The organism is Microcoleus sp. B4-D4 (assembly GCF_036705185.1).
Taxonomy (GTDB): Bacteria; Cyanobacteriota; Cyanobacteriia; order Cyanobacteriales; family Microcoleaceae; genus Microcoleus.
Window position 1 is genome coordinate 1 of record NZ_JAUBTX010000017.1, and the last position, 57,671, is coordinate 57,671.

The 57,671-nt window shown below is 45.6% G+C and carries 53 protein-coding genes; 32 read left to right on the top strand and 21 right to left on the bottom strand.

Going from position 1 to position 57,671, the window contains the following annotated elements:
* Nucleotides 1–253: 253 nt before the first annotated feature.
* Complete coding sequence (locus QUB13_RS14680; protein ID WP_333381965.1) at nucleotides 254–490, top strand: hypothetical protein; 237 nt, start codon at nucleotides 254–256, stop codon at nucleotides 488–490.
* Here QUB13_RS14680 and QUB13_RS14685 read toward each other — a convergent pair.
* Complete coding sequence (locus QUB13_RS14685) at nucleotides 456–2,171, bottom strand: sensor histidine kinase (protein WP_333381967.1); 1,716 nt, start codon at nucleotides 2,169–2,171, stop codon at nucleotides 456–458. The two genes, QUB13_RS14680 and QUB13_RS14685, sit on opposite strands and share 35 nt — an antisense overlap.
* Here QUB13_RS14685 and QUB13_RS14690 point away from each other — a divergent pair.
* Nucleotides 2,170–2,310 (top strand): hypothetical protein, encoded by a 141-nt coding sequence (locus QUB13_RS14690; RefSeq protein ID WP_333194533.1) that lies wholly within the window; start codon nucleotides 2,170–2,172, stop codon nucleotides 2,308–2,310. The genes QUB13_RS14685 and QUB13_RS14690 overlap by 2 nt on opposite strands.
* 233 nt (nucleotides 2,311–2,543) lie before the next feature.
* On the opposite strand, the gene QUB13_RS14695 is transcribed toward QUB13_RS14690, so the two are convergent.
* Nucleotides 2,544–3,065 carry a hypothetical protein gene (locus QUB13_RS14695; RefSeq protein WP_333381969.1) on the bottom strand — a complete coding sequence of 174 codons (522 nt, stop codon included), beginning with the start codon at nucleotides 3,063–3,065 and terminating at the stop codon, nucleotides 2,544–2,546.
* A 26-nt stretch (nucleotides 3,066–3,091) separates the two neighbouring features.
* Between QUB13_RS14695 and QUB13_RS14700 the strand changes: the two genes are divergently transcribed.
* The gene (locus tag QUB13_RS14700) at nucleotides 3,092–3,244 is read left to right on the top strand and encodes a hypothetical protein (protein ID WP_333381971.1); all 153 of its coding nucleotides are present in this window, start codon (nucleotides 3,092–3,094) and stop codon (nucleotides 3,242–3,244) included.
* Nucleotides 3,245–3,554: 310 nt separating this feature from the next.
* Here QUB13_RS14700 and QUB13_RS14705 read toward each other — a convergent pair whose 3' ends face one another.
* Both QUB13_RS14705 and polA read right to left on the bottom strand, forming a co-directional pair.
* Nucleotides 3,555–4,121, bottom strand: a complete 567-nt coding sequence (locus tag QUB13_RS14705; RefSeq protein ID WP_194012460.1) for a thermonuclease family protein — start codon at nucleotides 4,119–4,121, stop codon at nucleotides 3,555–3,557.
* A gap of 12 nt (nucleotides 4,122–4,133) precedes the next feature.
* Nucleotides 4,134–7,223, bottom strand: a complete 3,090-nt coding sequence (polA, locus tag QUB13_RS14710; protein ID WP_333381973.1) for a DNA polymerase I — start codon at nucleotides 7,221–7,223, stop codon at nucleotides 4,134–4,136.
* A 463-nt stretch (nucleotides 7,224–7,686) separates the two neighbouring features.
* Here polA and QUB13_RS14715 point away from each other — a divergent pair, with 463 nt between their 5' ends.
* Nucleotides 7,687–9,015, top strand: a complete 1,329-nt coding sequence (locus QUB13_RS14715) for a J domain-containing protein (RefSeq protein ID WP_333381974.1) — start codon at nucleotides 7,687–7,689, stop codon at nucleotides 9,013–9,015.
* 95 nt (nucleotides 9,016–9,110) lie between these two features.
* Here QUB13_RS14715 and QUB13_RS14720 read toward each other — a convergent pair whose 3' ends face one another.
* The 9 genes from QUB13_RS14720 to QUB13_RS14760 all read right to left on the bottom strand — a co-directional run bounded on the left by QUB13_RS14720 (nucleotide 9,111) and on the right by QUB13_RS14760 (nucleotide 19,991).
* On the bottom strand, nucleotides 9,111–9,668 hold the full coding sequence (locus QUB13_RS14720; protein WP_333381975.1) for a hypothetical protein: 558 nt from the start codon (nucleotides 9,666–9,668) through the stop codon (nucleotides 9,111–9,113).
* A 404-nt stretch (nucleotides 9,669–10,072) separates the two neighbouring features.
* The gene (locus QUB13_RS14725; RefSeq protein ID WP_194012664.1) at nucleotides 10,073–10,297 is read right to left on the bottom strand and encodes a hypothetical protein; all 225 of its coding nucleotides are present in this window, start codon (nucleotides 10,295–10,297) and stop codon (nucleotides 10,073–10,075) included.
* Between the two features lie 242 nt (nucleotides 10,298–10,539).
* Nucleotides 10,540–11,277 (bottom strand): low-complexity tail membrane protein, encoded by a 738-nt coding sequence (locus QUB13_RS14730; RefSeq protein ID WP_333381977.1) that lies wholly within the window; start codon nucleotides 11,275–11,277, stop codon nucleotides 10,540–10,542.
* A 429-nt stretch (nucleotides 11,278–11,706) separates the two neighbouring features.
* Complete coding sequence (gene infB / locus QUB13_RS14735; protein ID WP_333381978.1) at nucleotides 11,707–14,880, bottom strand: translation initiation factor IF-2; 3,174 nt, start codon at nucleotides 14,878–14,880, stop codon at nucleotides 11,707–11,709.
* Nucleotides 14,877–15,116 carry a hypothetical protein gene (locus QUB13_RS14740; RefSeq protein WP_194068891.1) on the bottom strand — a complete coding sequence of 80 codons (240 nt, stop codon included), beginning with the start codon at nucleotides 15,114–15,116 and terminating at the stop codon, nucleotides 14,877–14,879. Before QUB13_RS14740 ends, infB begins: the two co-directional genes overlap by 4 nt.
* A gap of 158 nt (nucleotides 15,117–15,274) precedes the next feature.
* Nucleotides 15,275–15,589, bottom strand: coding sequence for a YlxR family protein (locus QUB13_RS14745; RefSeq protein WP_194012660.1), 315 nt, complete (start codon nucleotides 15,587–15,589; stop codon nucleotides 15,275–15,277).
* A 102-nt stretch (nucleotides 15,590–15,691) separates the two neighbouring features.
* On the bottom strand, nucleotides 15,692–16,990 hold the full coding sequence (gene nusA, locus QUB13_RS14750; RefSeq protein ID WP_333381979.1) for a transcription termination factor NusA: 1,299 nt from the start codon (nucleotides 16,988–16,990) through the stop codon (nucleotides 15,692–15,694).
* Between the two features lie 303 nt (nucleotides 16,991–17,293).
* Nucleotides 17,294–17,761: a ribosome maturation factor RimP gene (gene rimP / locus QUB13_RS14755; protein WP_194068894.1), complete on the bottom strand. Its 468-nt coding sequence runs from the start codon at nucleotides 17,759–17,761 to the stop codon at nucleotides 17,294–17,296.
* Nucleotides 17,762–18,539: 778 nt separating this feature from the next.
* A complete protein-coding gene (locus tag QUB13_RS14760) occupies nucleotides 18,540–19,991 on the bottom strand; it encodes a hypothetical protein (protein ID WP_333381982.1) in 1,452 nt (483 codons plus the stop codon).
* 633 nt (nucleotides 19,992–20,624) lie between these two features.
* On the opposite strand from QUB13_RS14760, the gene QUB13_RS14765 reads away from it, so the two are divergent.
* From QUB13_RS14765 to rph, 3 genes are all read left to right on the top strand, one after another.
* A complete protein-coding gene (locus QUB13_RS14765) occupies nucleotides 20,625–22,124 on the top strand; it encodes a GUN4 domain-containing protein (protein WP_194068896.1) in 1,500 nt (499 codons plus the stop codon).
* A 508-nt stretch (nucleotides 22,125–22,632) separates the two neighbouring features.
* On the top strand, nucleotides 22,633–23,205 hold the full coding sequence (locus QUB13_RS14770) for an adenylate kinase family protein (RefSeq protein ID WP_333381985.1): 573 nt from the start codon (nucleotides 22,633–22,635) through the stop codon (nucleotides 23,203–23,205).
* A gap of 145 nt (nucleotides 23,206–23,350) precedes the next feature.
* Entirely contained in the window at nucleotides 23,351–24,064 is a 714-nt protein-coding gene (rph, locus tag QUB13_RS14775) for a ribonuclease PH (RefSeq protein ID WP_333381987.1), read from the top strand.
* A 40-nt stretch (nucleotides 24,065–24,104) separates the two neighbouring features.
* Here rph and QUB13_RS14780 read toward each other — a convergent pair whose 3' ends face one another.
* A complete protein-coding gene (locus tag QUB13_RS14780) occupies nucleotides 24,105–24,467 on the bottom strand; it encodes a type II toxin-antitoxin system RelE/ParE family toxin (protein ID WP_333381989.1) in 363 nt (120 codons plus the stop codon).
* Nucleotides 24,457–24,711, bottom strand: a complete 255-nt coding sequence (locus QUB13_RS14785) for a type II toxin-antitoxin system RelN family antitoxin (protein ID WP_194068903.1) — start codon at nucleotides 24,709–24,711, stop codon at nucleotides 24,457–24,459. The genes QUB13_RS14780 and QUB13_RS14785 overlap by 11 nt, the downstream gene beginning before the upstream one ends.
* Before the next feature lie 156 nt (nucleotides 24,712–24,867).
* Between QUB13_RS14785 and QUB13_RS14790 the strand changes: the two genes are divergently transcribed.
* A complete protein-coding gene (locus QUB13_RS14790) occupies nucleotides 24,868–25,431 on the top strand; it encodes a Uma2 family endonuclease (protein ID WP_333381990.1) in 564 nt (187 codons plus the stop codon).
* A gap of 72 nt (nucleotides 25,432–25,503) precedes the next feature.
* Here QUB13_RS14790 and QUB13_RS14795 read toward each other — a convergent pair whose 3' ends face one another.
* Together QUB13_RS14795 and QUB13_RS14800 are read right to left on the bottom strand one after the other, a co-directional pair.
* Nucleotides 25,504–31,017, bottom strand: a complete 5,514-nt coding sequence (locus tag QUB13_RS14795; protein WP_333381992.1) for a trifunctional serine/threonine-protein kinase/ATP-binding protein/sensor histidine kinase — start codon at nucleotides 31,015–31,017, stop codon at nucleotides 25,504–25,506.
* 542 nt (nucleotides 31,018–31,559) lie between these two features.
* Nucleotides 31,560–32,006: a KTSC domain-containing protein gene (locus QUB13_RS14800; RefSeq protein WP_333381994.1), complete on the bottom strand. Its 447-nt coding sequence runs from the start codon at nucleotides 32,004–32,006 to the stop codon at nucleotides 31,560–31,562.
* Nucleotides 32,007–32,439: 433 nt separating this feature from the next.
* Between QUB13_RS14800 and bchB the strand changes: the two genes are divergently transcribed.
* The 3 genes from bchB to QUB13_RS14815 are packed head-to-tail and all read left to right on the top strand — an operon-like array spanning nucleotide 32,440 to nucleotide 34,752.
* On the top strand, nucleotides 32,440–33,966 hold the full coding sequence (gene bchB, locus QUB13_RS14805; protein WP_333087369.1) for a ferredoxin:protochlorophyllide reductase (ATP-dependent) subunit B: 1,527 nt from the start codon (nucleotides 32,440–32,442) through the stop codon (nucleotides 33,964–33,966).
* A gap of 52 nt (nucleotides 33,967–34,018) precedes the next feature.
* Nucleotides 34,019–34,429: a type II toxin-antitoxin system RelE/ParE family toxin gene (locus QUB13_RS14810; protein WP_333381996.1), complete on the top strand. Its 411-nt coding sequence runs from the start codon at nucleotides 34,019–34,021 to the stop codon at nucleotides 34,427–34,429.
* Complete coding sequence (locus QUB13_RS14815) at nucleotides 34,426–34,752, top strand: helix-turn-helix domain-containing protein (protein ID WP_333115471.1); 327 nt, start codon at nucleotides 34,426–34,428, stop codon at nucleotides 34,750–34,752. Before QUB13_RS14810 ends, QUB13_RS14815 begins: the two co-directional genes overlap by 4 nt.
* 70 nt (nucleotides 34,753–34,822) lie before the next feature.
* Here the strand turns inward: QUB13_RS14815 and QUB13_RS14820 are convergent, their stop codons facing one another.
* The 3 genes from QUB13_RS14820 to QUB13_RS14830 all read right to left on the bottom strand — a co-directional run bounded on the left by QUB13_RS14820 (nucleotide 34,823) and on the right by QUB13_RS14830 (nucleotide 36,238).
* Entirely contained in the window at nucleotides 34,823–35,314 is a 492-nt protein-coding gene (locus QUB13_RS14820) for a PIN domain-containing protein (protein ID WP_333382126.1), read from the bottom strand.
* Nucleotides 35,259–35,552: a hypothetical protein gene (locus QUB13_RS14825; protein ID WP_333381999.1), complete on the bottom strand. Its 294-nt coding sequence runs from the start codon at nucleotides 35,550–35,552 to the stop codon at nucleotides 35,259–35,261. The genes QUB13_RS14820 and QUB13_RS14825 overlap by 56 nt, the downstream gene beginning before the upstream one ends.
* Nucleotides 35,553–35,620: 68 nt before the next feature.
* Complete coding sequence (locus QUB13_RS14830; protein ID WP_333115466.1) at nucleotides 35,621–36,238, bottom strand: Uma2 family endonuclease; 618 nt, start codon at nucleotides 36,236–36,238, stop codon at nucleotides 35,621–35,623.
* A gap of 650 nt (nucleotides 36,239–36,888) precedes the next feature.
* On the opposite strand from QUB13_RS14830, the gene QUB13_RS14835 reads away from it, so the two are divergent.
* The gene (locus QUB13_RS14835) at nucleotides 36,889–37,803 is read left to right on the top strand and encodes a polyphosphate kinase 2 family protein (protein ID WP_333382001.1); all 915 of its coding nucleotides are present in this window, start codon (nucleotides 36,889–36,891) and stop codon (nucleotides 37,801–37,803) included.
* A 225-nt stretch (nucleotides 37,804–38,028) separates the two neighbouring features.
* Here QUB13_RS14835 and QUB13_RS14840 read toward each other — a convergent pair whose 3' ends face one another.
* Nucleotides 38,029–38,751, bottom strand: coding sequence for an HNH endonuclease (locus QUB13_RS14840; protein ID WP_333382003.1), 723 nt, complete (start codon nucleotides 38,749–38,751; stop codon nucleotides 38,029–38,031).
* Between the two features lie 1,030 nt (nucleotides 38,752–39,781).
* On the opposite strand from QUB13_RS14840, the gene QUB13_RS14845 reads away from it, so the two are divergent.
* From QUB13_RS14845 to QUB13_RS14940, 20 genes are all read left to right on the top strand, one after another.
* Nucleotides 39,782–40,282, top strand: a complete 501-nt coding sequence (locus tag QUB13_RS14845; protein ID WP_333382005.1) for a universal stress protein — start codon at nucleotides 39,782–39,784, stop codon at nucleotides 40,280–40,282.
* A 13-nt stretch (nucleotides 40,283–40,295) separates the two neighbouring features.
* On the top strand, nucleotides 40,296–40,556 hold the full coding sequence (locus QUB13_RS14850; protein WP_333115459.1) for a hypothetical protein: 261 nt from the start codon (nucleotides 40,296–40,298) through the stop codon (nucleotides 40,554–40,556).
* A 2-nt stretch (nucleotides 40,557–40,558) separates the two neighbouring features.
* A complete protein-coding gene (locus tag QUB13_RS14855; protein ID WP_333382007.1) occupies nucleotides 40,559–40,750 on the top strand; it encodes a hypothetical protein in 192 nt (63 codons plus the stop codon).
* 53 nt (nucleotides 40,751–40,803) lie between these two features.
* Nucleotides 40,804–41,169, top strand: a complete 366-nt coding sequence (locus tag QUB13_RS14860; protein ID WP_333382009.1) for an HPF/RaiA family ribosome-associated protein — start codon at nucleotides 40,804–40,806, stop codon at nucleotides 41,167–41,169.
* A 91-nt stretch (nucleotides 41,170–41,260) separates the two neighbouring features.
* Complete coding sequence (locus QUB13_RS14865) at nucleotides 41,261–41,782, top strand: rhodanese-like domain-containing protein (protein WP_333382011.1); 522 nt, start codon at nucleotides 41,261–41,263, stop codon at nucleotides 41,780–41,782.
* A 62-nt stretch (nucleotides 41,783–41,844) separates the two neighbouring features.
* Complete coding sequence (locus QUB13_RS14870; RefSeq protein ID WP_333382013.1) at nucleotides 41,845–42,375, top strand: DUF3122 domain-containing protein; 531 nt, start codon at nucleotides 41,845–41,847, stop codon at nucleotides 42,373–42,375.
* A 48-nt stretch (nucleotides 42,376–42,423) separates the two neighbouring features.
* Complete coding sequence (locus tag QUB13_RS14875) at nucleotides 42,424–43,563, top strand: baeRF7 domain-containing protein (RefSeq protein ID WP_333382015.1); 1,140 nt, start codon at nucleotides 42,424–42,426, stop codon at nucleotides 43,561–43,563.
* A gap of 157 nt (nucleotides 43,564–43,720) precedes the next feature.
* Nucleotides 43,721–44,071: an HPF/RaiA family ribosome-associated protein gene (locus QUB13_RS14880; RefSeq protein WP_333382017.1), complete on the top strand. Its 351-nt coding sequence runs from the start codon at nucleotides 43,721–43,723 to the stop codon at nucleotides 44,069–44,071.
* A 227-nt stretch (nucleotides 44,072–44,298) separates the two neighbouring features.
* Nucleotides 44,299–45,270, top strand: coding sequence for a DnaJ C-terminal domain-containing protein (locus tag QUB13_RS14885; protein ID WP_333382019.1), 972 nt, complete (start codon nucleotides 44,299–44,301; stop codon nucleotides 45,268–45,270).
* On the top strand, nucleotides 45,267–45,578 hold the full coding sequence (locus tag QUB13_RS14890; protein ID WP_333115450.1) for a chaperone modulator CbpM: 312 nt from the start codon (nucleotides 45,267–45,269) through the stop codon (nucleotides 45,576–45,578). The genes QUB13_RS14885 and QUB13_RS14890 overlap by 4 nt, the downstream gene beginning before the upstream one ends.
* A gap of 78 nt (nucleotides 45,579–45,656) precedes the next feature.
* Complete coding sequence (locus tag QUB13_RS14895; RefSeq protein ID WP_333382021.1) at nucleotides 45,657–46,037, top strand: hypothetical protein; 381 nt, start codon at nucleotides 45,657–45,659, stop codon at nucleotides 46,035–46,037.
* Nucleotides 46,038–47,240: 1,203 nt separating this feature from the next.
* Nucleotides 47,241–47,594, top strand: a complete 354-nt coding sequence (locus tag QUB13_RS14900) for a DUF5335 family protein (protein WP_333382023.1) — start codon at nucleotides 47,241–47,243, stop codon at nucleotides 47,592–47,594.
* A gap of 81 nt (nucleotides 47,595–47,675) precedes the next feature.
* Nucleotides 47,676–48,413, top strand: coding sequence for an SDR family oxidoreductase (locus tag QUB13_RS14905; protein WP_333382025.1), 738 nt, complete (start codon nucleotides 47,676–47,678; stop codon nucleotides 48,411–48,413).
* 14 nt (nucleotides 48,414–48,427) lie between these two features.
* On the top strand, nucleotides 48,428–49,411 hold the full coding sequence (locus QUB13_RS14910) for an aldo/keto reductase (RefSeq protein ID WP_333382027.1): 984 nt from the start codon (nucleotides 48,428–48,430) through the stop codon (nucleotides 49,409–49,411).
* 277 nt (nucleotides 49,412–49,688) lie between these two features.
* The gene (locus tag QUB13_RS14915) at nucleotides 49,689–50,792 is read left to right on the top strand and encodes an NADP-dependent oxidoreductase (RefSeq protein ID WP_333382029.1); all 1,104 of its coding nucleotides are present in this window, start codon (nucleotides 49,689–49,691) and stop codon (nucleotides 50,790–50,792) included.
* A gap of 307 nt (nucleotides 50,793–51,099) precedes the next feature.
* Complete coding sequence (locus QUB13_RS14920; RefSeq protein WP_333382032.1) at nucleotides 51,100–51,894, top strand: SDR family NAD(P)-dependent oxidoreductase; 795 nt, start codon at nucleotides 51,100–51,102, stop codon at nucleotides 51,892–51,894.
* A gap of 124 nt (nucleotides 51,895–52,018) precedes the next feature.
* On the top strand, nucleotides 52,019–53,122 hold the full coding sequence (locus QUB13_RS14925; RefSeq protein WP_333382033.1) for a ferrochelatase: 1,104 nt from the start codon (nucleotides 52,019–52,021) through the stop codon (nucleotides 53,120–53,122).
* A 33-nt stretch (nucleotides 53,123–53,155) separates the two neighbouring features.
* The gene (locus QUB13_RS14930; RefSeq protein WP_333382034.1) at nucleotides 53,156–53,950 is read left to right on the top strand and encodes a DUF6920 family protein; all 795 of its coding nucleotides are present in this window, start codon (nucleotides 53,156–53,158) and stop codon (nucleotides 53,948–53,950) included.
* A gap of 209 nt (nucleotides 53,951–54,159) precedes the next feature.
* Nucleotides 54,160–54,894, top strand: coding sequence for a ZIP family metal transporter (locus QUB13_RS14935; RefSeq protein ID WP_333382035.1), 735 nt, complete (start codon nucleotides 54,160–54,162; stop codon nucleotides 54,892–54,894).
* Between the two features lie 30 nt (nucleotides 54,895–54,924).
* Complete coding sequence (locus QUB13_RS14940; RefSeq protein ID WP_333382036.1) at nucleotides 54,925–57,465, top strand: plasma-membrane proton-efflux P-type ATPase; 2,541 nt, start codon at nucleotides 54,925–54,927, stop codon at nucleotides 57,463–57,465.
* Nucleotides 57,466–57,671 lie beyond the last annotated feature (206 nt).

The following is a 57,671-nucleotide window of genomic DNA, read 5'->3' on the forward strand; positions in this document are numbered from 1 at the left end:
CGTGAGGCTATGAATGCCCATTCTTGTGACTTGGCTATGCCTGAGCTCATTCCCATTCTTCAGACCTGAATCCTTACATTATCAGTAATTGAGCGGACATGATATAGCCTTTCTCAGAAAGATGAGGCATAGGGCATAGGGCATAGGGCATAGGGCATAGGGCATAGGGCATAGGGCATAGCTCACTTTTGTGAGAACCGCTATATGACTTTCAACTACTGCCAACTGACTCCCAACTAATGACTAATGACTAATGACTAATGACTACTGCCAACTGCCAACTACCAACTACCAACTGCCAACTACCAAATGCCAACTGCCAACTACCAACTGCCAACTACCAACTGCCAACTACCAACTGCCAACTGCCAACTACCAACTACCAACTGCCAACTACCAACTACCAACTGCCAACTGCCAACTACCAACTACCAACTGCCAACTGCCAACTGTTTTCAAGCCTGCATCACCACCCGTTCCGGGAGACTGACAATAAAAGTTGAGCCTTTCCCGTCCTCGCTTTCAACGCTAATTTCGCCGCCCAAAATTTGACACAAGCGCTGGCTAATTGTCAATCCCAAACCCGTGCCTCCATACTTCTTGGTAGTCGAAGCATCAGCTTGAGTAAAAGGCTTGAATATCTGATCTAATTGCTCATTGGTCATGCCAATGCCTGTATCTCTGACTCGAAAAATCAAAACTTGAGAACTGTAGTTTGAACCAGAGTTAAAATCTTTATTTTTCTTTCTTTTCGTCTGTTTAACTTTTCCATTTTGAATTCTTTCGACCTCGATAGTAATAACCCCTTTTTCAGTAAATTTGGCAGCGTTGCTGAGCAAGTTTAGGAGAATTTGCCGCACTTTAGGTTGGTCGGCGTACATTGTGCCGAGTTCGCCTTGGGTTTTCAGCGCTAAAGCATTGCCTTTTTTCTCTACTAGCGGTTGAGCCGTAGTCATCACTTCTTCAATCATTGTCGCTACGTCGAAGTTTTCCAAATAAAGCGTGACGTGGCCGGCTTCTATTTTGGAAATGTCGAGGATGTCGCTGATCATGTCGAGCAAATGTTTGCCTGCGGTTTGAATTTTTTCTAAGTCTGGGAGAAAGTCTTCAGAACCGGAATCTTGAGCATCTTCTTGCAGCATTTCGCTGTAGTTGATGATGGCGTTGAGGGGGGTGCGGAGTTCGTGGCTCATGTTGGCTAGAAATGCACTTTTTGAGCGGTTGGCAGCTTCGGCTGCTACTTTTGCTTCGTGCAAGTCTTCTGTGTATTCCGCTACTCTTTGGATCAGTTCGTTGAGCGAAGTTGCTAGCATTCCCACTTCGTCGGAAGTGGTAACTGGTACTTGCAAGTCAAAGTTCGATTCTTCTGTCACTCGCTGAGCGATGAGGGTAGTGGCTTCTAAGGGACGGGCGATCGCCCTGCTGGTGTATGCTGCAAGTATCGCTGCGATCGCCGCCGATAGGAACAGAGAAACTACGAGAATAAGGGTTCCGAGTTTTTCTGCTTTCTCGTAAGTTCTAAACGCCTCGTCTGCTTTATTGCCAAAAGTGTCAGCGAGTTTGGCTGAATCCTCGGAAAACTGTGCGAGTTTCAAAGCGGTTTCGCCATCCACAAACTTGTTCAAGTTCCGCCCGAAAGCCTGCCGCTGCTGCGGATTCAAAGCTGATACTTTCGCAGTCGCCAACAATTTTTGTACTTGTTGAAAATATGATTCTACCGTCTTGCCGTTGACTCTAGCGAACTGTTGCAACAGTTGGTAGTCTTTGGCAATCTCAGGATTTTTTGTCGGCTGCATGGTTTGCAGTTGTTCTAGGATGCCGCTCATCTGAGCAACGCGGGCGAGGAATTCCGATCGCTGGCGATCGAAAATTTCCGGTTTGTTCACCAGACTCGCCAGCTCTTTCTGGTGAATTCTGACTTCCTGCACCGTATTATTAAGATTAGTTAGGATTTCGGCTTTATCTCGGTCGATCGCCAGTTTTTCTCTAACTTGCTGTTTGTGATAGGATTCTACTCCCCGTCCCGCCACAGCACCCAAAATCGCAATACCAATGACCAAGGCGTATCCGCAGCCGATTTTCTGCCTGATACCCAAGCGGCCCAACAGACTTTTAAACCCTATTTGAGGAGCGTTTTTCAGTTGATTTTTCAAGGCTAAGGTTAAAGACATGGGGAATTTACTCGTCACCCTCAGAGGCACTATCTATATTCTAATTGATGCCTGCGTGAGGGTAAATAAAGTTATGACTTTCAACCGGAATTCGGCAGCTATGGGGTCTTTGCAGGGTTCCACAGCTCGATCGGCTTGACAGTTTGCAGCAGTTATGGTTTAGCAACTATAGCGGTTCTCAAGTGACTGAGGAATTGATCGATTAATCTAAAATTCCTCAATTCCCCAATTTTTCAATCTCAAATCTGTACCAGTACCCGATCGATCCGATACTGGGCTATATAAAAAGCGAGTTATAAGTTGCAAGTTAGCAGTTAAATTCGCGATCGAACACTCCACTCTACTCGCAACCCACAACTTATCGCTGTTCCTCTACTGACAAAGTTTAAATTGTGCTATTTGAGCAGGAATTTTTGAAGCATTAGGTACGCTAGCAGAGGCAGGAACGAAGATTCCCATGCCGAAACTGCAACCCTCTGCAGTCGTGCATTCTCCAGGCTTAGCAGTGATTTGATATTCGCCTTGGGATGGCGGAGTAAAAGAAATTGACGCCAGTTCGCCTGTCTTTTGACTCGAACCGATTTCTTGACCGTTCGCATCCCTGAGAGTTAGGTTTAAATCCTGGCAATTTCCATCGCAAGTCGCAACAAAAGTATACTCAGTATCGGGATGCAGCGTGGCTCTAAACGGAGACGAAACTTGCTTGCGAACTTGGCCGAACAATGGCACAAATACTAATTTTTGACCGTTGCTAGAGCGCTGGTCAAATTCTGTTTTTAAGCGACAAACAACCGTTTTTTGGCTTTCGGTCAGTTCTTGAGCGATCGCACTTCCTATAATTGCAGTACCGAGAAGCAAGGAAATGCCCGAAATAACCAGATTTTTGATTTTCATTGATGTTCCCTAAAGTGAATTTTTGGGTGATTGCAATAGACCGCTTTTGGTTGCTGTTTATTGAGTTATCTGGAGCCTATCACATATATTGGGAATTGGGAATTGGGAATTGGGAATTGGGAATTGGGAATTGGAAATGGGGAATTGGGAATTGGGAATTGTTGGCTGTTGACTGTTGACTGTTGACTGTTGGCTGTTGGCTGTTAGCTGTTGACTGTTAGCTGTTGACTGTTAGCTGTTGACTGTTAGCTGTTGACTGTTAGCTGTTGACTGTTGACTGTTGACTAACAAATAACAATTAACAAATAACAAATAACAAATAACAACTAACAACTAACAAATAACAACTAACAACTAACAAATAACAAATAACAATTAACAACTAACAACTAACAACTGCCAACTAACAACTGCCAACTGCCAACTGCCAACTGCCAACTGCCAACTGCCAACTGCCAACTGCCAACTGCCAACTGCCAACTGCCTAAATCATTTCTTCCGAAAATTCCAAGCGGGAACAAACTTAGAATCTCCCCAAACGCCGCGGCGATTTTTCTTGGCTTCGGCTTCCGCTTGTTCCACAATACTTGCACTAGGACAGTTTTTTAAGTAAGGACGGTAAACCATTGCTAATCCTTCGCGCAGCAAAACTTCTTGGGCAAATGTGCCGTTTGGTAAGCGAACTTCGCTAATTTTGCGGCCGTAGCGATCGGTATCGGTGACGGTCAAAATAACGCGCCCTCCCCCTTTCTTGACTAGCTGCTGCATTCTTTGCTCGGCTAGATTTCCCCACTTAAACTGATTCTTATCTGCTGCTTTTTTGCTATTTTTTTCAGCGTTCGTATGGGCAATTTCCGGTGCGTCTATGCAGGCAAAACGCACTTTGATATCCTTCCCGGCGCTATCGCTGGCGACAAGGGTGTCGCCGTCGCTGACTCGTTTCACAGCATAATTGTTGGGCGGTAGCTTTTGCGGACAACCGGAGAGCAGGAACAGCAGAAAAAGTGCACTCAAGCTGGTGATTTTAGGAGAAAGGGTGATTTTGGTTGGGTTCATATTTCTGTCTGTTTATTTAGTTTCCATCCAATTTTGCCCCGCGTGGATGTCAACTACCAGCGGTACGCTGAGGGGCAGAGCATTTTCCATTGCTGTTCTAATTTTTGGCTGCAATTCTTCCCATTCATCGGGAGGTACTTCAAAGATTAATTCGTCGTGAACTTGCAATAACAGCCGCGCTTGATAGTTGGGCAAAATTTTGTGTACCTCAATCATGGCAAGTTTAATGATATCAGCACTGGAGCCTTGAATCGGTGCGTTGGCTGCTGCCCGCAAAGATTGGGCGTCATCTCTGCTGAGAGACTTAAGTTGATCTGAGCGAATGTCTTCGGGATTGCTGTCTTGTAAGCGGCGGAGGCTGCCATTTTTGTCGAAGTTGAGATAGCGGCGGCGGCCGAGAATTGTGGAAACGTAGCCTAGGGCGATCGCCTCTTTTTTTACTTTCTCCAAATATTCAAAAACCTTACTGTAACGCTCGTTAAATCGTTCAATAAACTTTTTCCCGTCTGCCGAAGACTTGCCCATCGATCGCCCAAACTTAATCGCCCCCATACCATAGATGACCCCAAAATTAATCGTTTTCCCAAACCGTCTTTCATCCGGCGTTACTTCCTCTTTTTCAAACAGCAGTTGAGCCGTCACCGTATGCACATCTCGGTTATTTTGGTAAGCTTCAATCAACACCGGTTCTTGACTCAAATGAGCCAAAATTCGCAGTTCAATTTGAGAATAGTCAGCCGACACCATCAGCCAACCAGACTCCGGTAAAAAAGCCTTGCGAATTTGCCGCGAAAACTCGGTGCGGATGGGAATATTTTGTAAATTGGGATTGGAAGAAGAAAGCCGGCCCGTACCAGTTGCAGCTTGGTTAAAATCTGTATGTACTCGCCCGGTATCCCCACGCACTAACTGCGGCAAAGCATCGACATAGGTTGATTTTAATTTGGATAATGTTCGGTACTCTAATAAATCGTCTACAATCGGGTGGTCTCCTTGCAATTTATCCAAAACAGCGGCATCTGTAGAGTATCCCGTCTTTGTTTTGCGAGACTTTTTCTGAAACTGTTCGGGGATTTTTTCTAACAAGATTTCGCTTAATTGTTTGGGCGAACCTAAATTAAACTTTCTCCCCGCTGCTTCATAGGTATTTTCTTCAAGTTTGGCTAATTTTATTTCTAGCTCTTGCGAGAGGGTATTGAGATAAGCTGAATTAATGCGAATTCCGCAGTATTCCATTTCAGCTAAAACTGGCTCTAAAGGCTGTTCTACTTTCAGCAGTAAATCCTGCAATGACTTTCCGGGAAAGCTACCTTCATCAGCTTTATCCAATTCTGCTCTAAGTTTACTTACTAACCCAAATGTGGTATGAACATCCATACCGCAGTAGTCAGCTACTTTGACAATGCTGATGTCAGCAATTGTTTTGTTTTTCGGTACTAATTCCTTGTAGCTTTCTGCGACAATGCCTAAGTAGTGCCTTGACAATTCGCTGAGACTGTGACTGGTTTCTGGGTTGAGTACGTAACTGGCTAGCATGGTGTCAAATACGACTCCAGCGAGTTTGATTCCTTGACAGCGCAGGATCAGGCGATCGAATTTAGCATTTTGCAGCGCCTTGGGATAATTTTCGCTTTCCAAAATCGGACGCAAAGCATTTAAAGCCGTGGCTTTGTCCAAATTTTTACCCGTTTTGTGTCCCGTGGGAATGTAAGCGACATCCTCTTCACCGGTTCCCCAACAGCAGCCAATTCCGACTAATTCGGCATCTCGCGGTTCGAGGGCGGTGGTTTCGGTATCCCACGCCACGGGCGAGTTTTTGTCGGTGTGGGTTTCTAGCAGTTGGACTAATTCGTTTAACTGTTCTATTGTTTGAATGATTCGGGGTTGGATTGGGAGTTGGTTTGCTTGCTGGGCAGCTAGGGTATCTTTGTGAGTCCAAAACCACAATTCATCTGCTTCTGAACTTTCTCCAGTTTGAGGTGACTTATCTATTGTGGGGTTGGCATCTTTCCCCCCCTGTTCCAATGGCTCTTTTACACCGTCCAATTGCTGTTCTAGGGTGTTTTCCGACGAGGCAGAGCCTCTGGATATGCGTTCCCGGGCAGAGCCGGGGAACGAGGTTTCTTCTTGTGGTTTTTCCTTCTCTTCAATGCCACCAAAACGCTTTTGAATTTGTTTAACTTTGGTTAAAAACGTTTTGAATTCCAACTTTTCCAGCATGGGAATCAAGGCTGATTCATCAAAACCTATAAGCTGGCAATCTTCTAAGTTGATTTCTAAGGGAACGTCTTGGACAATTGTCGCCATGCGCTGAGAATGATAGGCTGATTCTTTGCCTTCTTCTAGCTTTTTCTTGGTTGCGTTTTTAATCTGATCGATGGCTGCATAAATACCGTCGAGGGTGTTGTAAGCTTCTAGTAATTGCAGCGCGGTTTTGTCGCCGATGCCTCTGACTCCGGGAATGTTGTCGGATTTGTCGCCGCAGAGGGCTTTGTAATCTATTACTTGTTCGGGCCAAATACCGAGTTTTTCTTTAACTTGTTCGGGGCCGTATTCTTGAGATTTGCCTTTTCCCGATCGCCTGAGCTCGTCGGTACTCAAATACAAGACGCTGATATTTTTGTCGGTTTCTACTAATTGAAACAAATCTCGATCGCCCGTGAGGATTTTAACCGCATAACCGGCGGCGCTGGCTTTGTTGGCTAAAGTTCCTAAAACATCGTCAGCTTCGTAGCCCTCAGCGGTGACTGCTGGCAAATTGAGATAGGTGAGGAGTTCTTGCAGGTTTTTGAGATCGGGAATAAAATCTTCGGGGGTTTCGGGACGACCTGCTTTGTAAGTTTCGTCTGCTTCGTGGCGAAAAGTGGGCGTGGCGAGGTCAAAGGCGATCGCCATGTACTGGGGATCGTGGGCGGCCATAACTTCCAGCAGCGACTTGAGAAAGCCAAAACAGACGCTGGTGGGAATGCCTGTGGTCGTTCGCAAGCCTCCGTCTCGACTTTTGGCGAAGGCGAAGTAGGAACGAAAGGCCAGGGAGTGGCCGTCAACTAAGATGAAGGTGGGAGCTTGATTTGCCGACACTGACACAGATTGCGATCGCACGAAAGTATTTTCTCATTGTAGCCAGTTGTGATGCCTGTTTCAAAACCGAACGCAACCGCAAAAAAGCTCTAAACCCTTATAAAATCAGTCAGTCGATTTGAAATTTTCGATTTTCGATTTTCGATTTACTTGCAGCGCAGTGATTCACCGGAGCCCGAAGTGGAGTCTAAAATTTTAATTTTATCCGAAAAACCGGGTTTTCTGCGTAATATCATGTCCCCTCGATTGACCGATATCGCGATTGGTTCGTAGTGCGGACACCAAGACGCACGCGCGATCCATTTTTGTCATGGTGGTAATCGATCGGACATGGTATAAGTCCTAAATCTACAATCGACTGACTCTCGATCGCGATCGGCTGATTGTGCAGCTTGCCTGAGAATGCTAAAAGATAAGAAGTATGATTCCTTACGGGATAGCTTCGCACGCGCGTAAATTTACCAATACCTGCCGATCGAAGCCTATGGCTGACATTAATCGATGCTACGAAATCCTCGAAATTGAGCCTGGAGCTTCCTTAGAAGAAATTAAACGCTCTTACAGGGATTTAGCGTTTGTGTGGCATCCCGATCGGTTGCCCCCTGGCGATCGCCTGCAACAAAAAGCTGAACAAAGATTAATAGAAATTAATCAAGCTTACGAAGAGTTGGTGTTGTTTCTCAGTCAGCCGGAATCGAAGTCGATCGACAAACCGTTTCAGCAGCCACAGCCTGCGCCACCCCCAGCGCCGCCGGAAAAGCCGCTGAGAAGGCGTTCGGGAAAATCAGCCGGCAGGCACGGTTCCCAGCGCCGTCAAACCCGCCCCAAAGCCTCATCCCAAAAAGTTTCAACTCCAAACAACTCTTTAAGCAAGAAACAATTTACCACTAAAAATAGACAAACCGAGCGGGGAAGAAGGCCTTCGGGGCGCAGCGCGGCGAGGAAAGCGCGGCGAGTTCAAAACAGTCTAAAGCTTACCCCGAAAAGGAAAAAAGAGTTTCCGACTCAATACTCCAAACCGCAGCCATCTCAAAACTATTTAACTTTCCCTTGGGGCCCACTGGCGATCGGCGTGGCGAGTTACGCTGTGACGGGCTGCATTTTGACAAAATCTCAGGCCCCGCTGTGGATGTCGGCTTTAATCTGGGGTGCGGATTGGCTGTGGGCTGCGATTTTGCTGGCGGAGGGCTCGGCTACGCCTAAAGTGTGGCTGGCGGCGCTGGTTTTGGCTGGGGCGGTGGGGGGGTCGATCGCCGGTTTTCAGGCTGGAGGAATGGTAACGGGGGCTGTCTGGGCGGTGGTTGGGGCGGGTTTGGGGGCGATCGCCAGTTCTGAGGCAGAGTCTCGGGCCGTGGCTTTAGTTGTGGGGGCTGCGGGAGTGGCGACAGTGTTGGGGTTGATGGCTGGAATCGGCACGGATGCTGGGGATTGGCACCAGGTGTTGGCGGCTGCGGTGGGTTGGGGGATTGCGGGCTTGACGTGCGGGCTGGTGGCGGAAGTCGCGATGAATTCCCGAAGTCCGATCGGACTTGGAGGTGCGATCGGGCTGGGGATTGGGGCGTGGGCGGGGGTTTTGGCTGGGGAGGGTTCCGGGGCTTTGACGCAAGCCTTAGAGATTGCTGGATCTAAGAGTGTTTATGGGGCTTGGGCTGCGATCGGGATTGTGGCTGGAGTTGTGGCGCGGATGGTAGTGGGCGAAAGGTCGATCGCCACTGGGCGCGGGATCTACACATTTATCCTGTTAGTTGCTACTTCCGGTTTCGGGCTGTGGCTGGGAAAGTGGCTGGTTGGTCGATCGCATTTTTTGAATTAATCATTTACTAGATTTTTGATGGTAGTATTCAGAAGCCAGTCGGTTTTCAAACAACCACTGTTTGCTTTCAGGGGAATCATCCAGCCAGCGATCGATCAATTCGGCCCATTTGACAGGCAAGCGCAACTCATGCCAGGTTGAGTGAGATCGGGTTTTATTCCAATTTCTTTGAACAATAAAGATGAAGTAATGCCGTAAGTCCCAACCCATTCTATTTGCTTGTTATTCAAAAAATTGGCCAGGAAATAGTTGCGCCACTTATCGCGCCAACTTTTTGTTGCAATAGATTCGGCAAATACAGCGATGGTTCTAATTTGATTTTCAATTGCAAAATTAAAAATGTCGGGAATAACCGTCCGTATGACTAAATGAGTCGGATTTTGCTCGGCAATTAATTCGATCAATTTTTTGGAATCAACTTTGTAATTAAATCCGCAACCGATCGCCCGCACGCCGTTTTCTAGAACCCGATCGTTAAATTCTGGTGTCATGCAGCAAATAACCGTTACTGACTCAGCCTCCGGTCGTTTTGCCATCTCAGTAACGGCATCAACAGAATATTTTTGAGCGTAGTATGTTTCGCTTCCCCCTTGGGCCAGATGCTGAAAGGTTTTTGCGTAATCGCCGGCATACTGAACTATGACTAAGCGCATTTTCCTAAACTCTGGTTGTGTCGTATTTAATAGAACCTACGGTGCAAAAGATTTGTAATTTGGTTATGTTGACGGTTTGATATACCCCCAGAACCGCACTGTGAATTTTCTTTTGCCTCCGTCCTATTATAAAGAGTTTCGGCAACAGGCACATCAATAGATAGCAGTCGCACTCGCTTTATATCGGGGGTTTCAGGCTAATTTTATCTGGATTTTTCTGAGAGGGTGTAGAAGTAGGATGCGGAAATTAATTCCGACTCAGTAAGCAAAAATAGTGTCCCCTGCAATTTGATGTCCGAAGTTGCTGCGATCGCTTGCGGCACTTACTTCGCAGATTGGAGGGGATGCCTGCTTTCTTTGCCTGTAAAATTCACAAACCTTGACCATCTTTGGTTTGAGGGCGCTCAGTAAGCCAAAGTTGCTAAAGTTTCTCGTAGATAGGATCGCACCTGTTGATCGATGCTGGCATTTTTCTGCTTGCTCTCAAAATTGAGTTCTAGCTGCCAGCGTTGAAATCCTGAACTTGCGCCGATCGCAGATTTGAGACTGCCCCAGATTTCAGAATCTTCGCACAGCTCGATCGGCTCTGCTGCTTGAGGTTGTTGTGCGATCGGTGAATAATTCGCCATATTGTTATACCTCTGTTTTAATCCCCTGTAGGGATTGAAAGCTTACTTTGACTTTCTCTATTATAGATTCTTCTCTGGAAATAGCCAACCTAAAATATCTATAATCTGTGATTTAAAATTAAATATTAAAATTATTAATAATCTCAATCAGAACAGAGCCATTACTTATTTTTTTTTACAGCATACATCTGTCGAAAGTAAAGTAGCTTAAATTACAATTATTTCGAGTTTAATTTTTCATTTCACTTTTCGATCGACTGTTGGGGTAGGGAGGTAACGCCGTTGGTGTCAGAAAGTTGTGGGTTGACAATACTGTCGGCTGGCGAATTCCCAATTGTCGGTGGCGGATTGCTTGACTCTCCGGGTGCAGCTTCCGCGACAGTTATCTCGCCCGCAAAAGTTGGCAAAAGTCGATTGACTTGCCAAAGTGCGATCGTAAAATCATGCTTAATTTTTTGTAAAAAATAAGGCTTTGTCGCTGCAAATTGAGATTCCGGCGTCAGCAAAACCGCCATCACACTAGCAGACACCTGCAAAAACAAATTGCTAGCTAAAAAAGCAGAACCAGCCAACAACAATCCAGCCCACCGCCAGGAAGGAGGAAACGGAGCCACGCCAGCAGCGAGGGGAGCCAATCGGTAGAGATGCCACAAAATTATTGCCAACAAAACAGCGACAAAAAGAGCCACTACTTTATTTAATTTAGTTTTAAATCGAGTCAGAATCTGCTGCTGCAAATCAGTTAACTTGTCCGGTTTCACAGCCACTACTAAAATACTAAAAATATAAAAAGGGCGGAACCACTGCATCCACAGCACCGGAACAATACCTGCTACAGCCACTAAAAACACTTCTAACCACACAGGAATCGCGGGAGAACCCACTGCGAGTCCCAGCAAACACAGTCCCAGGAAGATCGGCAGTGCAGCCGCCCCAGAAAGGTGAATCCATAAAAAAGGCTCTGACCAAAAAGAACGCACTTTAATTAATTATTGGTTATGAATTATGAGTTTTCAATTTTGAGTTTTTACAATCTTGGATGCACTCTTCCCCCTGAAAATCTGTTGCGAGGAGTACATATCTAGCGGTCAAACCGAGGATTTTTAAAATCAATCCGGTTACTTTTTGTAAGTCTTATTTGAGTGGGTGAATTTTAAATTTTGAGTTAAAAACCAAACTTGTGAGTGAATAGTAGACTTCTTGGACTGATTCACAAACGTATTTTGAAATGAATCTGCGTTGATCTGTGTTTATCCCAATAGCATCTGCGGTCGATCGGCTCGCATTAAAGATTTATGCCAGAAATCTAGTTTTCGAGTATTGAGTTGAAAAGAGTAGTTTCGAGCGATCGGCAATTTAGTTACCTGCACTCAAAACTTCTCTTCCAACTCAATACTCACCACTCAAAACTATTGAGATAGAGTCCGGCGCTTAGTAACCATGCGGTAGGCTTCAATAATATCGCCTTCGGCCCAGTCGCTAAAGCCGCTCAAGGAAATGCCGCATTCGTAGCCAGTATTGACTTCCTTAGCATCTTCCTTCATCCGCTTGAGCGAGTCGAGGATACCTTCGTAAACGATATTGTTGCCCCGGCGTACCCGCACCTTACAGTTGCGGATGACCTTGCCTTCGAGTACGTAACAGCCAGCGACAGCCCCACGACCGATCGCAAAGACAGCGCGCACTTCCACCTTACCCAGAGGTTCTTCCACCAGTTCTGGTTCCAGCAGACCTTCCATCGCCCCTTGAATATCATCCAAGAGGTTATAGATGATGCTGTATTCCCGCACGTCTACGCCCGCTTGGTCGGCCGCTTGGCGAGCGCCGGTGGCGAGAGTAGTATTGAACCCGATAATTACAGCATTACTGGCTGCAGCGAGGTCAATATCCGTTTCTGTGATTTCGCCAGGAGCAGACAGCAGCAGTCGGAGTTGAACTTCTTTTTGAGGAAGTTCAGTCAGAGAGCCGACAATTGCTTCGAGGGAGCCTTGGACATCTGCCTTCAAGATCAAGTTGAGTTCCTTGAGAACGCCTTCCTTAGCTTGTTGAGAGAAGCCGCTGAGGCTGATCCGGCCACCTTGGAGCAGGCGAGAATCTCGTTGGAAGGTAGCTCTTCCGCTGGCGATCGCCGCTGCTTCTTTTTCGTTTCCGAACACATCAAACTCGTCTCCGGCGCGAGGTACATCCCGCAGCCCCAGCACTTCCACCGCGAAGGATGGACTTGCTTGGTCTACGCGATCGCCGCGATCGTCGATCATTGCCCGCACCTTACCCAGAGCCGAGCCTGCGACCACAATATCGCCCACTCGCAGAGTGCCGTTCTGCACCAGCAGGGTTGCCACAGGCCCCCTTGCCTTATCGAGGTGAGCTTCAATCACAGTACCCTTAGCAGCGCGGTTCGGGTTAGCGTTGAGGTCTTCCATTTCCGCGACTGTCAGAATCATTTCCAACAGCGTATCCAGGTTTTCCCCCTTAATCGCGCTGACCGGAACCATCGTAATATCGCCGCCCCAGTCATCTGCGACCAAGCCGTACTCAGTCAGCTCTTGCTTCACCCGTTCCGGCTGAGCGCCCTCCTTGTCTACTTTATTAATAGCCACGACAATTGGCACTTTCGCCGCTTTCGCGTGGCTGATCGCTTCAATTGTCTGGGGACGCACGCCATCGTCCGCCGCCACCACCAAGATAGCGATGTCCGTAACCCGCGTTCCCCGAGCCCGCATTGCTGTAAAGGCTTCGTGACCGGGCGTATCCAAAAACACCACCTGCTGGCTCTTGCCTTCGTGTACCACATCTACGTGATAAGCACCGATGTGCTGGGTAATACCCCCAGCTTCTCCTTGAGCAACCTTAGTTTTGCGGATCGAGTCGAGCAAGGTAGTTTTACCGTGATCGACGTGGCCCATAATCGTTACTACTGGTGGACGGCGTTGGAGGTATTCCATATCCGTTGCGTCCAGCATATCGATCAATTTGGTACCTGGGGCTACTTTTTCTGGAGTTTCTACCTCTACGCCCATCTCTTCAGCCACCATTCTCACCGCTGCCATGTCCAGGGTTTCGGTAATGTTGACCGCAATACCTTTAGAGAACAGCCGCTTAATGATTTCGGTTTCGGGAACTGCCAAAGTAATTGCTAGTTCTTGAACCGTCATCGGTCTGCTCAGCATCAGTGTTTCAGGACGTTCAACCTTAGCTTCGGCTGTTTTGCCCCGGCTGCCGCGTCCGCCTGAAGAACCAGACGAGCTTTTATCGTGAGAAGGGCCCGGTCTTTTGTTTTTGCCACTGCTTCCGGGTGCGCCCGGAGTTGGTGTTGACTTGGGTGCTGCTTGTGACTTCGCCTTAGCTGGGCGGGCTAGGGACAGGCTGACGGTGACTGGCGCTGGCATATCCAAGCCATTTTCTAAGTCATCGTCATCCTCGTCAATTGGTTTGAGGCGAGAACGTGCCTGCTTGACCTTTTTGGCAGCTTTGGCAGCATCTGAGTTTTCGTCATCATCTTCTTCCCAAATGACCGATGTCTTTTTGGCTGGACGAGGGAGAGTTGGCTTGGGAAGGAGAAGAGTATCCAGCGGCGTATTATCTTCATCATTGTCATCAGTGTCATCCCCTGCGGCTCCGGTGTCACCACCTCGGCTTCGGAGCCCTCCTGCTGACGTTACGGGCGCTAGGCTCCGGCGCGGGCCACCTGGCTGCGGTCGATCGGCAAGTGCAGTTTTAACAGGGCCGCCAGCGCTAGGGCGAGGTCTTTGGGCGTCGCTACCTCCCGGTGCGGGTCTGCTGGGGCGGCTCGGTCTGGCCGGCGCTTCCAGATTTTCTGTCTGTTGTGATTGCTCTTGCTCGGTTCTGGCAAGTTTTAGTACCGGCTTGTTTCCCAGACTTTGTGGGGTGCGCGTTGCCGACTCCGCCGTCGCTCTGACTGGTGGCGACGTGAGTTTTGCCCCCGGTGCTGGTGGGGGGGTGGCTGGCTGGCGCGGGGTGCGATCGGGTGCCTTGGACGACGGCGGTTGAGCTGTCGCAGGTGCCGCAGGTGCTTGATCCAGGGCGGTTGTTTCCGGGGCGATCGCACCTACTGTTTCCGAAGCTGTTTCTGAATCTGTTTCCGAAGTTGCTCCCGAGCCAGAGACATTTGGCTTCGACAGCACCGGTCGATTGATATTTGGTTTAGCGGGGGGCTGGAGTTGCCCGGCGGCAGGCGATTTGGGAGGAGTTGCCACGGTAGCACCAGGCTCGTTTTTTTGCTCCTCGTTGCCCGCCTGCTGGGAGGAATCACCAGCCGGCCGTACTTTTGGACTGCGTATTTCTAAAATTTGCTGCTTTTTTTGTTGGTCGTTAGGGTGAGGGCCAGACTCTTTTGATGGCGCTGCTGCTCTTTCGGTAGGAGCTGGCTTGCCGGGGGAAGAGTGGCTGCTGGCTACGTATTTTTCCGCCGTTTTGCGAATTCGTTCTGCTTCTGATTCTGTAATTGTGCTGCTGTGGCTCTTGACTGAAATATTGAGCCGCTCGCAAACTGCCAAGATGTCTTTATTATCCAAATTTAGTTCCCGTGATAATTCGTAAATTCTTACTTTGCCGTTGTTCATCCACTCTGCCCTCTTTTGTGCCAACCAGTTTTTACATTTTGATTCTTTGTTCTAATGACGACATCATTCGCTGTGATTGATTCAGTGTCAGGAATCGGGGTTTTGGTACTCAGCAAGGTAATTTTATCTAAAAGATGCACCTCGCTGAAGTCTGCCTTGAGATAATTTTCAAGTTTTTTTGGGAAAGTGGCAACTGTCGAAGTCTGATTTTTTTTTGGCAACTGCCACTTTTTCAAGCTTCTAAGTTAGCTTTTCCACCTTGAGGATACCTCTGCTAGTACCCTACCCTTATCTAATCTGACACAAATCTTTCCAGACTGGTGGGCCGATCGGATTGAGGTTGTAGAGCTGGCGCTACCAGTAATTACTGGCGCGTGCTGCCCGCGAGGGTTTATTATACAGTCGATACCGAACTCTTGTCGGTTTTTCGCCCGGTTGAACCCGAGTCAAATGTACAGTCAGATGTGTCTAAAAGCTGCCAAAGTGTTTGGTACAGTTCGTCAGACACAGGCGCTTTGAGCGATCGCCCAAGTCGATTTTTTTTCTGAGCTGCTTTCAGGCATTCGCTCGCCCGACAAAGGTAAGCGGAACGACCGAAGCCGCGATCTAATTGTACCTGATGAGAAGGATAGACCCTGACTACTCGCCAAAAAGCTTCCTTTGGAGCTATTTTTCGACAACTTGCACAACACCGGTAGTTCGGTTTCATCAAAGTGAGAAGGGGAGAGGGGGAGAAGAGGAGGATAGTGTCCGAGGGGGACAAGTTCTCCTTGTCTCCCGTGCGGAAAAATCTTGGTCAAGAGCGCAGTTTTTAGACTGGGGCTGCGGTTTCGTCCGTTGCTGCCTTTTCTGCTGCCAATTCTGCGGCTTCCGCCTCGCCGTCGAAGCCTGATGCTTCGTCTTCGTCTTCGTAGTAGTCTCCTGCTAATTCTTCTTCTTCCAGCCTGGTAGCTTCTGCTGCCAATTTGATGTCTTCGGCATCGCGATCGTACTTAGCAATATCTTTGATATCGATTTTCCAACCTGTCAGGCGGGCTGCGAGGCGGACGTTCTGACCTTCTTTGCCTATGGCAAGACTCAGTTGGTCTTCAGCGACCAAAATGTGAGCTCGCCTGCCTTCTGGGGCAACCAAACGCACTTCATCTACTCTAGCAGGACTAAGAGCGTTAGCGATATAGGTGGCCGGATCTGGAGACCAGCGGATCACGTCTATTTTTTCGCCGCGCAATTCGTTGACTACTACCTGAATCCGCGATCCCCGCGCTCCGATGCAGGCTCCTACCGGGTCTACATCGCGATCGAGCGTATCAACTGCTATTTTAGTCCGAGGGCCGACGTGCCGGGATGGCGGATTTGCCTCCCTGGCTACGGCGACAATCCTCACCACCCCGTCTTCTATTTCTGGTACTTCGTTAGCAAACAGGTAAACCACCAAACCTGCATCTGCTCTAGAAACAAGTAACTGCGGCCCTCTCGTGGAGCCTTCGCCTACCTTTTTGAGATAAACCTTGAAAGTAGCGTTGGCCCGGTAATTGTCGTTGGGCAACTGTTCGCGCTTGGGGAGTTCGGCATCTACTTCCGGCTGACCGAAACTGCTGGTGACTGCTAAAATTACCGACTGCCTCTCAAACCTGATCACTCTTGCTTGAAGAACAGTTTCTTCTAAATCTTTAAACTCTTCTTGAATCATTTTGCGCTGTTGGTCGCGCAGTTTTTGAGCAAGAACTTGTTTGGTCTGAATGGCTGCCATGCGACCAAATTCTTTTTGATTTGGTGTGACGTCTACGAGTACGATGCTCCCCGGCTGAGCTTCTGTGGCTACTTCTTGCACTTCCAAAAGTGATATTTCGTGATCGGGATTTTCGACTTCTTCTACAATAGTTTTGTTTGCCAAAACGCGGAAACCTTCTTGTTCTGCGTCCAGTTCTACATCAAAATTATCGAAGTATTCTTCGCTGAAGTGGTCTAGTTTTTGGGTGCGGCGGTAGCGTTCGTATCCTTTGAGCAGGGCTTCTCGCAAGGCTGCTTGGACGGCGTGTTTGGGTAAATTTCGCTCTTTGCTAATACCTTCGACCATTTCTTTGAGTCCGGGCAGGGGAACCATTGACATATAAAACACTCCTTTTTTACTGTGACAATACGTAACTGGTAATCGCGAAAAGATAATTGGTGAGTTTTGATAGGAATTGATGGGTGATGATTTATGAGTTACCAAAATAGGGTTAGGTAAATTCGGTGTTGTCACAATTTATTTGTTGTGCCAACTCAACCCGAGGCTCTCGATTTGATTCTTAAAAATTAACTCGCAGCAAAGCATTTTCAGCTTACTGCGAGGCAATCTAAAATCTCAAATCTGGCGGACACTCACAGGCACCGCCCCGAGAGCCCAAAACTCAAAACTCAAAATTTACCTTTACTCCTCCTTTCCTTCGTCTAGTTCAACTCGCGCAATTTGAAGGCGGGGAACTTTAACCTGTCGCCCTTTTAGATTGAGATAAACCGCTGTTTCATCCCGGCCTACCAGTAGTCCTTTCCACTCTTTGATTCGCGAGTCTGGTTCGGTGGCTTTGACTGTCACTGGGAAGCCTTTAAAGGTAATGAATTCTCGATCGCTGCTGAGCAATCGGGATATTCCGGGACTGGAAATCTCTAGCACGTAGGCTTCGGGGATGATGTCGGTTGCGTCTAACTCGGCTTCGAGGGCTGTGCTCATCCGCTGGCAGTCGGCTAAACCGGTGTCTTGCTGCAGGTTGCGGATGTCTACCCGCAAGACGGGAGGATTTTGGTTGGTGTGAAACACTGCTCCCACTACTTCCAATCCCAGTGTTTCCGCAACGGGGGTAGCTAAGTCAATGATTTGTGGGATTAGGGGATGAGTCATATCGAATACTTAAGTTAAAACTCCTGAACTCGGAAACGGTAAGGAAAAATCAGTTATTGAGATTGCTTTGCTTCGATCCCGCCCAAAAAACCGAGATCGGCTCCCAACTGCTGTCGGGGAGAGCCAAAAATTTTAGACTCAAGTTTTGGCTCCCAGATTAATCTGTGGAGTAAATCTCAAATCGAAAATGGAAAATCTCAAATCGACCGACCTGATTTTTGACCGCAATATCTGAGGGTTTTTACCCTCAAGTTGATTTGTGGAATGAAGAAAAAGATGTCAGATTTTCAAGCCCGAGGATGAGCTTGTGGGGTTTAAATTCTGCCTTCTACTTTCTGTGTTCTAGCCGACGGATGACTTTGTTGCGTCGCCCGCGGCCGGCAAGTCTTCAGCTTGCAGGTGTGATGCCCTAAGTTGTTTGGCTGCGACTAACGCAACAAAAAAAGTGGGCTTGACCCACTCCTAGGTGAAACAGTTTCTTCCAAGAAGTTTGAGGGCTGTCTCCGATCGAAGTTGACCTCAGTTTTCAGTTTAGCTCGATCGCCCGTCCGGTGACAAATCGATCGCGCTGGCGAGACTGTCGGAGGGGAGAGTGGCAGAGTGGGAGAGTGGGAGAGGGGGAGAGCTGGAGAGAGGGGAAAAATCGAACCTCAACATCCATCCTTTACATCTAAATCCGTTAAATCCGTTAAATAATCCGTTGCCGAACTTCCCTCTTCCCTCTTCCTTCTTCCTTCTTCCCTCTTCCTTCTTCCTTCTTCCCCCAACATCCGTTAGCTTAACGGGGGGCTATCCGCTGCAGTTCCTTAGCTTGCTCTAAAATTTTCTCGAAGTCTTCTTCGCTCAACCGCTGGATGTAGTTGATTTTGAACTCTTCTAGGAAGTCGGACAGCAGCACTTGTATTTCTTGCCAGGTTTGCTGCTGTTGGAGTTCGGCTCCTAAAGCTTGCCCGAAATGTTGGACTAGCTGGCTTGAGAGTTTGGTGCCTACGGGGTCTTCGCTGGCGGTTTTAAAGGCTTCGTAGGCATCTTGGGGGCCGAGGGTGACTAATTTGGATAGCTCTGCAACTAATTGCTCTGCTAGCTGTGCGGGGAGGTTTCCCAATCCGGGCACTTGCTTCCATCCTTGATAGAGGGGAGATTGTTTGAGAAATAATTCTATGTTGTAGCGGAGGAGGGCTTCTAAGTCTGGCTGGAGTTGGGGCAGGACTTTGTAGACGGTGATTTGGACTAGATGGGTGGCGATCGCTTCTATTTCGTTGATATTGTTGATGTCTAAATATTGCTGTTTTGGGGATTGAAATAGTTGACGAGCTAGTTCGCCTGTGGTAATAGATTGTTGCATCTGGTTGATGAGCTGAATTACTACTACTTCGGTCAATTCTTGGGCGAAGTTGGCGACGAAACCTCGGCTGATTTGGGTGCGTATGGGTTGAAGATCCGGCATTTTGGCTTGGTGGATGCGAATTGTGACGGGCAATATTCGCAACAGGCGCCAGAACGGGAGGAACAGGAAGATGTCGTACCACCGCCAAAGCATGGCCGATCGCCAAGTGACGCTGCGGTGTCGGCGGCTGATGAAGTAGGTGCGGGCTAGAAATTCGATCGCGAATAAAGCCATAAATGGCAGGTCGATTTGCCAGAAGTTGTCAGTAAATTCGCCGTTTTCTCCCATCGTCCGGTAATAGTTGGTGGCGATTAACGGCTTAATTTTGGCATCAAACCAAGTGATTTCTTGTTGCCAGCCTTTTTTGTTTAAATAGTTTTGACTCCAGAATGTTGTGAATGATTGTTTGGCGGAGTCTTGCGGATTCGGGGCGCGATCGCGCATCCGGTCTTTGATTTTTTCTAGGGCACCGCTTTTTGATGCTACTCGAAAGGGATCTTCGTCGATCATTTTTGCGGTCAGATTGTTGATTTCCTGCAATTTGGCTGCTACTTGGGGAGATTCCAAGCCTGTTTGCACTACTAGAATTTTTAATTCTTCTAAAGTTTCTAGATATTTATTGGTGTCTCGGTGCGGTTTAATTCCTTTAAATGGGTCGTATATTTTGGTAATAACTGGTAGTTGCCGGAAGTAAAAATCACGCCACGGTATGTAAGTTATGTCAAATAATACAAGACTGAAATTTCCGATGGCGACGAGTGCCATGAACCGCTCGAACCAGGGAATTTTTGCTAATTTTTTGCTGTTGGCGGGAGTTTTAGATGGCGGTAGTTTGGGTGTCACTGTCAGTTCCTAATTAAGTAGACCGATCGCAATAAATTTAAGTGGTAATAGCTGAAAAAAAAACAGCAGCTTAAACTGGCTAATTGTCGATCGCGCAATCCGAGTGCGATCGAGCCAGCTAATATTTATTTTAATGTAGGGAGAGTTAGGGAGTTTGGGATGGTTGATTGGGCAGGGTTTTGGTAAAATTTTATACTTGATAAAGGTTGAGGTCGATCCTCTTCGAGGGCTTCGCTAACGAACTTGAGGACAGCGACACCTCCGGTTAGTCTGCTTCTCTCTGGCAATAAAATTATATCTCAGGCAGAATCCTAAGTTTTGTTTTCGGCATTGCAAAACTAACTGGCTGGGTAATAAATTACTATTTTTGTTAAATCTGCTGGCTATTTGACCGCTAAATCAAATGTATTGAGCCGATCGAAGTTTAGGATTAGATTTGGACTTCGAGTTTGAGGTCAAACCATCAAGAGAGTTATACTTGCTTAGGGGCAGTCTGGCGAGAGCGATCCCGAGGGCGACGGTGGCTGCAGCTATGCTAAGGTGCCCAGTCTCGCCTCCACAAACACCAACTCGCGATCGGAATCTTGAATAAAATGACACCCCAAGTATAATTTTTCGCATTTTTTTTAATATATGACATACTGCCTTAATCTCGATTGCCCAAGAGACAAGCGTCAGAACCCACCAGGCACAAAGTATTGTCTTAATTGTGGTTCAAAGCTGCTGCTAAAAGACCTTTATGCAGCTACTGAGCCGCTACGCGATGGGGGATTTGGTAGAACTTTTAGAGCGGTAAATCATGGAAAATTTGAGGAATTATGCGTTATAAAACAGTTGTCGCCCCCTCTAGAGTTTCAGCGAAAACCTACTCATTTTAAAAAGTATGTCCGACTGTTTGAACAAGAAGCAAGGCGGCTTTACGAACTGAAACACCCACAAATTCCTCAGTTAATTTCTTATTTTGAGGAAGATGGGCGCTTGTATTTGGTGCAAGAGTTTATTGATGGCAATAATTTAAAGGATGAGTTAGAAAAATATGGTGCTTATAGCGAAACTAAGACAAGGGAACTGCTGTTAGATTTGTTACCTGTGCTGAATTTTGTTCACGAGCGCAATGTCATTCACCGGGATATTAAGCCTGAGAACGTGATCCGGCGAAATCGCGATCGCAAATTCGTGCTGATAGATTTTGGGGTTTCCAAACAGGTAGTAGCTGAGGCTCCTACCAAGGCTGGAACCAAGTTAGGAACTCCAGGTTACGCGGCTCTAGAACAGCGTCACGGTAGGGCTGTTCCTGCTAGTGACCTTTACAGTTTAGGAGTGACTTGCATTCGCTTGCTGACTTCTGTTATGCCTTATTTGGATATCTACGGCGACATTCACGATGACCTTTACGATCCGCTCGAAGGTCGCTGGCTTTGGAGGGAGGCTTTGCCGAAAGGAACAAAAATTAGCCAGGATTTAAGTCAGATTTTGGATAAATTGATTCAGGAATATGTCAAAGACCGCTATAAGTCTGCTACGGAAGTTTTGGAAGTTATCAAACCTCCTATTGTTGTGGTGCCAGGACTGGTAAATTTGCAGCAAGCAACAGTTCTCAGTCCTTCATTACCGACTCAGCCCGTGACTGGTACTCCGCCAGTTGCTGTGAACTTAGAGTCGGAAAAAGGCATTGATTATTCTCACTTGGAAAGGCTGCTTGCTGCTAAAAATTGGCGGGGTGCTGATGAAGAAACTTCTGTGAAAATGCTGGAGGCGATGGAGCAAGTTTCTACTGGTTATTTGAGCGAGGAAGATATTAGGAAGTTTCCCGTTAAGGATTTAGAGACGATTGACCAGCTTTGGGTTAGGTACAGTCACCGCAGGTTCGGCTTTTCTGTGCAAAAAAATTTGTGGGTAAAGTTGGGGGGAAAGCCTGGTGTTTATGATGCTACTGTTTGGGAGAAATTTGGCGATCGGGTGGGGTGGCGGGTTAACGGTGAGTGGGTATATTATACTGAATTGAATTTTACTTCTAAGGCAATGCCTGGACATTTGCCGGGAGGGACTGTTTTTGGGTGGGAAGGTGGGGTTTTGTGCGGTGTTTTGGGTTTGGGCGGGATCTGGTTTCTGCTGTCGCGCCGAGATTTGTAGGAAGAAGGAATAAGAAAGTTGGAAGCAGGGGCTAAAGGCAGGAATTAAGCAATAATATACCTCTTGTACTCATTCACAAATTATCTGAAATTATCTGCGTTGATCTGTGTTGCATCTACCTGAAATCTGCGGTTTATGTATTAATGGAGGACTTATGCAATATTGTTTAATAGTAACTAAGTTTTGACGGCGGCTCCGATCTTGGGTTCGATCGAGCCTGCTGAACAATATATAGTTTACTTTGCCGATCGCACATCAGATAGAACGCTAGATGTACAAAGTCAAAAGCTAGTCGCAGTCGCAGTCACAGTCGTTTGGTTTTTTTTGAACTAGACGAGCGCGGCGGCGCAGAAACCGGGTTTTTTACCCAAATATGGCGGGGATCGCCAAAAATAGACAGTTACAGGATGAATGAGCAAGGCAAGAGGAGTCTTGGGAAGTCGGGGATTGTCAAGAAAAGGTAAACATCGCGTAGAATTTTAATGTCGCGGCACTAGGAGCAAGCAGTGTGAGATTGGTAATTCTGGGAGGGCCAGGAGCGGGAAAGGGAACTCAGGCTGAACTACTGTGCAGCAATTTGAGCATCCCTTTGCTGGCATTAGGGGACATTCTGCGGGCCGAAATCGCAGGTAAAACAAACTTGGGCAAGTTGGCGGTGCCTTATGTGGAATCGGGCGATTTAGTTCCCGATGAAATTTTGATTAAGTTTATCGGCCGCCGGCTTTTGCTGTGGGATGTCTTTAATGGCTGGCTGTTGGAGGGATATCCGCGAACGGCTTTTCAAGCTGAGGAATTGGATTTTTTATTAGAGGGTTTGGCGCAGGAGTTAGATTGGGCAATTTGGCTGAAGGTTCCCAATGAAGTTTTGTTGAGCCGATCGATCGAACGCGATCGATCGGACGACGAGCCAGAAATTTTACACCGCAGGCTAGATTTGTTCGAGGAACGCACTATTCCTATCTTAGAGTATTACGAGTATCGCCACAAACTGTTAACTATCAACGGCGACCAATCCCCCGAACAAGTGCAGCAAGATATTCTCAAAATGGTCAGTAGTCAGTCGTCAGTTGGCAGTTGGTAGTTGGTAGTAGTCAGTAGTCAGTAGTCAGTAGTCAGTTGGCAGTTGGTAGTTGGCAGTAGCTGTTATTTGTTGATTATTACCAATAACAAATAACAAGTAACAAATAACAAGTAACAAATAACAAACAACAAATAACAAATAACTTATGTCCAAAAAACGTGCAGATGGCAGACAGCCAAATCAACTTCGTCCGATTAGTTTCGATCGCGAATTTACGAAATTTGCCAGCGCCTCGGTGCTCGCAAAAAGCGGCGATACTCAGGTACTGTGCAGCGTTACAATCAAGCCGGGAGTGCCTAGGTTTCTGGAAAATACCGGAAAAGGCTGGCTGACGGCGGAGTACCGGATGTTGCCGGGTTCTACGCCGCAGCGGCAAGAACGAGAATTTATGAAGTTATCGGGACGCACTCAAGAGATTCAGCGGTTGATTGGACGCAGTTTGCGATCGTGCTTGGATATGCAGCTTTTGGGGGAACGCACGATTCTGGTGGATGCGGATGTTTTGCAAGCTGATGCGGGGACTCGCACGACTTCTATTAATGGCGGGTTTGTGGCTGTGGCTGATGCTTTGAATAAGTTGGTGCAAAAAGGTGATTTGGTGCGATCGCCCTTAATTCGCCAAGTGGCGGCGGTGTCTGTGGGACTTTTGGAAAATGAGCTATTTTTAGATTTGAATTATCTGGAAGATGTGGCGGCAGAAATTGATTGTAATGTGGTAATGAATGGAGATTTGAACATCATCGAAATTCAGGGAACTGCGGAAGAGGGAAGTTTTAGTCGCAGTCAGTTAAATCAAATTTTGGATATGGCAGAAACTGGGATTCAAGAATTGTTGGAGGCTCAGCGGCAAGCTTTTTAAGTTGGTTGATTTTAACCTCGTGATTACCGACATTAATCATTCATTCATCCCGATCTAACTCAGCTAAGATGTTACGAATCTCATTAGGACTAATATCTTCTCGGTCTGATTTAGCATACATGGTTAATAGCAGTACGCTAGTCGGTGATTCAACTTGATATATCAGTCGATAACCAGCGCTTTTCCCTTTTTGGATATTGCTATTTCTGACTCTCACCTTCAAGATGACATAATTTTCACCCATTCCGGGGATGCGATCGCCAGTAAAATTACCCCCTTGGAATTGTTCAATAATTGGCTGAACATCCGAGCGAATCAGTCGATATCTTTTTGACAAGGTATATAAGTTTTCCTCAAATTCGTCTGAGAATCTGATAGAAACTAGATGAGGCTCATTCAGCATCGATTCTCTCCCACAGATCAGAAATTGGTCGGGTTTGTCCGGCTTTTGCTTGCTGTAATGCTCTCCTGAGACTTGCTTTCACTTCGGCAATGGGAGTATCATCAGGATCGATTTCGGTTTCCTCTGTTACTTCGGGAAAAAGTACGATAACTCGCACGCGGCTGGGGGGGAAGTCTTCGATCGCGCGATCGAGAAATAATTGACCTTTTTCATCCAGGGTTCCCGTTACTTCAACAGCTTTCATCTGTTTCTCCTGAAGGTATTTTTTACCAATTATATCACTTCCTATGAGGGTTTAACAAAGTTGATAGTTTAGAGCGATCGCCCTTCATCAATCCTCGCGCAGGGAAGGCAATCTTCCTGTTATCCTAGAAACAGACTTCATTACTCGATCGCAATTATGGTTGCTTTACCCGATCGCCCATTGATGAGCGCAGAAGAATACCTGGCTTGGGAACCCACCCAAGAAGAACGCTACGAGTATTGGGATGGCGAAGTAGTCGCCATGACCGGCGGCACCCGCGATCACAATCGGATTTCAGGAAATTTCTTCAGGATACTAGATGATGCCCTTGTCGATCGCCCTTGCGAACCTTACATCGCCGATGTCAAAGTCCAAGTGGAACCAGGGCGAAAGTATTTTTATCCTGATGTTGTCGTAACTTGCGACGATCGCGATAACGATCCGCAATTGGTGCAATTTCCTTCCTTAATTATCGAAGTTTTATCACCTTCAACTGAAGCCCTAGATCGCGGCGCAAAATTTGCTAAATATCGCCAATTTTCAACCCTGCAAGAGTATGTTTTAGTGCAAGTTCAACAGCCCGGAGTAGAACTATTTCGATGCAATCAACAGAGTCAGTGGGTGCTGTCAGAATATAGTTTGGGTGATTCTTTGCTACTAGAATCGGTGGGTGTGGAAATTGCGATCGCCGATTTATACCGCCAAGTGCAGTTTTCTTAGTCCGCAGAGGCGGACATTGTTTGTGTAGACGCGGTTTCAACCGCCGGATATTCGCCCAATATTCGCTATTTCTTACAAAACTTGCCGCGGGGCGATCGGAATCTCAATCACAAACTCCGTACCCTCTCCCGGTGCAGAAACGCAAGTCAAGTTTCCGCCGTGGGAACTAACAACAATCGAGTGAGAAATCGACAACCCCAAACCAGTCCCAGAACCCACCGGTTTAGTTGTAAAAAACGGATCGAATATCTTGTGTAGCACCTCAGCACTCATCCCCGGCCCGCTATCAGCAATTCTAATTATCGCCGAATTCCTGTCTGTCAGCTCCGTAGAAATTGTAATAGCCGGCTGTTTTTGAGAGCTTTCCGGGCAATCTCTTGCCAAAAGCAGCGCATCAATCGCATTGGTCAAAATATTCATAAATACCTGATTCAACTGCGACGCATAACAAGTAATTAACGGCAGTTTGCTATAATTTTTAATCACCTCAATTCCCAAACGTCCGCCCTCTTTCCTCAAGCGCGGTTGCAGCAGCATCACCGTACTGTCAATACCTTCATGGATATCAACCGACTTCATTTGCGCTTCGTCGAGGCGCGAAAAATTCCGCAAGCTCAGCACAATATCTCGGATTCTTTCCGCTCCAACTTTCATCGAATCCAGCAGTTTTTGCAAATCTTCGCTCAAAAATTCCAGTTCAATTGTTTCTATTTCCTCTAGAATTTCATCAACAGGTTCGGGATAGTTTTGCTGATAAAGCTCGATCAATTTCAGCAAATCTTTTACATATTCGCTAGCCGGATTGAGATTGCCGTAAATGAAACTTACAGGATTATTAATTTCGTGGGCAACACCAGCTACCATTTGCCCCAAACTAGACATCTTTTCAGTTTGGATTAATTGAGCTTGAGTGAGTTTTAGCTCGCGCAAAGTTTGTTCTAAACGCTCGTTTTTTTCATTTAACTCCTGCGTCCTTTCTTGCACTTTCTGCTCCACCGAATTGTAAAGCAGAGCATTGTCTAAAGAAATTGCAACTTGGGAAGAAAGCAGCCTTAAAACTTCTAATCTGTGGGCATTAAATGCTCCGATTGTTAAGTTATTTTCTAAATAAAGAATGCCGATTAATTTGCGTTGATTGACTATCGGCGTACACAAAAGAGATTTGAGCTGGTGTTTTACCACATAAGGATCTGCCGTAAATCGCCCCTCAGCCGTCGCATTGCTCAACACCACGTCCGAGCGAGTTCTTTCCACAAAATTAATCACCGTCACAGGTAAATCCTGACATTCTTCAACAGGCGTAAATTGCAGCACCGCTACATCTTCAGCAATTACTGACGCTTGAGCTGAAATTAACAATTTTTCATCTCTCACCAAAATCAAAGAACCGGATTGTGCGCCCGCGTTTTCCAGCGATATTCTCATCAAAGAAGCCAGCAATTTGTCTAAAACAATTTCGCTGGAAATCGCCAGAGATGCTTTCATTACACTTGCTAAATCTAGCACTCTCGCATCGCTGCCAGTAGAAGTATGAATAGTTGTTGTAGTTGGATTGTTGTTAAAACTTCCGTGCAGCGGGGTCATTTCTCGCAACTGGGGATACTTTTGTTCTAAATCTTCAACTTTGCGGACAGCGCCCCAGCGCAAGTAGCACGAGTGAGCTTCGCGCAAGTGGATTTTGGCATATTGATATTTACCTTTACTCAACCAAAATTTGGCGGCTAGTTCGTTAGCGAGGGCTTCATTTTGGATAAATTCGTTGTCTTGAGCTAAGTTTATCGCGAAATCGTAAAGCTCTACAGCTTCTGAGTCTTTTTTGGTAATTCTAGCTATTTCTGCTTGTACTAAAAGGTATTTGTGCAGAAAGTTTTCGCGACAGTTGTCCGCCCAAATCTTCATCTCTTTTTGATTGGCTTCTAATTTTTTCAGGTATTGTTTTTGCTTGTCTTTTGAAACAGTGGGAAAAACTGCCGCTAAAACTAGAGAAAAGAAAAAGTTCCATTCGGTAGCGGGTATTGCTGCAGTAATAAAAGATAGCTGCTTTTCTACTTCCAAAGCTAGTTGCAGCGCTTCGTTGTAGTTGCCGTACCAGTACATTACCTGGCATTTGCGAATCTGATAAAGGCACAGCGAGTACAAATTTTGATGAGCTAGACAGTTTTGTACGTATTCAGCTTCGCTGATATCTTCGCTCTCAAATACAAACTTGTCAGAAGTGAGTTGGCTCAAGTTGCGGAGAATTAACTCTGCTCCTAATAATATATCGGTAACAAGTTGATTTTTGGTTTTTTGGCTAAATAGCAAATATCTACTGGTGTCTGCCAGCATGAGGGATATTTCTTTTCCTTGGAAAAAGTAGTTGGCTATGCGGTTGGAGAGAATATAACCCGCGTATTCTAAATCTCCTGATTCTAAGGCAGCTTGATATCCTTCATTGCTGATGGCGTGGCAATCTTTGATATGGTTGAACCAGTAATAAAAAATACTGACTAAGGAGGAACAAGCTCTGCATTTCAAGCCGATATTCCCAGATTTTTCGCTCAAATTTAGGGACAACATGGCAAATTGATAAGCTGCTTTGTAATCTCCATAAACAGCGTTTAAGAACATACCGTAGCCCGCGTAGCAGAGAGATGCTTCGGGAACTAAACCGTAGGTGAGAGAGAGATTGACTCCTTTTAAGACGCTGACTTTCCACAAGTCGGGATTTTTTAGGTAAGCTGATGTTAATAAGTTTGTGATTAATTTGACGGCAACTTTTTTGTCTGGTACCGTCATTTCTGGTGCGTCAATTAAGGAAGAGATGTCTTTACCTGCTAAAAGTTTTTTGGCTGTTGCTGATTCTTCGGAGATGACTTTTTGCAGCCCGTCTAGCGGTAAGTCAATTCCCAGCAAGTTCAAAGCTTGGATTCCGGCTTTAACGGCTTCTTCGTACTTGGCGCGGAGGGTGTACTGCACGATCAGCAGGTTGTAAATTTCTACTTTTTCTAAGGGCGATCGCGCTTTTTGCAAAGTTATGTTAATAAATTCTTCTGAATGCTCGAAATAGCCGTTTAGATACTCAACATTTGCCCGCTCCATGTGCAGAGCAAAGGCTAAGTCGTAGTAAAAATCCCAAATATCGGCCGTCAAACCGTCCATACCAGCAGTCAAATACTCCAAAGCCGCAACATAAGCCGTGGCATCTTTAGCTCGGCGGGCGGCGTCTAAATTCAGGGTTGCTAGTTCAATTAATTCTCGCTCGTCTCTAATTAGCGATCGCGCTACATTCAAGTGATCGACTAATTCAAAAATTCTGTCAGCGCGATACTCAGCCGGAGTGTTTTCGAGGATTTGCCTGCCTATTTTCAGGTGAACTGCCTTTTTTTCCGAGTCGTCGATCAGAGCGTAAGCTGCTTGTTGTACGCGATCGTGCAAAAACTTATAATTCAGAATCAACAGCGGAAACATCACATAATCTAAGGACTTGCTTTCCAATTCCGAAGTTGGCAAAATCAGTCCCGACTTAATCGCCGGCAGTAAGTGCGAAAAAGTTTCCGACGCTTCTTTTTCATTAATTAAAGAAAGAGTATTTAAATCAAATTCGTTGCCCAAACAAGCCACTAAACGCAAAACTTGCTGCGTTTCCAACGGCAGTTTTCTCAACTTCTGCACCATCAAATCTACAACATTGTCAGTGATAGCGCACTGCTCAATTTGAGTCATATTCCAATGCCAGCCGCCCTTGCTCCCAGACTGAGGCGGATGAAAAACTAGCAGGTTTTCTTGATACAATGTTTGCAGAAATTGATTAACAAAAAAAGGATTACCGTCTGTTTTGTTGACAACCAGTTCAGCTAAAGGTTTGACAGATTCGCGATCGCTGTGCAAAGTTTCGGCAATCAAATCAGTGATATTTTCGACCCCCAGCGGCGACAAAGCAATCTCATTAATGATGGCTTCCTGATTTCGCAGCGTCTCCACAGTCATCATTAAAGGATGAGTGGGACTGACTTCATTATCCCGATAAGCGCCGATTAAAAACAGATATTGTGTAGCTTCATCTGTCATCATTAATTCGATCAGCTTGAGAGTCGCAGAATCTGCCCACTGCAAATCGTCGAGAAAAATCACCAGCGGATGTTCGGGCTGACAAAATACGCGAATGAAATTTTGAAATACTAAATTAAAGCGGTTAAGAGATTCTGTAGACCCCAATTCAGCGACAGGAGATTGAGCTCCGACAATTAGTTCAATTTCGGGAAGTATATCAATAATAATTTGCCCGTTTTGACCGAAAGAAGTGCGGAGTTTTTCGCGCCAAACTGCCAATTGAGCTTCACTTTCAGTTAATAGTTGCCGCACTAACTCCGAAAAAGCGCTGACAACTGCAGAGTAAGGAATAGTCCGTTTGTACTGGTCAAACTTTCCCCAAATAAAATAACCGCGCCTGTGGGTAATGGATTTGTCTAAAATCTTCACCATTGCAGATTTGCCAATGCCGGAATAACCAGCAATCAGCATCATCTCGCTGCGGGATTTATGCTGTCCTCTCGCCAGCACTGACAGGGCGCTTTCTTTTTTCGATTTGAGTTCTTTCTTGATGACAGAAATTTGCGATTGTTCGAGGCGGTAGGCTCGGTTATTTGTAGCGGCTACCCGTTCAAATGCTGCTAAAAGAGTTTCAACTTCTCGCTGTCTGCCGTAAAGTTTTTGAGGAATTTTAAATTTGTCTGAAATATCTTGGTGTCCGAGAGCAAACTCGGTAATAATTCCAGATGTTTGCAACTGAAACAAACAAGCTTCCAAATCTGCTTTGAGCCCCCAAGCACTTTGATATCGATCCTCAGCGGTTTTCGCTAACAATTTCATGAGAATATCTGAAATAGCTTTAGGAATTTCTAGTGCAATTTCAGCGATGGGTACTGGCTGTTTGGCGATATGACAGTGAACTAACTCCATCGGATCGGTTGTGGGAAAAGGGAGCTGTCCCGATAGGATTTCATAGAAGGTAACGCCTAGGGAATAAAAGTCTGTACGGTAATCAATTACCCGGTTCATTCTGCCAGTTTGTTCCGGCGACATATAAGCTAAAGTGCCTTCTAAAAAATTAGGATCTTTATTGGGAAAGTCTTCTAGATCGGATGCAGTTGAGATACTAAAATCTATGAGTTTAACTTGTCCGGTAGCTGGATTAAAAACTATATTAGAGGGGTTAATATCTTTATGAATTACATTGCGAGCGTGAATTTCTCCCAAGGTTTCAGCAACTTTGATGGCTGCAGTCAAAAATCCTAAGATTGTAAATTTTTGGGAAGCCATGAAAATCCTCAAAGATTCGCCGCCAAAATCTTCTAAAATCATTGCCAGACTATTTCTAACCTGCTGCAATTTGTATACTTTAACAACTCCTTCCAGGAGGTTTAAATTGGCGGTAATCTCATATTCACGCTTGTATCTATTGAGTTCTTCGGGAGTCGGATAGTCTTCTTTGATCAGTTTGATAATAACGGGTTGGTTGTCTTGCTCGTTGCGGCCGCGGTAAACCAGGGAAGTGCTGCTTTCATAAATGAGAGCGAGAACTGCAACGCCGGGAATTGCCATCATAGTTGGGTTCTCTCAAATTAGGTGTGCTTGGTCAATATTACAGGACTTACGCGCGGCGGGCTAGAAACCCGATTGTTTCGTTGCTAGTCGTTGACAAACCCCAGATTTTTTCCTATAAACCAGGGTTTTTTCGTAAATCCTATGTTATTCTTCATTATCGCTTAAGAGCTATCTTTTGGGGTGTGTGGGAAGATCCGCCTTGACAGGAAAGAGCTGCTGCTTTCTAAAGCGCCCTGGGGCTTTCGTCACCTCAGCAGTTAGGTAAACAAAAGCACAAATAGAGAATTTGTGCAAGGATTTGGTATAAGGATCGATCGCACGGCTGACAAAAAAACAATCTCACCTTTGCTTTTATAGTGCGATCGCTTGCGAGACTCGCGATATCTGAAGCTCGCACTGCAAAAAAACGCTTTTTGCCAAAAGGAGACGATCCTAAAAAAACAATCTCAGCTTTTAGGAGATTGCTTGAATTTAGCTTGTTTGTAGTGAAAATAGGCAAGTTATTACACCTCGCTCAAACCGCTTTTAGGTGCAACTTCTAACTACGCTGGTTCATCTACACGCTGGCTCGAATAATAACCTTTAATCTCGGAGTTAAAAAATCTGCCTGTAGAATCGGCATCTTGCAGAGATTCCCAAATTTCCGGTTCTACGTCGCTGTATTGATAGACTGAGCCGCTGCTAAATTCTATTTGTAAAACTTGCTCTTCTTCGTTGTATCCGATCGCTCTCGCCATTTGGGAATCTACGGACATCATAGCAATTGGTTCGCCGCAGGGAGCAATTTCTGGTAATTCAATAGCGCCATTGAGTTCGGTGGAATCTGTATTGGCGATGAAATCAACCATTTGCAGGCCGTGCATTGCAGCTTCGGGTGCGGCAATTTCGATAAATTCGATTTCTGCGCCGCGATCGATCAACAGTCCTAACTGGCCGTTAGAGTGACCGACTGCTAAGACGCTGCTCAAGTCAATTTTGGATAGTTTCATGGGATTTGTCAAGAATTTGTTTTAGGTCAATATTTCCCCTAATTAAGCAAGTTTCGCGACAGAGGAAATAGTAGATTAATTAATAGTGTATTGTATGTTGTTTAAAAAGTCAATAATATAGTTGGGCGAAAACTATTGTAGCAATTTAGGGGTCAGGTGCGGCTGGGGTATCCTAGGTTAATAAGATGTGTCCGGTTCTTAACGAAACTTGACAATACATTAAGAATTATTGCCATAAAACAAAGGTAAAATTGTGGGAAGGGCGAGTGAAAACTTAGCCAGCAAAAGCGTTTGAGGATTTTTCTCATCTGTAAATCTTCAGAAAGTTATTATTTCTAAAGGATTCATCCGGTGAGAAAATCGGAAACAACCTTAAAATTTAGCAGTAATCGCCCGATCGGGCAAATCTCAACCAACATCAGGAAAAATACCTATGAAATTGGCTTATTGGATGTACGCAGGCCCAGCCCACATCGGCACTTTGCGCGTGGCCACTTCCTTCAAAAACGTCCATGCGATCATGCACGCACCGATTGGAGACGACTATTTTAACGTCATGCGTTCCATGCTGGAGAGGGAACGGGATTTCACCCCGGTAACTACCAGCGTCGTTGACAGACACGTACTGGCGCGGGGATCGCAGGAACGGGTGGTGGACAACATCACCCGCAAAGACAGAGAAGAACACCCAGATTTAATCGTGCTCACCCCGACTTGCACCTCCAGCATTCTGCAAGAAGACTTGGAAAACTTCGTGGAGCGAGCTCAATTGGATGCCAAAGGCGATGTATTGCTGGCGGATGTCAACCATTACCGCGTCAACGAATTGCAAGCTGCCGATCGCACTTTAGATCAAATCGTCCAGTTTTACATTAACAAAGCCCGCAAAAAAGGCGATTTAGTAGAAGCCAAAAGCGAAAAACCATCGGTCAACATTATCGGTATGTCTACGCTGGGTTTCCACAACCAGCACGACTGCACCGAGTTGAAGCGTTTGATGGCAGATTTGGGAATTGAAGTTAACGAAGTTATTCCCGAAGGTGCTTCGGTTCACAACTTAAAAAGACTGCCGCGCGCTTGGTTTAACTTGGTTCCTTATCGGGAATTGGGGATGATGAGTGGGGAGTATTTGCAAAAAGAATTCGGTACGCCGATGGTGGATATTACGCCGATGGGTGTGGTAGAAACTGCGCGCTGTATCCGCAAGATTCAGCAAGTTTTGAATGCTCAAGGTGCGGATGTTGATTACGAAAACTTTATTGACCAACAAACTCGATTTGTGTCGCAGGCTGCTTGGTTTTCGCGATCGATCGACTGCCAAAACTTAACCGGCAAAAAAGCCGTCGTATTTGGCGATAATACGCACGCTGCGGCGATGACGAAGATTTTGGCTCGCGAGATGGGAATCCACGTTGTGTGGGCTGGAACCTACTGCAAACACGATGCTGACTGGTTCCGGGAACAGGTTAGCGAGTATTGTGATGAAGTGCTGGTGACGGACGATCACGGGCAAATTGGAGATGCGATCGCCAAAGCGGAACCTTCGGCAATTTTCGGCACGCAAATGGAACGCCACGTCGGTAAGCGGTTGGATATTCCGTGCGGTGTAATTGCTGCACCGATTCACGTCCAAAATTTCCCGATCGGCTACAAGCCATTTTTGGGTTATGAAGGCACGAATCAGTGCGTAGATTTGGTCTACAATTCCTTCACTTTGGGAATGGAAGACCACTTGCTGGAAATCTTCGGCGGCCACGATACCAAGGAAGTAATTACCAAGGGTATTTCGGCAGATTCTGATATGAATTGGACGAAGGATGGACAGGCGGAGTTGAATAAAATTCCTGGTTTCGTGCGCGGTAAGGTGAAGCGAAATACTGAGAAATTCGCCCGCGAACGAGGGATTGAGAAGATCAATGCTGAGGTGTTGTACGCGGCCAAGGAAGCTGTCGGCGCGTAGTTAGTTGGGTAAGGGCATCTACAAAAGATGCCCTTGCTTATTTATCAAATTATTGTCTGACTTGTTTTTAGAGAAATTTCCATATAAAATGAGTGATAGTGAGGACATTATAGAGATTGCTTTACGACCTCTTGTTTGGATGGGAGACTCTCGCAGAAATATCCGCGAGTTTCCTCAAGAGGTACAAAAAGCAGTAGGTTATGCGCTGCAACTGGTGCAAGCAGGGGAAACACCTTTACAAGCCAAGCCTTTTAAAGTGGTGGGTAGCGGTGTATATGAAATCGTAAAACGCTACGATAATGATACTTACAGGGCAGTTTACGCTGTAAAGATTGGGGAAAAAGTCTATGTCCTGCACGCTTTTCAGAAAAAATCAAAGCAGGGGATTAAAACCCCACAAGCTGATGTTGACCTGATTAAACAACGCTATAAGGATGCAGTGGCAAGGGAAGAACAAAAATGACCCAAGAACCCTTTTTTGAAGAAAGCAGCGGCAATGTATTTTCTGACCTCGGACTGGAGGATGCAGATGAACTTTTTACGCGGGGCAAAATAGGAATTCAAGTAATCCGTCTCCTGAAACAACGCAACTTAAAACAGCACGAAATTAGTCAAATTCTTGGCATTCCACAGCCAGAAGTATCTAATTTAATGAACGGAGAGTTTCAACGGTTCAGTGAGGGTAAACTACTGATTTTTCTCAAGCGACTCGATATGGAAATTACTTTGCATCTTCGCCCTCTTCATTCAGGCGATCGATCTGCTGAAACTGCGATCGTGCTATAGCTGTTAAGGCTTCATTATGCAAGTTTCATCGCCTATTGCGATCGCCTTTTTCCAACAAAGTGCGATCGGCTTAACCGGGCACTTGCACTAACCGCCTGACATCATCTCCCAGTCGAGTAAAATCATTAGGGTTAAGAGTCAATAACACATCCACACCTGCTTTCAGTGCAGCTTGAGCAATTAACCCATCGTAAATCCCTCCCCCTGGTAGGTTTAAACTAACCATTTTGCTTACTGTTGCTTGGTAATCCTCAGCAGTCAGAATAACTTTATTAAAACTACTCAAATTCTCTACAATTAACCGTTGTGCTAACCCAGGATTAATTCGAGGTTGACGAGGAATGCGAGTGAGTACGGAGTAAAGTTCAGCTATAGTATGAGTTGAGACAAATCCGTCAATCTCCTGCGATCGAACTCGCTCCAACCCAGATAAGCTTTGAGAGTGACTGGGATGATCTTCTATCAACGCTGCTATCAGAACGGATATATCAAATAAAACGTTAATTTTAGATAAACTTCCCGATTCTTTCTTCGCGCATATCGGGAATAATTGTATCCCAATTAATCAGTTCTTGATTTTTTATTAATGATGCTTTGACGACTAAGACTCCACGAACATAATGAACCTCGGACTCTCGATCCATATTTGCTGGTTCGGTGTTGCCAGTTTCATCTGGCGGCGAAGCTACTTCCTGCTTTCTCCGCTGCCATAACAGGAAATCAGCAAAGTTGAGGATTTCTTGCAGTTCGATTTCAGAGAAATTTTTCAGTTTGTCAAGAATTTGTTCTTGGATAGGCATCACGGCTATTTTTCCTTGCTTAACACGACCGCTAGATTCAGTTTAACACGAGGCAACTGAGATCGCCCTCACACCTCATTCTGATTATTCTCTTTTTCAACTTCCTCAAAATTGACTTTCTTATAAATAGCCGATAGAGGAACTTCAACCTCGAAGGAATTAAACACTAATGCGGTATCTTCCTCATCATACTCGGAATACAACCATCTTTTATTCTCGGTTTTAGAATACTGCTCAACATTAATTTGTGTTTGGTCAATCAGAATGTATTCTCGAAAACTAGGAATAGTTTTGTACAATTTAAACTTGTCACCTCGATCGTAATTTTTAGTAGACTTTGATAAAACTTCCACAATCACTTGAGGATTAGTAATCATGTCTGTGCGATTGTTGTGGTACTCAGGTTCCCCAAAAATTACCATTACATCGGGATAAGTGTAAAGTCGCACTTTTGGAACCCACAGACGCACGTCACCGATGAAGACATCATACTCTTGTTCTGGAAGAGCCAAATTTAAAGCAATGTAAACGTTTCCTGCGAGCCGATTGTGATTTGTAGATCCGCCTGTCATAGGAATAATTTCCCCGTTGAGATATTCGTTTTTATCTTCGGCTGTTTCTTCCAGTGCTAAATATTGCTCTTCTGTGAAGTAACGTTGCTCGGTTGTTGGCAAAGTGGTTGTCATGAAGATATTCTCCCACAAGGATGTTGAACAAATACTTTTTTGAATGCGATCGCTCAATTAAATGATAACGCACATTCCCAACCAAGCGATCGCCCTTATTCCTCTTTGTTCTTCTCAATCTCATTTTTTAGCTCATTTTTTGTCGCAAAATATACTTTTCTATTGACATCTACAAGCAGCACTTCTACTTGAAAGGAATTAAAGACTAGCGCCGCTTCTTCCTCGTCATATTGACGTTACGACACCGCTTGTTTGCCAATTTACAATACTGTTTACATAAACCTGAGACTGGTCAATCAGAATATACTTTTGCAAAAATCCAAAGCACCCCACCCCAACCCTCCCCTTATTAAGGGGAGGGAGCAAGATTATTCTTGTTTCTCCCCGCGGGAGGGGGGACTAAGGGGGGTAAATTTGACTTTTGCAACAGGTCTAATATACTCTTGCAATGTCGGAATTGTTTGATAAAATTTAAATTTACCGCTGCGATCGTAAGTTTTTGTAGAGTTCGATAAAACTTCAATAATCACTTGCGAATTCATCTTACTTCAATATCTAAGATCCCAAATGGGTTCTATACAAAACCTTCATGACAAGCTGACGCGATCGCTTATCTCAAGACATTACCTTAATAGGGTAGAATTAAAAGTATGACAGATTCATCCTTAAACCCATTTCCCATCGAAAATCTTGACGATTTGATTCGTCCTTTTATTGTTCCACCAGAACAGAAGATTTCCCTTACTAAAGACTATGACCCAGGCTACAAAGCCGATCGCCTCAAAAAGTCGAAAGCTAAAGGTCAATTAAAGGAAGGTATTGAGGCGTTAGCTGAATATCAGGATATTCTCTATGCCCAAAATACCCACGCTGTGCTAATCATCTTTCAGGCGATGGATGCTGCGGGAAAAGATAGTACCATCAAGCACGTTATGTCTGGGATTAATCCTCAAGGATGTCAGGTGCATAGCTTTAAAGCTCCATCTACGGAAGAGTTAAATCATGACTATTTGTGGCGATGTTCTAAGGCTTTACCCGAAAGAGGAAAAATTGGAATTTTTAATCGCTCTTATTACGAAGAAATTTTAGTAACAAGAGTGCATCCAGAAATCCTAGAGCAGCGACCGCTCCCTGTTAGCATAATTGATAATGATATTTGGAAGCGCCGCTTTGAGGAAATCAACAACTTTGAGAAGCATCTGGTCAATAATGGGACGATCGTCCTCAAGTTTTTCCTCAATGTATCCAAAGAGGAGCAGAAAGAACGTTTTCTAGAACGGATTAATCGCCCTGAAAAGAATTGGAAATTTTCTGTGAATGATGCGAAAGAGCGTGCCTTTTGGGATGACTATATGGCTGTCTATGAGGATATGTTTAATCATACCAGTACAGAATATGCTCCTTGGTATATTATCCCCGCCGATCGCAAATGGTTTACTCGTCTAGTTGTGGCGGGTATCATTTACACTCAGTTAAAGGAACTGAATCTCAAGTATCCTACGCTCAGTAAAGAGCAACATCAAGAACTTTTAACTGCGAAGAAAATTCTGGAGAGCCAGAAATAAGGATGAGAATTGATTGATATTAGCGATCGCCATTCCTGTGAGTCGTGATTTTTGGGCGATCGCTTGTTAATTACTTGTCTTTGCGGTGGGATTCATCCTGAAAAGAATCGCCAATAACTTCTCGGAACTCAACAACGAAACTGACCATTTTTGCTTGAAACCAATGGAGGAGTCTAAGTCGCACTTTATGGAAAATTTATTCAAAAACAGCGCTTTGTTAGAACATTAGGGTATGATCGATGTAATCTGACCTGAGATATGACATCCTATTTCGTCTCTTAATCTTTTTAACTGTATCCCAACCCTCTTTCGTAGAATAATTAAATAATCATCCAATAAACTGTTATCTAGTGACAATTCATTCATGAACTCTCGGTTTGCATCCTGAATATATTTACATATTTGTTTTAGGCGTTTATCAGAGTCAATAGCTTGAACTTCAAAAATAATTTGTCTTCTTACTTCATCGATAGATTTCATAACATGATCAGGATTTTCAATTGAATGACATTGAAAATAGACACCTTTATTCGATATACAATCAACAATATTTTGTGCGATTTTTCGGTTTGTTGACTGTCTTAAAATGATCGGGACTGGACTTTTATGGGTTCTAAGCAGCATTGATATAAATTCTTCATGTTCTTTCTTCCATCCGAAGAGATCATCTGAAGAATAATCAGCGCCTTGATTTTTATCTATTAAAGTATGGCAGTTAGCACATAACCATAATCCATTTTCGACACTTGCTACATTGATAGAGGAGTTCGGATCATGCCTAGCTGCACCTGCCTTTTCACCAAGAATATGAGCAGCCTCGCCCTTTTTATTTATTAATTGAGGGTCGGTAATTGCCGGACCTATTGTCAGGGTATTGCATTCGGGATTACTGCATATGTAGGCTGCTCTATAAGCTATTATCTGAGCGTCTTTTTTATCAAATGCCATTTATATTTTTGGTAGTTTATGTTTTCTAACTACGTATTATCTTGTATATTACAGGATAAATACTTATACAATAAGTATTACATAAATTGTCAGATAAAGCAACCAATAAGTGTAATAACAAGATTTTTGCATGGTAACATCCCTGAATAGAGTTTTATTTGGCAAAATGCAACTTTGTAGAGTGTCCTAGCGGAGAGTAACGCACAAAAAATTAGCATTCATTAACGTTTGGTTGCGTTACATTGCATTAACAAACCCTACAATATCGGCGATTTTAGAGGAGTAATGATTGCGATCGCTATTACTATGAGACGTGATTTTTAGGCGATCGCTCAAACCCAGTAAATTATCTTAGTTTGGTTATTGATCGGCATTCTAATTACTATCTTGCTATATTCATGTATATCATACCACAGCAAAGTTTTAATGTCAAAGATGCGAGGGTATTCTTTAACTCCAATGGCGATCGCATCTATTGAACAGCTAGCAGCGATCGCGGCACGAATATTACTGCCACTGGTGTGTCCTCACCGAGAGGAATGATGGGTAATGGAGGGATGATGCTACTAATATTACTGCTTGCCTCGCACGGCTATCTTTAATGGACACCGTTTGAGACACCTGCTATTTTTCAAAGCAAAGATTTAGAAAGCAATGCCTTATGTCTAGCTACCTACAATCAAAATATCATCCTTTAGAGAGACACAAAACTGCTAGTTTACTGCCAACATTGGGCTAGAGTGAATTTTAGATACAGTTTACTTTAACCATTATTTCTGCACTGATTTTAGGACTCGCGATTCTTTAACAAAATCTCAACCTCAATCTCAAGTCAGGGATACATTTACTATCCGTGATTGATGAAATTGCGGATTTAGGCTTAAGCATTTACTGGCTCTTGCGCTACGTTCATCTGGGGGAAAAATTTCAGGCCCGGAACCAGCTTTACATCCTACCCGCAAGGAAATAATTCAACTTTTACAAATAGCAGATTTAGTCAACACTGAAATTAACCTGAAGGCTCAAAATAATGAACTTCAAACGCATTCTAGTTGCCATTAATCATTCTCCTTTGACATCCATCGTGTTTAATCGGGCACTCAATTTAGCGCAGCAAGAGCAAGCAAAATTGATGATCCTTCATTGCCTCGTAGACTTGACTGCGATCGCTCCAGGATTCCAGTCAGGTGGGACATTTGGGATCTATCCAATCAACACTGGGTTGCCTCAATTAATCCAGGACGAAACGCTTCAGCTACAGATTGAGCAGGCAAAAACTTGGTTACAAGAATACTGCGATCGCGCAACTGCCCGAAATATTCCTGCTGAATACCAACACAATTTTGGTGAGCCAGGGGCAACGATTTCCAGTGTTGCTCAAGAGTGGAAAGCCGATCTGATCGTACTGGGTCGGCATGACCACTCTGCGATCGCAGAATTTTTCGTAGGTAGTGTCAGCAATCATGTGGTCGATCGCGCGAATTGTTCTGTTTTAGTCATAAAAGATACAAATCCCGATCGAGATAAATAAAGAGAGAAAAACCGTGAACACAATTGATCGGACTGGTTTATCGGGCTTAGAAATTGGGCAATTAACCATAAAAACAAACACTCTTTCCCCAGAACTACTCCACAAAATAGATGCCTACTGGCGTGCCGCCAACTATCTGTCAGTTGGGCAAATTTATCTCTACGACAATCCATTGCTGAAGCAGCCTCTGCAACTCTCCCACGTCAAACCATTAGTGGTTGGAAATTGGGGTACAACACCGGGACAGAACTTCATCTATGTACACTTGACATGAGGGTGCAAAATGACCTGGATCGCTTTCATCTGGTGCAAGATGTAGTCGATCGTCTGCTGCATTTGGGTAGTAAGGGAGACTATCTCAAGCAGATGATGCAGGACAAGTTGATCGAGCATAAGCATTACATCGACAAGCACGGCGAAGACTTGCCGGAAATCCGCAACTGGAAGTGGGGGGTAGGACGAGAATAATTCGTAATTCCATCTGAATATTAAGCCAATCACAATTACCACAGGAGAACATTGTGCAAATCCAAATTCATACCGGCCACAACATCGAAGGTGACAAAGCACTAGCCACTCAGGTTAGTGGTGTAGTTGCAGAGAGTCTAAGCCGATTGGGCGATCGCATCACTCACGTTGATGTTCACCTGAGCGATGAGAACAGCGACAAGAAGGGCGGCGATGACGATATGCGCTGCACGATCGAAGCCCGCCTCAAAGGACTCCAACCCCTCGCGGTAACAAATCAGGCAGCGACCTTAGACCAAGCTGTGGACGGGGCTGCCGATAAATTGACCAGATTGATCGATAGCACTCTCGGACGGCTGCACGACCAAGAAAATCAGAGAACTGACCCACCTCTATCTAGCTCAGTTAATAGTCAATAAATTTTCCCAGGAGTCAGAGATGAATGCACAAAACCTGAAAGGAAATAGATCGAATCGGCTCAAATTTTCACTAGGAGTTTAGGAGAAATCCATGAGCTTTAAGAAATCAATTCAGATGATATTGCTGGGTTTTGCACTATGTTTTTGTTTTTTGGTTGGCATTGGGCAAAACCATATCCTCGCAGCAACTCTCGTAGAAACTGAACCAATCTTTCAAGAAAAGATGCAAACAATGTCTGAAAAAACCGTAAATCTGGAATCAACAATCGATCGCTTTCTCACATCGATTCCACCAGGCTATTACACGATCGCCAATGTCGAAGGGTTAAAAAAACAATTAAAGAACCCTCAAACCCTGTTGGTGGATGTGCGAGAACCCTCTGAGTATAAGTCTGGACATATACCTGATGCCATCAATATTCCCCTCCAAACCCTGGCGCAGAATCTGGAGCAAATTCCACACGATCGCCCTGTAGTGCTGTATTGTTCCGCCGGTTATCGAGCGGCAATGGGAGTAATGACACTGCACTTATTGGGTTATGAGAATGTCCAGGGGTTTCCACCTAGCTTTGCAGGTTGGAAAACCGCAGGAGAAGCGATCGCTTCTAGTTAAAATTCCGAATTTTTACTCTGCAATTGCCAAAGCTTTTAACTTACTTTAAGAGGATTTTTGTGATGAACTCTATCTGCTTTAACGGGTTGAAAATTCACCCGCTGCGCTGGCTGCTAGCTGCTTTAATCTGCGTTTCACTGGTTGTCTGGAGTCCCTTACCCGCTTTTGCATCTTTGACGCAAATCGAAGAATATCCAGGGCAAATGCTCTACCAATCCCGACAAACCCTGCAAGATCAAAACGGAAATTCCTGGCAGGCGATCGCCTTTAAGCGCATCCATCCCGAAGGTAGTTCTAGTGTCTCTCTGCGCGTCGTGGGCTTTCCTGGTGCGGTGGAATTCGATCGCACTCAACCGCTTACCTTGACAACATCTATGGGCGAAACTCTAACCGCCAAGGATATTTCTAGCGAAATTTCTCAGGACACACCAGCCCCAGCGAATGTCGCAGAATATGACATTCAGCTTGCCCTACCTCAGTTACAAGCGAAGATTCCCCTGCAACTGACATTACCAACCATCGACGGTAAATCCGTCAGCTTATCTGTTCCCTCTACTGCAATTCAGGAATGGCAAACCCTGATTAGCCATTGAGCAACACCTGATACAAACTTGAGCAAAAAATTTACTGAGAAGTACATCATGAACTTATTCACTGTTGATGAATTGACCGCTTTAACCACAGCGTCAAACTCGACCTGTATCTCGATCTATGCGCCAATGGAGCGTTTAGGAATCGAAACCCAGCAAAATCCGATTCGGTTAAAGAATTTGGTTCGACAAGCGGTCGAAAAATTGCTGGCGATGGGACTGCCCGAACAGGATGCCAAAGAGTTGCTGCAACCCATTCATGAGCTAGATACCTATGACTTCTGGCAACATCAAAGCGATGGACTGGCAATTTTTCTATCTCCCAATCAGTTCCGCTACTACTGTTTACCGATCGCTTTCCCTGAATTAACGGTAGTTGGCGATCGCTTCCACATCAAACCACTACTGCAACTAATCTCAGGGGATGGGACGTTTTCTGTTCTAGCCTTGAGCCAAAACCAAGTTCGGTTATTTCAAGGAACTCGTTATCACCTGAAAGAAGTTGAGTTAACAGATGTACCCACCAACATCGCAGCAGCTTTGCAGTACGACGATCCCCAAAAAAGCCTCCAAGCACATACAGGCTCATCAAAAGGCAATAGTGCGATTTTTCATGGACAAGGAGCCGGCAACGAAGATCAGAAAAATGATTTATTGCGTTACTTTCGCCAAGTCAACAACGGTTTAGAGTCTTTCTTCAAAAACCAGCAAGCACCGCTAATTTTGGCAGGAGTTGATTATCTATTCCCGATTTATCACGAGGCAAATACTTATGCCAATTTGCTACCTGATGGTATCCCTGGCAATCCAGAAACTTTGACGCTGGACGAACTGCATACCCAGGCTTGGCAGATTGCACAACCCTATTTCGATCTCGCCAAAGTATCAAAATTTTCCCATTACGAGGAACTACAAGGTAGCGAACAAACGGCTAATACTATCGAAAAAGTCGTAACTGCCGCTTATTTCCAGCGTGTTGAAACCTTGTTTGTACCTATTAATAAAAACGTTTGGGGAGTATTCAATCCAGAAGCAAATTCCATTCAGATTCACGATCGACAGGAAACAGGTGACGAAGATTTGCTCGATCTAGCGGCACTACATACCCTCACCAATGGGGGAACGGTTTACGCCGTAGAACAGGAAGATGTACCTGAACATAAAGCGATCGCTGCTATCCTGCGCTATTAAATTAAGCAGGACTTACGCACGATTAGGTAACGCCGCCATCCTGGCGGTAAAGATACCGCCAGGATGGCGGCGTTACGGATAGTTTTGCGTAAGTCCTGTTAAGAAAGATTCACGGCGGTTAAAACCGCCCGTATCACAATTAAAACAGGAGAACATCATGCAAATCCAAATTCATACCGGTCATAACATCGAAGGTCACGAAGCACTAGCTACTCAGGTTAGTGGTGTAGTGGCAGAGAGCCTGAGCCGATTTAGCGATCGCATCACTCACGTTGATGTTCACCTGAGCGATGTGAACAGCGACAAGAAGGGCGGCGGTGACGATATGCGCTGCATGATCGAAGCCCGTCTTGAAGGACTCCAACCCCTCGCGGTAACACATCAGGCAGAAACCTTAGACCAAGCTGTTGACGGGGCTGCGGAGAAAGTGACCCACTTGATCGATAGCACTCTCGGACGGCTGCACGACCAAGAAAATCAGAGAACTGACCCGCCTCTGTCTAGCTAACAGTCAATAAATTTTCCCAGGAGTCAGAGATGAAAACAAGTAAGGGACTATGGAAAAACTAGGATAAAACAATCAACACTTCACGCTCCAGAAATTCTGGAGCCGTGAAAACTCCCACTTAGTTTATCAGTCATTTTTTTGAATTCAAATTAAGTTTAGATAAATCATCATTTTTAGCATTTCAGATAGTATTTCAGATAACAGCATTACATATTGAGAGGTCAGTGATGCCAACGGCAACGGATTTTAAAGACTATTACACCATCCTGGGAGTGAGCAAAACTGCAACTCCTGAAGAAATCAAACGGGCTTACCGCAAACTGGCCCGCAAGTACCATCCTGACCTCAATCCTGGGGATAAAGATGCAGAGGCAAAGTTCAAAGACTTGAACGAAGCAAATGAGGTACTTTCCGATCCAGAGAACCGGCAAAAGTACGATCGCTTTGGTCAACATTGGAATCAGCCGGGATACACTGAAGCGCCAACTCCTAGAGGAACTAATGTTTCGGCGGAAGACTTCGATCGCTACGAGGACTTTGATTCATTTATCAACGATTTGCTGGGAGGAATGAAAGGTGGATCGAAACGTAGAACCCAGAACTATCAAACTGCGACCAATGGTTTTAATGATTTTGGTGACGGATTTCGTTCTCAAGCGCCCGCGCCGGATACCGAAGCTGCGATCGCACTCACATTTTCTGAAGCATTTCACGGTGTCCAGAAACGGCTGCAACTCGACGATGAAACAATCAACGTCCGCATTCCCGCAGGCGCAAAACCCGGTAGTCGAATTCGACTCAAAGGTAAAGGTCGTCCTAGTCCATTCTCTCAACAGCGCGGCGATTTGTATTTAACGATCGAGATTTTGCCCCATTCCTTCTTTCGATTCGAGGGTGATGACATAGTTTGTGACATTCCAATTCGCCCCGACGAAGCCGTTTTAGGGGCAGAAATCAGCGTACCAACTCCCGATGGTAGCGTTACAATGAAAGTGCCTAAAGGAGTGCGATCGGGACAATCGTTAAGACTGCGCGGCAAAGGCTGGACATTGCAAAAAGGGGGACGCGGTGACTTACTCGCCAAACTTCTAATTGTCACGCCGAAAGACTTAAGTGCGATCGAGCAAGAATGCTACGAAAAAATCCAGGCAAATACGAGTTTTAACCCGCGTACTCAGTTAGAGGAAATTAAGTTATGAGCTTTAGCCTTTCAAAAATTGTGGTTTCACCCGAAGGTGAACAACTCTACACCTTTGAATATGCTGCATTGGTAACTGAAACTTCAATTACGCTAGTGAAAATTTATGTTGAATTAGGTGTAATCGAACCAATCGGCGACCTGCTGCATTCCCGCGAGATTGCTAGAATTGCTCAGATTCAGCGGTTGCGTCAAGACTTGGGACTGAACTTAGTCGGAGCCGCAATGGTGTTAGATATGGCGACTGAAATTGCCCAATTACGAGCACAACTTAGGGCGTATAAGTCCCATCCATCAAGTACCTTATGAGGTATTTGTCGCGCTAATGAATGCTCAAAGTCAAGATGATGGTAGAAACGCAAACAATCAAAACTACAACAGCAAACTATGAAAACACTACTGAAGCGATTTGCATTACTGCTTGGTTTGATGACTGGTGTTTCAACTTATCTCGTCTTACCAGCTTCGGCGGACTCTACTGCTGACTTGGTACTCAGTTTGAAGTGCCAAGGTGGATACAACGTTAATATTTGGAAAAGGTATGATTCGGGCGAACTTCTCTACCGTTCTACAAGTCCTCAAGGTAATTTGAGTTTGGGTAAGGGAACTAGAGAGGATACAGGATCGGCTCAAGTTTATAAGTTTAAGAATGGCAACTATAAATATCAAGTGCTTGGTGGTAAAGGAGATCATCAAGGGAAGGGGACTTTAGAGGTGTTCAAGAACGATCGCTCCATTATGAGTCAAACTTGTACACCAAATGGATGAAAAGCGTTGATGCAAAAGCGATCGTGTCCGAATCTTCCCAAGCTATTGACTCAATCGGAGCAATCTCATGACACAATCTCTCTGGTTGTTTGGAAATCGCTTCAACATCATTGGCGCACCACGGCCGGCGGTTAGTACGATCTGCTCGAAAGTTACTTTTAAATAGTTGATGCTTTACACAAGCATCAAATGCGTTATGAGGTATAGCGAACCTATCATATCGTTTCCGGTTGCATCGGAATGATTTAACCGCAGAGAACACAGAGGACACAGAGAGAGAATAGAGATATGAATAATTCCGATGCTACCGGATTTGATATCAAGCTCTACAAGCAGAAATGTACGCACTGCGAACTGAGGTTCAAGCCTTAGCACGAAGAGGTTTAAACCAATAACTTGCTAAGAATCACAAATTAAAGATAACTCTGCTTTCATAAAAACTATTCCTGAAGAACGATACCCTCGCCAATCATAAAAGATAGCCTAATAATAAACTACATTGCAGTGGCATAACGATCGCCAAATGAGTCACTTCAAATTGTTTTTTTAACAAGCTTTCCCTAATAATTGAAGTTAAAGGGTGAAGTGTATTTACTTAAACCAATTAGCACAAGCAAAAATAAATATTGTCACAGCTCATTTGCTTCTGTGCCAAATTCAATCAAAGATACAGAATTTAAAAATGCGAAATTAATTTGGCATAGTATAGCGGTTCTCACAAAAGTGAGATATGCCCTATTCCCTATGCCCTATGCCCAATCCCTCCGCTTCGCTCCGCCCTATGCCCAATGCCCTATGCCCTATCCCGGATAGTACCTCATACCAGAGCACAGAAAGGCTATACCTTATTTTGGTTGAGTCTAACTTTTCGTTAAAACATTCAAATGTTAGAGATTAGATGGGGCAAATTGTGCAAACATTCAATCGAAAGGTAGAGATTAGATGGGGCAAATTGTGCAAACATTCAATTGACTGCAAAAAAAACAATGGGAGCATCCCAATTGGGTGACAAGCGTTTTTTAGGAGTGCGACAGAGACGCTCGCACGCTATGCCGCGACCGAGACGCTTGCACGCTATATTATCCAAATATATTATTCTGATGCAACCGTCCACGATCTGAAAGCAAAAATGGGATCATCCCAACTCAATTTGTTTTTACTACTTTTTTCTCACAAACAATCATCATGGTGAATAAAATGGAAATGACCAACAAGATTGAAACCAACAAATCTGTGCCCCGCGAGCGCTGGGGTGAATTTTTCGATCAGTTTACCGATGGCAATCGGGGACGGCATATTTCGATCGAAATCATCGGTTCAGAACTCGGTGATGCAGAACTGATTAAGAATGCACCTCTTCATGCGATGGTTTACGATCGCCCTGGCAAGGGAGATGATTTGGTGATTGAAGTGGGTAAAGATGTGGTGACTTACGCTCACACGATCGATTCACCAACAGAAGTCTTAACGGGACAGAACTCAAACGGTGTGATTGTGGCGATGTCGATCGCTGACGCTGCTGATACACAAACATTGATCCAGCTACAAGCTAGTTGAGCTGATTGAATAATGCTGAGTTTAGCTGATTTCAGCATCCAATGTTTGATGACCCACACTCAATAACCCGCACAAATCAATATGTCTGAAATTCAAAACAAAGTGGTAATTATCACCGGAGCCAGCAGTGGATTAGGTGAGGCGACAGCGAAGCGACTTGCTGCTAGTGGAGCCAAACTAATGTTAGCTGCCCGCCGCGAAGATCGGCTCAAAGAACTGGTTGACGCGATCGCCCGATCGGGAGGAACTGCAACCTACTTAGTAACGGATGTCACCGATCGCGCACAGGTTGAATCCTTGGCGCAAAAAACTTTGAGTACATACAGCCGGATCGACGTGCTAATCAATAATGCCGGGTTGATGCCGCTCTCTCCCCTCGACAAAATCAAGGTGGAAGAGTGGGATCAAATGATTGATGTCAACATCAAGGGCGTTCTCTATGGGATTGCGGCCGTGTTACCAACTATGCGCCAGCAAAAGTCCGGTCACATCATTAATCTATCATCTGTCGCCGGACATAAAGTGTTTCCCGGATCGGCGGTTTATTGTGCTACTAAGTTCGCAGTGCGAGCGATCTCGGAAGGGCTGCGATTAGAGTCAAACGGTGAAATTCGATCGACTAATATCTCACCAGGGGCAGTTGCGACTGAGTTGACTACCACGATTAGCGATGAAGATACAGCAGCGAACATGAATGCACTTTATGAAATAGCTATTGATGCAGATGCTATTGCTAGGGCGATCGCCTATGCGATCGAGCAGCCCGCTGATGTTGATGTGAATGAAATGATCATCCGTCCGACAAAGCAAGAACTTTAGAGTCACAGAACATCATGAAAGAGCGAAAACTGGGGAATCAAGGATTAGTGGTTTCGGAACTAGGACTCGGCTGCATGGGGATGTCCGAATTCTACGGGACAACTGATGAGTCAGAATCGATCGCCACTATTCATCGCGCCTTAGAGTTAGGCGTGACTTTGCTCGATACTGCTGATATGTATGGCATCGGTGACAATGAGGAGTTGGTCGGCAAAGCGATTAAAGGGCATCGCGATCGAGTCATCATCGCCACGAAATTTGGCAATGTGCGCGGTAGCGACGGCAGCTTTAAGGGCGTGAACGGCAAACCCGAATATGTGCGCTCTGCCTGTGATGCCAGTCTCAAGCGTCTGGGCGTAGATGCGATCGACCTTTACTACCAGCACCGAGTCGATCCCAACACTGCGATCGAAGAAACCGTAGGTGCAATGGCAGAGTTAGTTCAAGCCGGAAAAGTCCGCTACCTCGGCCTTTCCGAAGCCGCCAGCGCCACGATCCGCCGCGCCCAAGCAGTGCATCCTATTTCCGCACTTCAGACAGAATATTCGCTGTGGAGCCGGGAGCCAGAAACCGAGATTTTGCCTACCTGTCGAGAGCTAGGGATTGGATTTGTGCCTTATAGCCCTCTGGGGCGCGGGTTTCTCACAGGCAAAATCAAGAGCCTCGACACATTATCTGAAGGAGACTATCGGGCTGAACGATATCCTCGCTTTCAAGCCGAGAATCTCCAGCAAAATCTGGAACTCGTCGAGCAAATCGAGCAGATGGCAGCCGCTAAGGGCATCAAAGCCGGACAGTTGGCGCTGGCGTGGGTTTTGGCGCAGGGCGAAGACATTGTGCCAATTCCAGGCACTAAACGCCGCACCTATTTAGAAGAAAACATTGCAGCAGCCGATGTGACGCTGACTCAAGCAGAACTAGAGCAAATCGCCAAAGTGCTGCCATTAGGAATTGCGATGGGCGATCGCTACCCCGATATGAGTACGGTCAATCGTTAGGATTTGACCAACTCGCCAAGTAGATTGGGAGGGTCGGCACGGGGGGTCATTGGTGTCAACAATCGCCTGAAATTCCTGATAAATCTCGCTTTTAGCCCAGTCTCGATCCCCCTAAATCCCCCTTAAGAAAGGGGACTTTGAGCGCTTCCGGTTCCCCCCGACCTAAGGGGGGTTAGGGGGGATCTCCGGGTCAATAAAACACGCCCTACCCGCAGCAATCTCAATCTATTTCGTTTTCTTTTTTATTAAGAAAATGAGAGAAATTGAACTAAAATAAATGCAATTTTTGGCATCCATGCCTTTAGCAAATATTAAAAGCAACCGCTCAAACTTAAGTCGATCGAGTTCGGAAAATCTACCCACTAAGGAGAAAATTATGACAGATATCATGAGCCGCGAGATTCGGCTAGTCTCTCGCCCCAAGGGGATTCCTACCGCAGATAACTTTGCGATCGCCGAGACCAAACTAGAGCTAATTCAAGATGGGCAAGTGCTCGTTCGCAATCTCTATATGTCAGTCGATCCATATATGCGCGGTCGCATGAACGAGGGGAAATCCTATGTTCCATCCTTCGCGTTAGGAAAAGCACTGGAAGGCGGCGCAGTCGGCGAGGTAATCGAGTCTCGTGCCCAAGAATTAAAGCCGGGTGATGTTGTGACTTCCAACTATGGCTGGCGGGAATACTTCATCGCTGCACCAAAAGATTTGCATCAGGTTAGCCGCGACATTCAACCGCTCTCAGTTTATCTCGGTGCCCTCGGCATGACAGGTATGACTGCTTGGGTTGGGTTGAATTTGGTAGAAGTCAAAGCCGGCGATGTTATTTTTATTTCGGGAGCCGCAGGCGCGGTGGGAAATGTCGCCGGACAACTGGCAAAATTGCGCGGATGCCATGTCATCGGCTCAGCCGGTTCAATGGAAAAAATCAAGTTTCTGCAGGAAGAATGCGGATTTGATAGCGCCTTCGATTACAAGGCCGGCCCTATTCTCGAACAACTGAATCAGGCAGCACCGGACGGAATTGATGTCTATTTCGATAATGTAGGAGGCGAAACGCTGCAAGCGGCGCTCTCGGCATTACGGGTGCATGGCCGGATTATCGCTTGTGGCAGCATCTCCGGTTATAACGATGAAAAACCGCAGCCGGGCCCTTCCAATCTATTTAATATGATTGGCAAACGCTTGACGATGAAAGGGCTAATTGTTCGCGATTGGCTCGATCGCCAGAGTGAATTTGAACAGGAAGTGGGCGGCTATTTCCAAGCTGGCAAACTGAAGAACCAGGAAACAGTGGTGGCAGGAATCGAGCGATCGGTGGATGCGTTTATCGGTCTTTTTGAAGGCAAAAATGTCGGTAAAATGGTGGTGAAACTGGAGTAGGTAGCCGCCATTAGTGTCAACTTAACGTCAAACCCAGTCAAAGACTGTTGTTTGACTATTAAATCTAGATCCCCCCTTAGCTTGCCCCCTACTCCCCCTTAAGAAGGGGGGGATAGGAGTATTTTCAAAGTCCCCCTTCTTAAGGGGGATTTAGGGGGATCTAGACTTAGGTAAAAGCGAGAAATACCAAAGCTTTCAGGCTTAAGTTGACACTAATGGGTAGCAACTAATTGAGTGGGTACTTGCTTCATTAATTGTAGCAGGTTCAAACCCTAGATCGCTTATACATTATTTGGTTTAAGAAAGTATGGATCTCCAACTATCAGATCGGATTGCATTGGTCAGCGGTTCAACTGCCGGAATTGGACTAGCGATCGCCACGACACTTGCCCAGGAAGGAGCAACTGTCATTATCAATGGCAGAACGGAAGAGCGGGTAAACCATGCCCTCAAAAGCATTCAGCAAAGCGTCCCCAATGCCAAACTTCAGGGAATTGCTGCCGATTTGGGAACAACCGCAGGAGCTGAATTGTTGTTTCAGCAAGTGCCAGAAGTCAACATTTTAGTCAACAACTTGGGAATTTATGGCGCTCAAGCATTTGAAGATATTTCCGATGAAGAGTGGATGAACTTTATGGAAGTAAACGTGATGAGCGGTGTCAGGCTCTCGCGTCATTACTTACCTTTGATGCTAAAAAAAGATTGGGGACGCATTATTTTCATCTCTAGTGAATCTGGCTTGAATATTCCCGCCGAAATGATTCACTATGGCGTTACCAAGACTGCACAAATAGCCTTGGCTCGTGGTTTAGCTGAAACAACCGCAGGCAGTCGTGTCACCGTGAATACAGTATTGCCAGGGCCAACTCGTTCCGAAGGAGTGGAAACTTTTATCGAGGGACTTGCCAAAGAGCAAAATATTTCAGCCGAACAAGTTGAGAAAGAATTTTTCACCAAAACTCGTCCATCTTCCCTGATTCAGCGATTTGCTTCAACGTCTGAAGTTGCTGCATTAGTTGCATTTGTTGCTAGTCCTTTAGCCTCTGCAATTAATGGTGCTGCCTTGCGAGTCGAGGGTGGATTGGTGCGATCGATTGTTTAATCAATTCGCCTATTGAACCCAGATTGTAGGGTGCGTCAGTCTCAGTTATTGATTAATAAAATAGGTTATTACCTCTGACGCACCCTACAAATGTTCGCTCGTTTCCCACTTACCGAACTTTTTTATGATTACTCATCCATCTCAATCGACGCAGCCCGTCGCGCCACTTGATGACAATAGCGAAATGCTGCTACAAGAAAATCGAGTTGCAGTATTGCTTGCAGGGTATGGTGAAGTAGAATCTTATCGCGATCTGAGTCGTTATAACCAAGCTGCAACTAAGTACATTGCAGCTCAGTTTGTGTCGATTCCAGACTGGCTATATCCTCTTGCTGGTTGGTTTCTCACACTTCAAGATTTATACAATTTTGGAGTGAAACACGATCGTTTCATGTCACCTGAAAATAAGATTTTTGAAAAACAACGTCTTGGTATTGAGGAAGAGTTACAAGACAAATGGGGAAATCGCGTACAAGTGTTCAAAGGCTTTTATTTCTGTCAACCTTTTGTGCAAGAAGTTGTAGCAGATATAATTGAGCAAGGCTTTGAAAATTTGCTAATTTATCCTTTGCTTGTAGTCGATTCTGCATTCACGAGCAAAATAGCTGTAGAACAAGTCAATGAAGTGATTGCAGCAAAATCAGCTCAGAATGAGTCTCAACATTCGACCTTTAAGAAAATTCGATATATTCCAGCCTTTGCGACTGAACCTACCTACATTAATTTGATGGTAAGTCAGATTAAGGAAAGTCTAAATCAGCCCCTCGCAAGTGGCTTTTTTGAGTCTCAGATTGGCATTATATTAACGGTTCACGGTGGCCCAGAAAAAGCGCAAGGACTGTTAACTGGAGTGATTGATGGACAAGTTCTTTACGATCGCGTACAAGCGCATTTGCAGCATCAATATCCGCTCATCTCCATTGGTTGGATAAATCATGACACGCCTTTGATGAATTGGTCAGAGCCTAATCTGAAACAAGCTGCTAAAAGCCTGATCGAAGCAGGTGCTAAAACCATTCTGTTTAAACCCCTCGGCTGGGCAACTGAGAATTTTGAAACCATTCTAGATGTGGATGATGTAATTCAGTCTTTGCAGCGTAAGTATCCAACGGTGACTTACACGCGGCTCGATTGTGTTAATGACGATCCCGATTTTATGAAAATAGCAGCAGAATGGGCAAATCCTGACATTGAAGCAATGCTGTCAGTGCCGAAACACCATGATTAAAACTAGAAGACTTGATTTTGACTGAACTTTATAATGATTGATCTAAAAAAGGGGTTACAACGATCCAGCGAAATTGTCCATCACACTAAACAGATTTCTCTCAATACGCTGTGGGAGTCAGCGATATCTAACGATCGCATATTCCACTCAGATCAACTCTCTCACCTGCCAGAAACAGCAAGACGATATCTCCAACACGCGATCGCACCTGGAACTGCGATCGCATCTGCGGTTCGATTGCAGATGCACGGCGAAATCAAATTAAAGAATTGGATTCCATTCAAAGCAGAACAAGTCATTTGTTGGGAGCATGGACTAATTTGGAGTGCTACGGCATGGATGAATGGTTTGCCAATTGTGGGTTCCGATCGCCTCATAGACGGCGTAGGTTCTATGCAGTGGAAGCTTTTAGGAATTTTCCCGGTGATGATAGCTTCAGGTGCTGATATTACGCGGTCTGCTGTTGGTCGTCTTCAGTCTGAGTCAATCTGTTTGCCATCTGTGTTTTGTGGTGATGATGTGTCATGGACAAGCATGGATTCATCACATTTACATTCGAGTTTGTTAGTGCAAGGTGAGAGAGCCGAACTTGATTTTACCATCGATCTAACTGGTAGGATCGAGACTTTCAAGCTGCCACGCTGGGGCAATCCAGAAGGTGCTGAGTTTCATGATGTCAACTTCGGTGGAATTATCGAACAAGAGGGTACATTTTGCGGCTACACTATTCCGACTCGTCTGCGGATTGGATGGTACTTTGGTACCGATCGGTTTGAGTCAGAAGGCGAATTTTTCCGAGCCACAATCGATGATGCAATCTATCAGTAGACTCATATCTTGCACCGGGCGACTGGAAGTCGCAGCTACACAGGCAAAACCCGCCTGCGCGGGTTTCAAATCCTTTATTTTGAGTTAGTCCGCGCACCATCCAGACTTGGTTTGTATAGCCGCGATTTCTAATCGCTAGGGCTAGGTGCAATCTATCGGTAGAACGATCGAATATCAAAGAGTCTGTTACGACTAGCGGAGCCTGATTTATGCAGCAGGAATTTCTATTTGCTCTAACACTATCAGCTTTGCCCGTTGTCAGCAACTTCATTGGCGCAACGATCGCTGAAGCCTTACCGACATCAAAACAAACATTAGGACTGGCACTGCACGCTGCTGCTGGCGTACTGCTGGCGATCGCATCTACCGAACTGATACCAAAAGTCGTTATCGCTAAACCTGTTTGGGCAACGGTTCTAGCATTGTTTTTAGGTGGAGCTTTTTTTGTATGGGTTAATCAACTTCTCAACTTAAGCAAAAATCGACTGCGTGGCATCGATCTCAATACTGTGAGTTTGGCAATTTTTCTGAGTATTGCGATCGACTTATTTGGCGATGGATTAATGATTGGCACCAGTCTGACGATCTCGCCTCATTTAGGAGTAGTGCTGGTATCGGGGAGAGTTGTAGCTCACATTCCAGAAGGATTTGTCACTAATGCAGCGTTTAAGAGTCAAAATATGCCGCGAACATTGCGATTTTTGTTACTTGCGGCATTTATTATTCCTGTTTGGCTGGGCGCGACGCTCGGCTATTGGGGATTGCGCGGACAAGCCGAGCTTCCCAAGCTAGTTGTGCTTGCATTTACCACAGGCACTTTGATGGTGGCGATCGCTGAAGAAATTATTCCTGAAGCGCATCAAACTCAAGATACAAATTGGTCTATCTTGACATTTATCGGGAGTTTTGCGCTTTCAATATTGTTCTCATCTTATCTTGAATAGCTTGTAATTTACAAGTAGAGGAGCCAGATCATGACTGCACCTACCGATCAAGAAACGCTTTCGCATCTATCGTTAGAAGACCTACAAAAGCAACTGACTACTTCCAATCAGGGATTGAGCAAAAAAGAAGCACTGCAACGACAATCAAAAGGTGGCTACAACGAGTTACCCGAAACAACCGTCAACCCAATCATGCAATTCCTGTCGCACTTTTGGGGGCCGATCGCCTGGATGATTGAGGCGGCGGTGATTCTTTCCGCACTGGTGGGAGATTGGGTTAATTTTGGCATCATTTTGGTACTCCTAATCGGCAACGGAGTAGTGGGGTTTTGGGAAGAATTTCAAGCAGGGAATGCGATCGCCGCTCTCAAGGCAAAATTAGCACTCCAGGCACGGGTGAAACGAGACAACACCTGGACGCAGATCCCTGCCCGCGAACTGGTTCCAGGCGACCTGATCCGGTTGCGTCTGGGCGATATTGTACCAGCAGATGTACGGTTTTTGTCAGGCGATCCGGCACAGGTTGACCAATCGGCATTAACGGGGGAATCACTACCCGTAGAATGCCAAGTCGGAAGCGTGCTTTACTCCAGTTCCATCCTCAAACAAGGAGAATTAGATGGCATTGTCTATGCCACGGGAATTAATACTTACATGGGCAAAACCGCCCACTTAGTAGAATCTGCCCAGACAGTCAGCCACTTTCAACGAGCAGTATTAAAAATCGGCGATTACCTGATTGTAATTGCCTTGGTGCTGGTGGTAGTGGTGCTGGTAGTAACGCTGTTTCGGGGCGATCCGTGGCTGACTACCCTGCGGTTTTTACTGGTGCTGACGGTTGCCTCCATTCCCGTAGCAATGCCAACGGTGCTGTCAGTGACGATGGCTGTAGGAGCGCAAAAACTGGCGAAAAAGGAAGCGATCGTCAGTCGGCTGGCGGCTATTGAAGAGATGGCTGGCATTGACATTCTCTGTTCCGACAAAACGGGTACTTTAACTCTCAATCAGTTAACTCTGGGAGAGCCTTTCTGCGTAGAGAATACGGCTCCAGAATCGCTGATTCTCAACGCCGCCTTGGCTTCTCGCGATGAAAACAAAGACCCGATCGATCTGGCAATTATCGCGGGTTTGAAGCCAGATCAACCTTTAGATGCTTACAAAATTGTCCACTTCCAGCCCTTTGATCCCGTGGGAAAACGTACCGAAGCCACCGTTGAAAGTGCTGATGGTGGCTTTAAGGTGACAAAAGGTGCGCCCCAAGTGATTTTGGCCCTCTCAAAAAATGTCGCTCAGGTGCAGCCGCAAGTGGATAAAGCGATCGCAGGTTTTGCCAAACGCGGATTTCGTTCCCTGGGGGTTGCCCGGACTGAAGATGGTGATAACTGGCAATTTTTGGGCGTAATACCGCTATTCGATCCACCCCGCAGCGACTCCCAACTGATGATTCAGGCTGTGAAAAAGCTGGGAATTGACCTAAAAATGTTAACGGGAGATCAACAGGCGATCGCCCGTGAAACTGCTCATCAACTAGGATTAAAGGGAGATATCCTCGATGCCAGTTTGCTAGAAGCAGCCGCACCTCACGAAACTGGACAAGTTAGCGATGCGATCGAAGCCGCCGCCGGATTTGCTCAAGTCTTCCCGGAACACAAATACCATATCGTCGATGTCTTGCAGCAACGCGGGCATCTCGTGGGCATGGCTGGCGATGGCGTTAATGATGCCCCCGCCCTCAAAAAAGCTGATGCCGGAATTGCGGTTTCTGGAGCCACCGATGCTGCCCGTGCGGCTGCCGATATTGTTTTGCTTACACCTGGACTTTCTGTAATCGTAGAGGCGATTCAAGAAAGCCGCCGCATCTTTCAGCGGATGAACAACTACGCGATTTACCGGATTACTGAAACCATCCGGGTTTTGTTGTTCATGACCCTTTCTATTCTGGTTTACAACTTCTATCCCGTCACTGCCATCATGATTGTGCTGCTGGCATTGTTGAATGATGGTGCGATTATTTCCATTGCCTACGATAACACCCGTCCTGCCAATCGCCCCGAAACCTGGAATATGCCGATCGTCTTGGGACTGGCAACTGTTTTGGGGGTAACTGGATTAGTTAGTTCTTTTGGGATGTTGTATTTGGGAGAACGGTATTTTCACCTCGATCGCAGCATTCTGCAAACTTTGATTTATCTAAAACTTTCGATCGCCGGACATTTAACTATTTTCGTCACCCGCACTAAGGGGCCCTTTTGGTCGATCAAACCGGCGAAAATTTTGCTAGCAGCCGTCCTGGGAACCCAAATACTCGCCACCCTAATTGCTGTGTATGGCATCTTTATGACCCCTCTCGGATGGGGTTTGGCAGGTTTTGTCTGGGCTTATGCGTTGATCTGGTTTTTGATTGCAGACTGGGTAAAACAACGTGCCTACGGCGTGTTTAATCACGATCGACCTGTCTATGTAACACGGGGTTTAAGACGGTTGAATCAATGGTTTTCTCATAAGCCTTTTTCCCACGCAACCCCGGATGACATCTCTAAACGATCGCCATCAAAGAAGAACAAACCATGAAACTGAAGAGGGGACTGGTTATGTGGCCAAAAAAGACACCTAGGATTACATTGTTACAGGAGCCAGCCTCAGTGTTTCTAAAAACGGCAAACTCTTTCTCCAACAACGAGTAATTCGGTCTCTCTAGTCTTTAAATGCGATCGCGCTCTCTTAGTCTGCGAAGGCAGACTTTGTTTATGTAGTAGCGGTTTCAACCGCCGAACTCG

Bases quoted from the DNA above. Each gene is read 5' to 3' on its own strand.
- QUB13_RS14940 (WP_333382036.1), top strand. From the start codon at position 54,925: ATGACTGCACCTACCGATCAAGAAACGCTTTCGCATCTATCGTTAGAA.
- rimP (WP_194068894.1), bottom strand. From the start codon at position 17,761: ATGACTCATCCCCTAATCCCACAAATCATTGACTTAGCTACCCCCGTT.
- QUB13_RS14895 (WP_333382021.1), top strand. From the start codon at position 45,657: ATGAAAACACTACTGAAGCGATTTGCATTACTGCTTGGTTTGATGACT.
- QUB13_RS14825 (WP_333381999.1), bottom strand. From the start codon at position 35,552: ATGCCTATCCAAGAACAAATTCTTGACAAACTGAAAAATTTCTCTGAA.
- QUB13_RS14875 (WP_333382015.1), top strand. From the start codon at position 42,424: ATGAACTTATTCACTGTTGATGAATTGACCGCTTTAACCACAGCGTCA.
- QUB13_RS14715 (WP_333381974.1), top strand. From the start codon at position 7,687: ATGGCTGACATTAATCGATGCTACGAAATCCTCGAAATTGAGCCTGGA.
- QUB13_RS14880 (WP_333382017.1), top strand. From the start codon at position 43,721: ATGCAAATCCAAATTCATACCGGTCATAACATCGAAGGTCACGAAGCA.
- QUB13_RS14765 (WP_194068896.1), top strand. From the start codon at position 20,625: ATGACATACTGCCTTAATCTCGATTGCCCAAGAGACAAGCGTCAGAAC.
- QUB13_RS14790 (WP_333381990.1), top strand. From the start codon at position 24,868: ATGGTTGCTTTACCCGATCGCCCATTGATGAGCGCAGAAGAATACCTG.
- QUB13_RS14725 (WP_194012664.1), bottom strand. From the start codon at position 10,297: ATGGCGAATTATTCACCGATCGCACAACAACCTCAAGCAGCAGAGCCG.
- QUB13_RS14720 (WP_333381975.1), bottom strand. From the start codon at position 9,668: ATGCGCTTAGTCATAGTTCAGTATGCCGGCGATTACGCAAAAACCTTT.
- QUB13_RS14780 (WP_333381989.1), bottom strand. From the start codon at position 24,467: ATGCTGAATGAGCCTCATCTAGTTTCTATCAGATTCTCAGACGAATTT.
- QUB13_RS14845 (WP_333382005.1), top strand. From the start codon at position 39,782: ATGAACTTCAAACGCATTCTAGTTGCCATTAATCATTCTCCTTTGACA.
- QUB13_RS14830 (WP_333115466.1), bottom strand. From the start codon at position 36,238: ATGACAACCACTTTGCCAACAACCGAGCAACGTTACTTCACAGAAGAG.
- QUB13_RS14835 (WP_333382001.1), top strand. From the start codon at position 36,889: ATGACAGATTCATCCTTAAACCCATTTCCCATCGAAAATCTTGACGAT.
- bchB (WP_333087369.1), top strand. From the start codon at position 32,440: ATGAAATTGGCTTATTGGATGTACGCAGGCCCAGCCCACATCGGCACT.
- QUB13_RS14840 (WP_333382003.1), bottom strand. From the start codon at position 38,751: ATGGCATTTGATAAAAAAGACGCTCAGATAATAGCTTATAGAGCAGCC.
- QUB13_RS14705 (WP_194012460.1), bottom strand. From the start codon at position 4,121: ATGAACCCAACCAAAATCACCCTTTCTCCTAAAATCACCAGCTTGAGT.
- infB (WP_333381978.1), bottom strand. From the start codon at position 14,880: ATGAACAACGGCAAAGTAAGAATTTACGAATTATCACGGGAACTAAAT.
- QUB13_RS14925 (WP_333382033.1), top strand. From the start codon at position 52,019: ATGATTACTCATCCATCTCAATCGACGCAGCCCGTCGCGCCACTTGAT.
- QUB13_RS14695 (WP_333381969.1), bottom strand. From the start codon at position 3,065: ATGAAAATCAAAAATCTGGTTATTTCGGGCATTTCCTTGCTTCTCGGT.
- QUB13_RS14800 (WP_333381994.1), bottom strand. From the start codon at position 32,006: ATGAAACTATCCAAAATTGACTTGAGCAGCGTCTTAGCAGTCGGTCAC.
- QUB13_RS14905 (WP_333382025.1), top strand. From the start codon at position 47,676: ATGTCTGAAATTCAAAACAAAGTGGTAATTATCACCGGAGCCAGCAGT.
- QUB13_RS14815 (WP_333115471.1), top strand. From the start codon at position 34,426: ATGACCCAAGAACCCTTTTTTGAAGAAAGCAGCGGCAATGTATTTTCT.
- QUB13_RS14795 (WP_333381992.1), bottom strand. From the start codon at position 31,017: ATGATGGCAATTCCCGGCGTTGCAGTTCTCGCTCTCATTTATGAAAGC.
- QUB13_RS14745 (WP_194012660.1), bottom strand. From the start codon at position 15,589: ATGAAACCGAACTACCGGTGTTGTGCAAGTTGTCGAAAAATAGCTCCA.
- QUB13_RS14930 (WP_333382034.1), top strand. From the start codon at position 53,156: ATGATTGATCTAAAAAAGGGGTTACAACGATCCAGCGAAATTGTCCAT.
- QUB13_RS14680 (WP_333381965.1), top strand. From the start codon at position 254: ATGACTAATGACTACTGCCAACTGCCAACTACCAACTACCAACTGCCA.
- QUB13_RS14870 (WP_333382013.1), top strand. From the start codon at position 41,845: ATGAACTCTATCTGCTTTAACGGGTTGAAAATTCACCCGCTGCGCTGG.
- QUB13_RS14685 (WP_333381967.1), bottom strand. From the start codon at position 2,171: ATGTCTTTAACCTTAGCCTTGAAAAATCAACTGAAAAACGCTCCTCAA.
- QUB13_RS14890 (WP_333115450.1), top strand. From the start codon at position 45,267: ATGAGCTTTAGCCTTTCAAAAATTGTGGTTTCACCCGAAGGTGAACAA.
- QUB13_RS14885 (WP_333382019.1), top strand. From the start codon at position 44,299: ATGCCAACGGCAACGGATTTTAAAGACTATTACACCATCCTGGGAGTG.
- QUB13_RS14785 (WP_194068903.1), bottom strand. From the start codon at position 24,711: ATGAAAGCTGTTGAAGTAACGGGAACCCTGGATGAAAAAGGTCAATTA.
- QUB13_RS14935 (WP_333382035.1), top strand. From the start codon at position 54,160: ATGCAGCAGGAATTTCTATTTGCTCTAACACTATCAGCTTTGCCCGTT.
- QUB13_RS14920 (WP_333382032.1), top strand. From the start codon at position 51,100: ATGGATCTCCAACTATCAGATCGGATTGCATTGGTCAGCGGTTCAACT.
- QUB13_RS14900 (WP_333382023.1), top strand. From the start codon at position 47,241: ATGACCAACAAGATTGAAACCAACAAATCTGTGCCCCGCGAGCGCTGG.
- QUB13_RS14915 (WP_333382029.1), top strand. From the start codon at position 49,689: ATGCAATTTTTGGCATCCATGCCTTTAGCAAATATTAAAAGCAACCGC.
- nusA (WP_333381979.1), bottom strand. From the start codon at position 16,990: ATGTCAATGGTTCCCCTGCCCGGACTCAAAGAAATGGTCGAAGGTATT.
- QUB13_RS14865 (WP_333382011.1), top strand. From the start codon at position 41,261: ATGAGCTTTAAGAAATCAATTCAGATGATATTGCTGGGTTTTGCACTA.
- QUB13_RS14910 (WP_333382027.1), top strand. From the start codon at position 48,428: ATGAAAGAGCGAAAACTGGGGAATCAAGGATTAGTGGTTTCGGAACTA.
- QUB13_RS14690 (WP_333194533.1), top strand. From the start codon at position 2,170: ATGGGGAATTTACTCGTCACCCTCAGAGGCACTATCTATATTCTAATT.
- rph (WP_333381987.1), top strand. From the start codon at position 23,351: ATGTCCAAAAAACGTGCAGATGGCAGACAGCCAAATCAACTTCGTCCG.